A 57,671-nucleotide genomic window follows, 5' to 3' on the forward strand; every position below is an offset into this window, starting at 1 on the left:
GCCGCGCACGCTGCGGCAGCAGCGGCTCCAGGCGGTCCCACAGCTCATCCGACACGATCCACGGCGATGTCCCCACACCGGACCGAACGGTCAACTCCCGCCCCGGACACGGCCATCGGCGCCGACCCACCTCTTTGTGTTAGCCGCTGTAAGTGTGCCCTCCGGCGACAGCCTGCATTCCTCTACGGAAGGGGCAGCCGCTCTCATCACGTCGACCTGGGCCGTGTCGAAGAACTCCGGGAGCACGGCCAGCCCATCGCGGAGCAGGACACTCGCGGGTTCACCCATATTCGTCGCGGAGGAACGAAGCCGTGCGTACTCGCGACGTAAGGAGCGGATCTGCCGCTCGTGTCTGATGCGGTGACCGAGTGCACTCATGCGCGTCCCCCTGTTCGCCCATCACGGCGGACGTGCGGGCAGGGGGTACGTAAAGAGTGCCGGTCGGAACGCATGTTGGCCCCCTCTGAAGAACAGGGCCACATGGGGCCACGCCGACCTGACCGCTCGTGCGCGCAGTTTACCGACGCTGGACCGGTGCCGGAAGCAGGCATATGCGAAGCCGGGGGCTTGGCCTGATGGCGCTGTCTCCGAGCTCGACACAGGCATGATTCACCACGCCTCGCCCCGAGTCGGTGCCGAGCGACGGAGTCACCGGCTGCCGCCCCGCAGAAGTCACTGACAGTCAGCTGGCCCTGGCGCGCTCCCGTAGGCGCGAGCCCCCTCCCACGGCAGAAGCGCCCACATCCGGGTGCCCATGTCCTGGTCCAGGCCACCGCCGATCCCCCAATCCCCGTCGCAGGCCCGCACCACCTGGTCCAGCACCCGCAGGGTCACCCCTCGGTGCGTCTGACAGGCCGCCTCCAGACGCGTGTTGGCATGCCGCGGGTGGTCGTCGTAGAGGGTGACGCGCACCGCTCCCTCCCGGTAGCGCAGCGACACGTACACCTGAGCGGACGGTGAGAACCGGCAGGCGCAGGCGGTCAGCTCACTCGCCACCTGCACCACCGCGTCCGTCACCTCCGCCAGCCCGTGCACTCGGAGGATCGCGCGCGTGGCGGCACGGACAATGCCGGGACTGTGCGAGGCGGCCGGGAGGGTGAAACTGCAGGACAGCGACTCGGGGAGGGGCTCGATGAAGGGGAGTTCGGCGTGGGCGAGAGTCGGTGACAGGCAGACCCCTGAAGGCGCGGGCGACGGGTCGGAATTCGGTCGCGAGGCGCACGAGGGGTTGAACGCGGCTTCGAACTGCACAGCAACTCCTTTGGTGACTAGGCAATTTGGGCGAGCGTGAAGGTCTTCTTTGGGTAGCTCCATCGCCCGCGAGACCCATACCGGTGGCCCGTCTCCCTGACGCGAGCCCACCCCTCCCAGGGGAGGAGAACGCGGGCGGACACGCGTGATGCACTGCCGAGGGTCGTAACGGATCTGCGATCGACCCATTACCGACTGTAGAGGATTGGGTGGCACACGTGCCACATGAACTTCTGCATTGCCTCCACGTGTTGGACTCATGCGTCCCGCTGAGGGCAGACTGAGTTCGACCGAGCAAGCAGGAAGGTGCCAATGCCGACACGCCCCACACCAAGTGAGCGCCAGCGGCGCCTGGGAGCCGAGTTGCGGAGCATGCGGCTCGCGGCAGGCCGGACCACTGAGTACGCCGCAGGGTTGCTGGGCCTGGACCGAACAAAGGTGTCCAACATGGAGACCGGCGTCCGCGCCACCTCGGCCGAACGCATCCGCATCCTCGCCAGCAACTACGACTGTGCCGACCACGCCTACGTTGAGGCCCTCGTCGCCATGGCCGACTCAGGCAAACGCGGATGGTGGGAGCAGTACCGAGGCACCCTCCCTCAACGCCTGCTGGACGTCGCCGAGTTGGAGTGGTTTGCCACCCGGCTGCGCACGCTCCAGACGGTGCATGTCCCCGGGCTGCTCCAGTTGAGCGGATACGCCCGCGCCATCTTCGACGCGGCCTTGCCTCCGCTCCCCAAGTCCGAAGTCGAACTACGAGTCGCCCAACGCATTCAGCGGCAACAGGTCCTGGAGCGTGACAACGCCCCCCACTACATCGCGTACGTCCACGAATGGGCCCTCCGCATGCAGTTCGGAGGGCGACGCACAACCCGAGAGCAACTTCAGCATCTGTGCGAGATGTCCGAGATGGAGAATGTCGACATCCGCGTTCTCACAACCGACGTCGGCGCCTTCCCGGGCGCGGGACACGCAGTCCTGTACGCCCACGGTGCTGTCCCTCAACTGGACACCGTCCAGCTGGACTCCGCGCATGGCGGAGAGTTCACTCACGCCGATGCGCAACTTGCCAAGTACCGTGCCCACATGGACTGGTGGCACGCCGAATCGCTGGACCGGCAGGCCTCACGCGACTTCATGCACGACATCGCCCGCCAACTCTGAGGAACGGCCTTGAGAACCGATATCACCTGGGAAGAGCCCTTCTGCGCCGAGGGCAACAACTGTTTCCGTATAGGCACCGACCCCCATGGCAACGCCTACATCGCCGTCGCCGGCCAGGAGGACACCCCCCTCACCGACACCCGCGAAGCCCTCCGCACCCTCATTCTGGACATCAAGGCGGGTAAGGCGGACCACCTGTTGTAGGCCGAAAGCGTCTGGGGCCACCGGGAAGCGGTACGACCGTCCGGCGGCCCCGGCTACGTGACAGCCACGCAGCCCCCTGCACAACGCGCTCTTGCCGCCTGACCAGGGCTACGGAGCCGTCAGTAGTACTCCCGGATGTATCCCAGCGCCTTCCCGAAAACATCCTGGTCACGGATCTTGAACTTGATGTAGAGCGCCTTGCGGAGCGCCTGCTGGACGAGGCGATCGCCTTCGGTGGTGCTCTGCCAGCCGTCGAAGCGGACGGTACGGACGACGGAGTCGACCTCGTCGACGACCTTCTCTGCGATGATCGGGGTCTCCTCGCCCTTGAGCGAGTCGAAGAGCTCGGTCAAGGCGGCCTTGCCACGCTCCTCGCGGGGCACTTCAGCGGCGGCCTTCTCCGCTGCGACGGTGTCTCGCGCCAGCGCGAAGAGCTCCTTGAGGAACTCCAGCGATGCCTGCTGAGAGTGGGCGTACTTCTGCTTCAGAGCATTCAACCGCTGGCCGAGCTCGATGAAAGCCGGGTTGCCGACGTGCCTGGCGATGCGTGCCGTGATCCACTTCTCGACCTCGACGGGGTCGATGTCCTTACGCTTGCCGGTCATCAGGTCCTCGATGACCTGCGCATCGAGGACGATGGTCTCCAGGTCGGTGCGGGGGACCTCCACGGTGACGTGCTTGTTTATGAGCTCAAGCGTCTTGGCGCCCAGCGTGTGCCAGACCAGTCGGCCGGTGACATCGGTGGGCTGCACGGACTGGTAGACGTCGGTCAGCCAGCGGTAGTCCGACTCGTACTCGGACAGGATCGGGTCTGGGGAGAGGGTCTCCCAGAGCTGGGCGACAAAGCTGTACGCGGCTCCGAAGGCGTCACGGGACTCGTCGGAGTCGATCGCGGTCTGCGCCTGGATCAGGCCCTCGTAGCCGCCGACGGTGCGGTTCACGCCGGGAAAGAACGCCAGAGCAGCCTCGATCGCAGGGCCGAGCTGCGCGCGGAGTACGGCGATGTTGGAGATGACCTGCTGGACGGACTTGTCGTCGAACTCGAAGGCCTTGGCGACATCGTCGAAGATGCCGAGGTAGTCCACTATCAGGCCATGCGTCTTGGCAGGCGGGTAAACCCGGTTCGTGCGGCAGATCGCCTGGAGCAGGGTGTGCTCGCGCAGGGGCTTGTCGATGTACTGGGCGTAGAGGACCGGGGCGTCGAAGCCGGTGAGGAGTTTCGCGGTCACAATGATGATCTTCAGTGGGTCGGCGGGGTCGTTGAAGCGAGCGGTGATCCGCTCCAGCTCCTCCCGGCCCGGCGTCCACTGCTTCCACGCCGGCTTGTCCCCGCGGCCGGCGGACATCACGATCGTGGACACGTCCGAGCCGAGCAGGCCATCAAGCACTTTCTTGTACGCCATGCAGGCGGCCTTGTCGTAGACCACGACCTGTGCCTTGAAGCCCTGCGGTTCGACCTTCGTGGTGAAGTGCTCGGCGATGTCGACGGCGATCTTGCGGACCCTGTCGGGGGCCTTGATCAGCGTCTCCAGCGAGGCGGCCTTCTTCGACAGTGCGGTGCGGTCCTCCTCGGTGAGCCCATGGCGGTCGGCGAGTTCGTTGAAGGCCGTCTTGATCGACTCCTCGTCCAGGTGGATCTCCGAGAGGCGTGGCTCGAAGTGCAGCGGCAGTGTGGCGCCGTCGCGGATGGAGTCGGAGAAGGAGTAGCGCGAGAGATACCCGTGCTCGTCGGCCTCGGAGCCGAACCACATGAACGTGTTGCGGTCGCGCTTGTTGATCGGCGTCCCGGTCAGCCCAAACAGGAACGCGTTGGGCAGCGCCTCCCGCATCTTCCGGCCGTAGTCACCCTCCTGCGAGCGGTGGGCCTCGTCGACCATCACGATGATGTTGTCGCGCTCGTCCAGCACACCGGGTGCTTCACCGAACTTGTGGATCGTGGTGATGATGACCTTCCGCGCCCCCACAGCCAGGAGCTCCTGAAGTTCCTTGCGGGACTCCGTCGAAACCAGGTTCGGTACGTCGGAGGCGTTGAACGTCGCGGTGATCTGGGTGTCGAGGTCGATCCGGTCGACCACGATGATCACCGTGGGCGAGGTCAACCCCGCCATCGCGCGCAGCTTCTGCGCGGTGAACACCATCAGGAGCGACTTCCCCGACCCCTGGAAGTGCCAGATCAGCCCCTGCTTGATCCGCCCGTGCAGCACCCGCTCCACGATCAGGTTGGTCGCCTGGAACTGCTGGAACCGCGCGATCACCTTGATCTTGCGATGCTTCTTGTCGGTCGCGAACAGCGTGAAGAACCGCAGAAAGTCCAAGATCGCATCCGGATCCAGAACGCCCTCGACCGCGTCCTTGACCGTCGCGAGGCCTGTCTTCACCGGCGTGTGGTCGTCACCGGACTCATCGGCCCGCCACGGCCCCCACAGCTCCACCGGCATCCCGACCGACCCGTAGCGGAGGTCCTTGCCGTCGGTGGCAAAGCTGAGAACGTTCGGCACGAAGAACGCCGGGACGTTGACCTCGTAGTCCTCCTTGACCTGCGCGGCCGCGTCGATCCAGGAGTACGCCGGCCGCACCGGCGACTTCGCCTCCCCCACGACGAGCGGGAACCCGTTGCACCAGATCACCAGGTCGAAGCGCCGCTCCAACCGCCCGACCCCGTAGGTCACCTCGGTCGACACGATCCAGTTGTTCGCGCTGTGCTCGCCGGGGTGGTCGAAGTCGATCAGTCTGACGGTCACATGCTCGCCGTCGGGCCCGAACGGCATGGTTTTCTGCCCTGTGAGCCATGCCGCGAACTGCTCGTTCGCCACGACCGGATTAGGTGTGCTGCGCGCGGAGATCAGGATCGCCCGCAGCTGGTAGATCACCTCATCGGCCAGACGCGGATCCGCCTCGATGGTCGGGTTGAGGCGGATCAACGCCTCCCGCACCTGCTGCTCCAGTAACACCTCATCGGTGCGCCGCGGCAGGTGGCTCCCCGACACAAACCGCACACCGGCCAACTGCACCAGATCCCGGACGAAGTCGCGGACGGTGTTCGCCTCGTTGAAGGTCACTCGACACCCCCGAAGATCTCCTCCGAAACGGCTTGCCGGAGCTGGGTAAGTGCATCCTTCTCCTGCTTCGCAGCGTCAATGCCCGCTCGAACTGCAGCGAACCGGTCCAAGAACTCATCCTGCTCCGCGAGCCCTGGAATCAGGACCTGGATGCCAGCGAATCGCTTCACCCCAAGGTGCGCGATCGATGTGGTTTGCGTCGCCACGTCAGCGAAGGTTCCATCAAACAGGAGCGATCGGAACACCGCTTGCGCATACCACGGCCGGACGATCTCCGTATTGGCGCGAAAGCGAATCAGTGTGTTTTGGAAGAACATCGGCTCAGGAAATTCCTCGACAAGCGCCGACTGACCTACTAGATCCCGACTTTGACCTTCGCTCACCAGAATGTCTCCGGGCTGCAGAGAGTACAGCCTTTGCTCGCTGGGCGTGAAGTTCATCTTGCGCACATCGGCCATGCGCAATTCGTTGTCCCCTACATTAGCCACGCGGAGATAAGGCACCATGTGGTCCCCTGTGGCGTGCTGGGGCGATCTCTGACGGCCCATCAAGACGGATCCAAGGTCAGCGATTGTCCGTAGTTCACCGTCTTGATTAGCCGCAAGGCTTCTCAGCAGCCCAGCTTCCACACGAAGTAGCGACGCCAGGGGCACCGCCACGCGATGGCGCTCGACGGCCCAGAGGAGGTCGGCAAGGCGCTGCTGTTCGTCGAGAGGCGGGACATGGAACTCGTACCGCTGCATCTGCCCCCAAAGCAGACGCGGGTTCATCGAGCCGGTTGCCTCGGCGGTCGCGTAGGCGATGAAGTGGTCGGAGGCGAGAACGAAGGGCAGGAACTCTTGCAGGAGTCCGTTCTCGGGAATGGCGTCGAGGACGTAGGTCTTGTCGGCGACGACGCCGGAGAAGTTCACGACGCCGGACTTACGAAGGTAGGGACGTGCCGAGACGAAGAGAATCTGACCCGGCTTGAAGACGTAAGTGAACGTCGAGCCCATCTGACCGTCGTTGACGTCTCCGAAGCGCTCGATGGTGAGGCTGTCGCTGTCGATGTGTCCGCCACCGACGTAGCGGTCGACGTCACCGTTCGCCGGATCAGCCTGGCTGCGCGATCGACGGATGACGTCACCCAGTCGCACGCGCTTCCAGCCGCTCTTGTCAAGGTTGAGACTCACCGGGCAACCTCCGCGCGCAACAAACCGAGTACGTCCGCGACAGCGACGTCTACCGATGCCGCAGCCTCACGCCAACCCACGAGCGCCGCTGCGACCGAGTCAGCAGGCGTCACCCCACCCCCTGGCGCAGCAGGTGTGACGTACTGCGGGATGGCCATGTTGCCGTTGTTGGCGCGGATCTCGTCGAGGGTGGCGACTCGGGCGAAACCCGGCACGTCCGCGAAGTTCTGGAACACGTGCAGGATTTTGTGCTGATGCTTCTCGGAGAGGAAGGACTGGACGCCTGCTCGGTAGAACTCTCTCTTCGCGTCGATGAAGAGCACCTTGTGCTTACGGTCAGCCGACTTCTGCTTTCGGAGGACCAACACGATCGCTTCCATGCCCGAGTTGTAGAAGAGTCCGTGGGCCAGGCCGATCACCGCCTCGACGGCGTCGGCATCGATCATGGCCTTGCGAACTGTCGCCTCCCCGATCCGGTTCAGCACCCCGTGAGGCAGCAGGATCGCGGCACGACCGGTCTTGGGATCCAGGCTCGCCTCGATGTGCTGGATGAAGGCATAGTCGGCAGCGTTCTGGGGCGGTACGCCCCACAGGTTGCGCCCGTACGGATCCTTGGTGAAGGCAGACCGGTTCCAACTCTTGATGGAGTAGGGCGGGTTGGCCAGGACGACGTCGAAGGTCCGCAGCCGGCCGTGGGCATCGAGGAAGGCCGGCTTGGCGAGGGTGTCGCCGTGGGTGATATGGCCGTCGGCGATGCCGTGGAGGAAGAGGTTCATCTTCGCGATCGCCGAGGTGCCGTAGTTGAGCTCCTGGCCGTACAGGCGGAGGTTCCGCCACTCCTTGCCCCGGCGCTTGAGCTCGGCGACGGTGGAGATGAGCATGCCGCCCGTGCCGCAGGTCGGGTCGTAGACCGACTCCCCCGGCCGAGGTTCCAGCATCATGGTCATCAGGTGCACCAGGGTGCGGTTGGTGTAGAACTCCTGGGCCGTGTGGCCGGAGTCGTCGGCGAACTTCTTGATCAGGTACTCATAGCCCTGTCCGAGCTCGTCCTCCGGCAGGTTCGCCACCGACAGCGTCTTGGTCGAGAAGTGCTCGATCAGGTCCGAGAGGGTCGAGTCGGGGAGCAGGTCCTTGTTGGTCCACTCGCCGTCACCGAAGACGCCGGTGAGGGTGTCGGGGTTGGCGGACTCGATGGACCGCATCGCGGCCTTGAGTGCGGTGCCGACGTCACTGGTGACCTTGCGCAGGTCGGCCCAGTGGGCACCATCGGGGATGGCGAATCGGTGGTTCTCCCGGAGGTCGGCGAGCTCCTCGTCGCCGTACACCTCCAGGGCGGCGGCGTGCTCCTCGTCGTAGACGTCGGAGATGCGCTTGAGGAAGACCAAAGGGAAGATGTACTGCTTGTAGTCGCCGGCGTCGATCAGGCCGCGCAGCAGCACCGCGGCATCCCACAGGTAGGACTCCAGCTCCCGCTGGGTGATCCGCTTCGGACTCGTCGTGGTCATACGCCCAGCCCCCACTTCGCCAGCTCGGCCTCCAGCGCTGCGCGGGTCTCGCGGGCCTCCGCGTGGGCGGTCTCCAGGTCGGCCAAGGCCTGCTCCAGGGTGATCTGCTCGCCGGTGTCGGCGGGCTCGACGTACAGCGGGATGTTCAGGTTCCAGCCGTTGGCCCTGATGTCGTCCAGGGTCGCGACCGCGGCCAGGCCGAGCTGGTCGGCGTACTCCAGGTATGCCTTCAGGAGGGTCTCGGCGTGGTCGGGCTCGAGGGTGTTCTGGTTACGGCCACGCTTGAAAAGCGACTCTCCGTTGACGAAGAGCACTTTGTCCTGCTGCTCGGCGGGGCGCTGACGGCGCAGGATCAGCACGCAGGCGGCAAGGCCGGCGCCGTAGAACAGGTTGGGCGCCAGACCGATGACGGCCTCCACGAAGCCGGCTTTGAGGATGTGCTCGCGGACGCGACCCTCAGCGCCCTGACGGAACAGGGCGCCCCGCGGGAGGACGACCGCGACCCTTCCGCCGGTGGGCGCGGCGGAGGTGAGCATGTGCTGGACCCAGGCCCAGTCGGCGTACCCCTTCGGCGGCACCCCGCCCAGCTCATTACGGCCCCACGGATCGGAGGCCCACTGCTCCTGGCCCCAGTTCTTCAACGAGAACGGCGGGTTGGCGATTACGCAGTCGAACCGCGCCAACCGACCGTGGTCGAAGTAGGCCGGGTCGCGCAACGTATCGCCGCGCTCGATGTGGAAGTCCTCCATGCCATGCAGCAGCAGGTTCATCCGGGCGATCGCCGAGGTGGTGAGCACCTTCTCCTGGCCGTACAGCTTGCCGAGCACCGTCTTCGGGTCGCCGCCGCAGGCCTTGATGTGCTGGATGACCTCGATCAGCATGCCACCGGTGCCACAGGCCGGATCGTAGACCGTCTCGCCTTCCTGGGGATCGAGGATGTTGACCAGGAGCGCGACCACCTCGCGCGGGGTGTAGTACTCGCCTGCCTTCTTGTTCGACTGGTCGGCGAACCGCTTGATCAGGTACTCGTACGCCTGTCCCAGCACGTCGGGGGCGGCCTGGGAGATCGAAAGAGTCTTGGTCGAGAAGTGCTCGATCAGGTCGATCAGGTTGCTGTCCGGGAGCTTGTCCTTGTTGGTCCAGGTCGCGCCACCGAAGATGCCGTACAGCGTGCCCTGGTTGGCCTGCTCGATCCCCCGAAAGGCGCTCTTGAGCGCCTCACCGACGTTCTCGGTGCGCTCGCGCACGTCTTCCCAGTGGCATCCCTCGGGGATGATGAACCGGTGGTTCTCCTCGAACGCCGCGTACGTGTGGTCGCCGTCGGACTCGTCGAGCGCGCGGGCATACTCCTCGTCGTACACATCGCTGATCCGTTTGAAGAACATCAAGGGGAAGATGTACGCCTTGAAGTCCGCCTGATCGATACTGCCCCGAAGTAGATCAGCCGCCTTCGCCAGGTACGACTTCAGCTCCCCCAGCGTCAACGGCATCGGAAGTTCCTGCTCCCCCGCGCCGACCGCACTCGACCCCACTCGATCACTGCCCGTTCCACACTCGGCCTGCTTCAGCTCGCCGTCCAGGCGAGAACGTGTCGGAGTCTAGTGGGATACGCCAGCGCTGCACCGAAAGCTTGGCCTCGCAGCCGAGGCCTACAGCTCCGCCGCAGGTCAGCACCATGCGATGCCTGGATACACCAGGCGCCCGGCAGCTGGTCGGCCCATCCACACCTCGCGGGCGCGACTCACGTCCTGACGCACTCTGGTCACTGCGCGTGCCCGAACGGAGCACCACGCAAGGGATGACTGAGTGCCGGCCTCGGTGAAGACAGGCAGCAACGTCAGCCGTACGGCGCCGCGTCCCCGCCCGCCGCCGCGAACGCGCCCCTGGCCATCCTGTGCAGCAGCTCCGCCGTCGCCGTGCGGCCCGGGAGGGAGCCCGGGCGGCCGAGGTGGGGGGTGGAGTTCAGGAGGCCGAAGACCGAGTGGACGGCCGAGCGGGCGGCGGGCTCGGCGAGGGCGGGGTAGACCTCGCGGAGCACCTCGACCCACAGTTCGACGTACTGCCGCTGGAGCTGGCGCACCAGCTTGCGGTCGCTGTCGCGGAGGCGGTCCAGCTCACGGTCGTGCAGGGTGATGAGGGGGCGGTCGTCGAGGGCGAAGTCGATGTGCCCCTCGATGAGCGAGTCGAGCACCGCCCCGGCCGGCCCCCCGTCGGCCTCCGCCAGCCGCCGCTTCGCACCCGTCAGGAGCTGCCCGCTGATGCCGACCAGCAGCTCGGCGAGCATCGCGTCCTTGCCGGCGAAGTGACGGTAGAGGCCGGGGCCGCTGATGCCGACGGCGGCGCCTATCTCGTCGACGCCGACCCCGTGGAAGCCTCGCTCGGCGAACAGCCGGGCGGCCTCCTTGAGGATCTGCTCGCGGCGGGTGGGGGCGTCGGTTCTGGTGGCCATGGAGCCAATTCTAGACAGGGAGGTTAGCGGTCGTTAACCTGGAGGAAATGCGTTAACGCTCATTAACAAAGGTGAGGGGACCGCACGATGGACCAGGCACCGGAGCTCACGACCGCGGTGGACCCCGCGGCGGAGTCGTTTCGGGCCAATGAGGCCGCGCACCGCGCCCTCGGCGAGGAGCTGCGCGCCAGGCTGGCCGCCGCCCGCCTCGGCGGCGGCGAGAAGGCGCGCGCCCGGCACACCGCCCGCGGCAAGCTGCTGCCGAGGGACCGGGTCGACACCCTCCTGGACCCGGGCTCGCCCTTCCTGGAGCTGGCCCCCCTCGCCGCCGACGGCATGTACGACGGGCAGGCGCCGGCGGCCGGGGTGATCGCCGGGATCGGCAGGGTCAGCGGCCGCGAGTGCGTGATCGTGGCCAACGACGCCACCGTCAAGGGCGGCACGTACTACCCGATGACGGTGAAGAAGCACCTGAGGGCCCAGGAGGTGGCGCTGGAGAACCGCCTCCCCTGCCTCTACCTCGTCGACTCGGGCGGCGCCTTCCTGCCCATGCAGGACGAGGTCTTCCCCGACCGTGAGCACTTCGGCCGGATCTTCTACAACCAGGCCCGGATGTCGGGCGCGGGCATCCCGCAGATCGCGGCCGTCCTCGGCTCGTGCACGGCGGGCGGCGCGTACGTCCCGGCGATGAGCGACGAGGCCGTGATCGTCCGCAACCAGGGGACGATCTTCCTCGGCGGCCCCCCGCTGGTGAAGGCCGCCACCGGTGAGGTCGTCACCGCGGAGGAGCTGGGCGGCGGCGAGGTCCACTCCCGGGTCTCCGGGGTCACCGACCACCTCGCCGAGGACGACGCGCACGCCCTGCGGATCGTGCGCACGATCGTGTCCACGCTCCCCTCGCGCGGCCCGCTCCCCTGGTCGGTGGAGCCGGCCGTCGAGCCCAAGGTGGACCCGTACACGCTGTACGGGGCGGTGCCGGTCGACTCGCGCACCCCGTACGACGTGCGGGAGGTCATCGCGCGCGTGGTCGACGGCTCGCGCTTCGCCGAGTTCAAGGCGGAGTTCGGGCAGACCCTCGTCACCGGCTTCGCCCGGATCCACGGCCACCCGGTGGGGATCGTCGCCAACAACGGCATCCTGTTCTCGGAATCGGCCCAGAAGGGCGCCCACTTCATCGAGCTGTGCGACCAGCGCGGCATCCCGCTGGTGTTCCTTCAGAACATCTCCGGCTTCATGGTCGGCCGGGACTACGAGGCCGGCGGCATCGCCAAGCACGGCGCGAAGATGGTGACGGCGGTGGCCTGCACCCGCGTCCCCAAGCTGACGGTCGTGGTCGGCGGTTCGTACGGCGCCGGCAACTACTCGATGTGCGGCCGGGCGTACTCGCCGCGCTTTCTGTGGATGTGGCCCAACGCCAAGATCTCGGTGATGGGCGGCGAGCAGGCCGCGTCCGTCCTCGCGACCGTCAAGCGGGACCAGTTGGAGGCGCGCGGCGAGCAGTGGCCGCTGGAGGACGAGGAGTCCTTCAAGGACCCGATCCGCGCCCAGTACGAGCGCCAGGGGAACGCCTACTACGCCACCGCCCGCCTCTGGGACGACGGCGTGATCGACCCGCTGGACACCCGCCAGGTCCTGGGCCTCGCCCTGACCGCCTGCGCCAACGCGCCCCTGGGTGACCCCCAGTTCGGCGTCTTCCGGATGTGAGGGGGCTTGTGAACGTGAGCATGTTCGACACGGTGCTGGTGGCCAACCGGGGCGAGATCGCCGTCCGCGTCATCCGCACCCTCCGCGCCCTCGGCGTCCGCTCGGTCGCGGTGTACTCCGACGCGGACGCCGACGCCCGGCACGTACGGGAGGCCGACACGGCGGTACGGATCGGTCCCGCGCCGGCGGCGGAGAGCTATCTGTCGGTGGAGCGCCTGCTGGAGGCGGCGGCCCGCACGGGCGCGCAGGCCGTGCACCCGGGGTACGGCTTCCTCGCGGAGAACGCCGGGTTCGCGCGGGCGTGCGCCGAGGCGGGACTCGTCTTCATCGGGCCCCCCGCCGACGCCATCTCCCTGATGGGCGACAAGATCCGCGCCAAGGAGACGGTCCGGGCGGCCGGGGTGCCGGTGGTCCCCGGCTCCAGCGGCAGCGGTCTGACCGACGGCCAGCTCGCGGACGCGGCGCGGGAGATCGGGATGCCGGTGCTGCTGAAGCCCAGTGCGGGCGGCGGCGGCAAGGGCATGCGGCTGGTGCGGGACGAGTCGGCGCTCGCCGACGAGATCGCGGCCGCCCGCCGTGAGGCCCGCGCCTCCTTCGGTGACGACACCCTCCTCGTGGAGCGGTGGATCGACCGCCCCCGGCACATCGAGATCCAGGTCCTGGCCGACAACCACGGGCACGTGATCCACCTCGGCGAGCGCGAGTGCTCGCTCCAGCGCCGCCACCAGAAGGTCATCGAGGAGGCGCCCAGCGTCCTGCTCGACGAGGCCACCCGTGCCGCGATGGGCGAGGCGGCGGTCCAGGCGGCCCGCTCCTGCGGCTACTCCGGCGCGGGCACCGTCGAGTTCATCGTCCCCGGCGGCGATCCGTCGTCGTACTACTTCATGGAGATGAACACGCGCCTCCAGGTGGAGCACCCGGTGACCGAGCTGGTCACGGGCGTCGACTTGGTGGAGTGGCAGCTGCGGGTGGCGGCGGGCGAGCGACTGGCCCTCACCCAGGACGACATCCGGCTGACGGGCCACGCCGTCGAGGCCCGGATCTGCGCCGAGGACCCCTCGCGCGGCTTCCTGCCCTCCGGCGGCACGATCCTCGCCCTGCGCGAACCGCAGGGCGACGGCGTCCGCACGGACTCCGGCCTCACCGAGGGCACGGAGGTCGGTTCGCTGTACGACCCGATGCTCTCCAAGGTCATCGCGTACGGCCCCGACCGGCCCACCGCGCTGCGCCGGCTCCGGGCCGCCCTCGCCGGGACGGTCACCCTGGGCGTGCAGACGAACGCCGGGTTCCTGCGCCGGCTGCTGGCACATCCGGCGGTGGTCACGGGCGACCTGGACACGGGCCTGGTCGAGCGGGAGGTCGACGGGCTCGTACCGGACGGGGTGCCCGAGGCCGTGTACGAAGCGGCGGCGGCCCTGCGGCTCGACGCGCTGACGCCGCGCGGCGAGGGCTGGACGGACCCCTTCTCGGTGCCGAACGGCTGGCGCCTGGGCGGAGAGACCGTTCCCCCGGCCTTCGACCTGCGGGTGCCGGGCCTCGAACCCGTCACCCATCGCCCGCTGGGCACCCACACCATCACGGGCGACCGGGTCTCCGTGACCCTGGACGGCGTCCGCCACACCTTCCACCACGCCGAGGGCTGGCTCGGCCGGGACGGCGACGCCTGGCACGTACGGGACCACGACCGGGTGGCCGCCGCCCTGACCGGCGCGGCCCACGGGGGCGCGGACTCGCTGACGGCGCCGATGCCCGGCACGGTCACCGTGGTGAAGGTGGCCGTCGGCGACGAGGTGAGCGCCGGTCAGAGTCTGCTGGTGGTGGAGGCGATGAAGATGGAGCACGTCATCGCCGCACCGCACGCCGGGACCGTCACCGAACTGGACGTGGCGCCGGGCACGACCGTCGCCATGGACCAGGTGCTGGCGGTCGTCGCCCCGCACGAGCAGGACGAGGAGGCCGCGCGATGACGTCACCGGACAGCATGGGGGCGACCGCGGAGGGTTCCGCCCCGGGCCTGCCGATGACCGTGCCCGCACCGGCCGCCGACGGGCTCCCGACGCGGGTCCGTATCCACGAGGTCGGCGCCCGTGACGGCCTGCAGAACGAGAAGGCGACCGTCCCGACGGAGGTGAAGGCCGAGTTCGTCCGCCGCCTGGCCGACGCGGGGCTGACGACGATCGAGGCGACGAGCTTCGTGCACCCCAAGTGGGTGCCGCAGCTCGCCGACGCCGAGGCGTTGTTCCCGCAGGTCGCCGATCTGCCGGTGGACCTGCCGGTCCTGGTGCCCAACGAGCGCGGCCTCGACCGGGCCCTGGCGCTGGGCGCCCGCCGGGTGGCCGTCTTCGCCAGCGCCACCGAGTCCTTCGCCAAGGCCAACCTCAACCGCACGGTCGACGAGGCGCTGGCCATGTTCGACCCGGTGGTGACCCGGGCGAAGGCCGACGGGGTGCAGGTGCGGGGCTATCTCTCCATGTGCTTCGGCGACCCCTGGGAGGGCCCGGTGCCCATCCCGCAGGTCGTCCGGGTCTGCCGGGCCCTGCTCGACATGGGCTGCGACGAGCTGAGCCTCGGCGACACCATCGGCGTCGCCACCCCGGGCCATGTGCAGGCACTGCTCACCGCGCTGACCGAGGCGGGGGTGCCGACCCCGGCCCTCGGTGTCCACTTCCACGACACCTACGGCCAGGCCCTCGCCAACACCCTCGCGGCGCTGCGGCACGGCGTCACGACCGTCGACGCCTCCGCCGGCGGCCTCGGCGGCTGCCCCTACGCCAAGAGCGCCACCGGCAACCTCGCCACGGAAGACCTCGTGTGGATGCTGCGGGGCCTCGGCATCGACACCGGCGTCGACCTCGGCCGTCTCGTCGCCACCAGCGCGTGGATGGCCGACCACCTGGGCCGACCCAGCCCGTCCCGCACCGTACGAGCCCTCTCCCACAAGGAGCAGTGAGTTTTCATGGACCACCACCTCTCTCCCGAACTGGAAGAACTCCGCCGTACGGTCGAGGAGTTCGCGCACGAGGTCGTCGCGCCGAAGATCGGCGACTTCTACGAGCGCCATGAGTTCCCGTACGAGATCGTGCGGGAGATGGGCCGTATGGGCCTGTTCGGGCTGCCGTTCCCGGAGGAGTACGGGGGTATGGGCGGCGACTACCTGGCGCTCGGTATCGCCCTGGAGGAGCTGGCGCGGGTGGACTCGTCCGTGGCCATCACCCTGGAAGCGGGGGTGTCCCTGGGCGCCATGCCGATCCATCTGTTCGGCACGCCGGCCCAGAAGGAGGAGTGGCTGCCGCGGCTGTGCTCCGGGGAGATCCTGGGCGCGTTCGGCCTCACCGAGCCCGACGGCGGCTCGGACGCGGGCGCGACCCGTACGACGGCCCGGCTCGACGAGGAGACCAACGAGTGGGTGATCAACGGCAGCAAGTGCTTCATCACCAACTCCGGGACCGACATCACGGGGCTCGTCACGGTCACGGCGGTGACCGGCCGCACTCCGGAGGGCAAGCCGCTGATCTCCTCCATCATCGTCCCGTCCGGCACTCCGGGCTTCACGGTGGCGGCCCCCTACTCGAAGGTCGGCTGGAACGCCTCCGACACCCGTGAGCTGTCCTTCTCCGACGTCCGGGTGCCCGCGGAGAACCTCCTCGGCGAACTCGGCCGTGGCTACGCGCAGTTCCTGCGCATCCTCGACGAGGGCCGGATCGCCATCTCGGCGCTCGCCACGGGGCTCGCCCAGGGCTGTGTCGACGAGTCGGTGAAGTACGCCAAGGAGCGCCATGCCTTCGGCCGGCCGATCGGCTCCAACCAGGCGATCCAGTTCAAGATCGCCGACATGGAGATGAAGGCCCACACGGCCCGCCTCGCCTGGCGGGACGCGGCCTCACGGCTGGTCGCCGGGGAACCGTTCAAGAAGGAGGCGGCGCTGGCGAAGCTGTACTCCTCCACGGTCGCCGTCGACAACGCCCGTGACGCCACGCAGATCCACGGCGGCTACGGCTTCATGAACGAGTACCCGGTGGCCCGTATGTGGCGTGACTCCAAGATCCTGGAGATCGGCGAGGGCACGAGCGAGGTCCAACGCATGCTGATCGCCCGCGAGTTGGGGCTCGTGGGCTGACACCGCCGTATCGAGGAGGCCGGATTCGTTCTCACGGATCCGGCCTTCTGACGTGCGGGGGCGGTTCGCCCGCCACGGGGACGCGCGCCCGGACGCGGCATCCCTCCAGCAGACCCCACCCCCTGGACAGGAAGTGAGGTTAGGCTAACCTATCTTCGAACTCACCCTCGGGCGGCACTCCGCCCCGTTCGAAAGTAGCCATACTCATGCCCAACGCCAGCGCCGCTCACCTCACCCGCCGTGGCATCCTCGCCGCCGGTGGCGCACTCGGTCTCGGTGCCGTGCTCGCCGCCTGCGGAGACGACAAGGCGAGCGGTGGCGCCGGCTCCGGCAAGGAGACGGCTGCCGCCAAGTCGGGCCCCTGGACGTTCAAGGACGACCGCAAGGAGACCGTCAAGCTCGACAAGACCCCGGCGAACATCGTCGCGTTCGTGGGTGTCGCCGCCGCGCTGCACGACTACGGCATCGGCGTGAAGGGGGTCTTCGGCCCGACCAAGCTGCAGAACGGCAAGGCCGACGTCCAGGCCGGCGACCTCGACATCAGCAAGGTCACCGTCGTCGGCAACATCTGGGACGAGTTCAGCGTCGAGAAGTACGCGGCCCTCTCGCCCGACGTCCTCATCACCACGATGTTCGACGACGCGGGCACCCTCTGGTACGTGCCCGAGGCGTCCAAGGACAAGATCGCCAAGCTCGCCCCGAGCGTCGGCATCTCCGTGTACGACCGCCAGATGACCGAGCCGCTCCAGCGGGTCTACGAGCTGGCCGAGTCGCTGGGCGCGGACGTCACGTCGGAGAAGGTCACCGCGGCGAAGAAGCGGTTCGAGGACGCCGCCGCCCGGCTGCGCGCGGCCACCAAGGCCAAGCCGGACATCAAGGTGCTGGCCGGTTCCGCCAGCCAGGACATCTTCTACGTGTCCGGCTCGAACCTCTCCATCGACCTGGAGTACTTCAAGGCCCTCGGCGTGAACTTCGTCGAGCCGAGCGCCGAGGCGCTGAAGGCCAGCGGCGGCTGGTTCGAGAACCTCAGCTGGGAGAACGTCGACAAGTACGACGCGGACGTCATCATCATGGACAACCGCACGTCGGCGATCCAGCCGGACGCGATCGAAGAGGCGACCTGGAAGAAGCTGCCCGCGGTCAAGGCCGGTCAGGTCATCGGGCGCAACCCCGAGCCGATCCTGTCCTACGACAAGTGCGCGCCGCTTCTGGAGGAGCTGGCCGAGGCGATCGAGAAGGCGAAGAAGGTCCGTTGAGGCCTTGACCGTGGGTGAGCCGCGCGTCCGGCTGTGGCGTCGCGCACACGCGGCGGCGCCGCACATATCAACACCCCGCGCCCCTGACCATGCTGGGCGCGACCTCTTGCACAGCCGCACCCTGACCCCGACTCAGGAGCTATCGATGACGACGGCCGTAGCCGCCCCCTTCCGTTTCTTCTCCCTTCAGGTCGTGCGGACGGAGCGGCTGGGGCCGTCTCTGGTGCGCGTCTCCTTCGGTGGGGACGACCTGCGGTTCTTCCTGTCGGACGGGAGGGACCAGTCGCTGTCGCTGTTCCTGCCGCAGCCGGGGCAGGACGTGCCGGCTGTGCCGTACGAGCTGGGCGACGGCTGGTGGCAGGCGTGGCGGGAACTGCCGGACGACGTGCGGGCGGTGATGCGCTCGTACACGCTGCGCGGGCTGCGGACCGACGTGCGCGGGGAGACCGTCGAGATCGACATCGACTTCGTGCTGCACGGGGTGGAGCCGGGGGCCGCCGTGCCCGCCGGGCCCGCGTCGCGGTGGGCGTCGCGGGCGTCGGCCGGGGACCGGGTCGTGCTGCTCGGGCCGGCGATCGCCGACAACCGGGCGATCCGGTTCCGGCCGCCGGCCGACACCGATCTGATGGTGATCTGGGGGGACGAGACGGCGCTGCCCGCCGCCTCGGCGATCCTGGAGTCGCTGCCCGCCGGGATGCCGGCACGGGTCTGGCTGGAGGTCCACCACGCGGGGGACATCCAGGACCTGTCCACCGAGGCCGACGCCGAGATCACCTGGCTGGTGCGCGGCGAGGGCGCACCGACCGCGCTGGACGCCGTCCGTGCCGCCCCTCTGCCGCCCGGCCGGCTTCCGTACGCGTGGATCGCCGGTGAGTCCGGCCGGGTCAAGGAACTGCGCCGGCATCTCGTGCGGGAGCGCGGGATCGACAAGCGGCGCGTGACCTTCGTCGGGTACTGGCGTGAGGGTCTGACGGAGGAACAGCTGCGCGAGCGCGGCGAATAGGGCGCTCGTCGGGCCAACTGCCCCTGACGCCCCCGTGACTGACGTGATGACAGTCACGGAAGAGGCATGACCTCTCTCAACTTAGTTAGGTTAGGCTTACCTAAATTGAATCCGGGATTACGTACCCCACTCCTCTCATCTCTCCGTCCCACCCGGACCGCCCCGCTCGGAGGACCTTCCCATGCGCTCGCACCTGCTCAATGACACGACCGCGGAGCGGTACTGCCGCACCGTGACCGAAGGCGTGGAGCGGGTGGCGGCCAAACTCGCCACCACCGACCGGCCGTTCACCGGTGTCGGCGTCGACGCCCTCGCTCCCGTCATCGAGGGGATCGACCTCGACAAGCCGCTGCACGACACGGCCGCCGTCCTCGACGAGCTGGAGGACGTGTACCTCCGGGACGCGATCTACTTCCACCACCCCCGCTACCTCGCCCACCTCAACTGCCCGGTCGTCATCCCGGCCGTGCTCGGCGAGGCCGTCCTGTCCGCCGTCAACTCCTCGCTGGACACCTGGGACCAGTCCGCGGGCGGCACCCTGATCGAGCGGAAACTCATCGACTGGACCAACGAGCGCGTCGGCTTCGGCCCCGCCGCCGACGGCGTGTTCACCTCCGGCGGCTCGCAGTCCAACCTCCAGGCCCTGCTCCTCGCCCGGGAGGAGGCGAAGCCGGGGCCCGGCGGGTGGCAAGGGCCCGCCGACAACGCCCGACTGCGGATCTTCGCCTCCGAGGTCAGCCACTTCAGCGTGAAGAAGTCCGCGAAACTGCTGGGCCTCGGGCAGGACGCGGTCGTCTCCGTCCCGGTCGACGCCGACAAGCGGATGCAGACCATGGCGCTCGCCCGTGAGCTGGAGCGCTGCAAGGCCGACGGCCTCGTCCCCATGGCCGTCGTCGCCACCGCCGGCACCACCGACTTCGGGTCCATAGACCCGCTGCCCGAGACAGCCGAGCTGTGCGAACAGTACGGGGCGTGGATGCACGTCGACGCCGCCTACGGCTGCGGACTGCTCGTCTCCCGCAAGCGGCGCGCCCTGCTCGACGGGATCGAGCGCGCCGACTCGGTCACCGTCGACTTCCACAAGTCCTTCTTCCAGCCGGTGAGTTCGTCCGCCGTCCTGGTCCGGGACGGGGCGACCCTGCGCCACGCCACCTACCACGCGGAATACCTGAACCCGCGCCGCATGGTCACCGAGCGCATCCCCAACCAGGTCGACAAGTCCCTCCAGACCACCCGCCGCTTCGACGCGCTGAAGCTGTGGATGACGCTGCGCACGATGGGCGCCGACGGCGTCGGGCAGCTCTTCGACGAGGTGTGCGACCTGGCGGAGGAGGGCTGGAGGCTGCTCGCCGCCGACCCGCGCTACGACGTGGTCGTGGAGCCCCGGCTGTCGACGCTGGTCTACCGCTACATCCCCGAGGCCGTCACCGACCCGGCCGAGATCGACCGCGCCAACCTGTACGCCCGCAAGGCCCTGTTCGCCTCCGGCGACGCCGTGGTCGCGGGCACCAAGGTGGGCGGCCGCCACTACCTGAAGTTCACCCTGCTCAACCCCGAGACCACGGTCGCCGACATCGCCGCCGTGCTCGATCTGATCGCCGGCCACGCCGAGCAGTACCTGGGAGAATCCCTTGACCGCGTCGCTTCCTGAATCCGCCGTGCACGTCCACGACTTCATCGGCATCGGACTGGGACCCTTCAACCTCGGCCTGGCCTGCCTCACCGAGCCGATCGCCGAGCTCGACGGGATCTTCCTGGACGCGAAGCCGCACTTCGAGTGGCACTCGGGGATGTTCCTCGACGGCGCCCACCTCCAGACCCCGTTCATGTCGGACCTGGTCACCCTCGCCGACCCGACGTCGCCGTACTCCTTCCTCAACTACCTGAAGGACTCCGGCCGGCTGTACTCGTTCTACATCCGCGAGAACTTCTACCCCCTGCGCGTCGAGTACGACGACTACTGCCGCTGGGCCGCGAACCGGCTGACCAACGTCCGCTTCGGCACGACGGTCACCGAGGTGACGTACGAGGACGACGTGTACGCCGTGCGGACGGCCGGCGGGGACGTCCTGCGCGCCCGACGGCTGGTCCTCGGCACCGGCACCGTCCCCTACCTCCCCGGGGCGTGCGAGGGCCTGGGCGGCGACTTCTTCCACAACGCCCAGTACATGCACCGCAAGGCGGAGCTGCTGAAGAAGAAGTCGATCACGATCGTCGGCAGCGGCCAGAGCGCCGCGGAGATCTACCACGAGCTGCTGTCCGAGATCGACGTCCACGGCTACCAGCTCAACTGGGTCACCCGCTCCCCGCGGTTCTTCCCCCTCGAATACACCAAGCTGACGCTGGAGATGACGTCACCGGACTACATCGACTACTTCCGCGCGCTGCCCGAGGAGACCCGCTACCGGCTGGAGAAGCAGCAGAAGGGCCTGTTCAAGGGCATCAACTCGGAGCTGATCGACTCCATCTTCGACCTGCTCTACCAGAAGAACGTGACCGCCGGCGGCCGCCCGGTCCCGACCCGGCTGCTCACCAACTCGTCCCTGAACAGCGCCACCCACGAGGCCGGGCGGTACACGCTCGGCTTCCGCCAGGACGAGCAGGGCAAGGACTTCGAGATCGAGACCGAGGGCCTGGTCCTGGCCACCGGCTACCACTACCGGCCGCCGGCGTTCCTCACCCCGATCCGCGACCGGCTCGTCTTCGACGGCCACGGCCGCTTCGACGTGGCCCGCAACTACGCCGTCGACACCACCGGCCGCGGGATCTTCCTGCAGAACGCGGGCGTCCACACCCACAGCGTCACCTCACCCGACCTGGGCATGGGCGCGTACCGCAACGCGTCCATCATCCGCGAGCTGCTGGGCACCGAGTACTACCCGGTCGAGAAGTCCATCGCCTTCCAGGAGTTCGCCGTATGACCTTCACCTTCCGTCCCCTGGACCCGCTGAAGGACGCCGAGCTGCTGCACCGCTGGGTCACGCACCCCAAGGCCGCGTACTGGATGATGCAGGACGCCCGGCCGGCGGACGTCGAGCGCGCCTACAGGGAGATCGCGGCCGACCCGCACCATCACGCCTTTCTGGGCCTGCGCGACGGCGAGCCCGCGTTCCTCATGGAGAAGTACGACCCTGCGCACCGCGAGCTGGTGGGCCTGTACGAGCCGGAGCCCGGCGATGTCGGCATGCACTTCCTGGTGCCGCCGACGGACACCCCCGTACACGGGTTCACCCGATCCGTGATCACCGCCGTGATGGCGCACCTCTTCGAGGACCCGGCCACCCGCCGTGTCGTCGTCGAGCCGGACGTGTCCAACACCGCGGTGCACGCGCTCAACGCGTTCGTCGGTTTCGTCCCCGACCGCGAGATCGACAAGCCGGAGAAGCGCGCCCTGCTCAGCTTCTGCACGCGCGAGCAGTTCCTCGCCCGTCACCGCCTCGCCGCCCGAGGAGTCCCCGTATGACCCCGTCCGATGCCGTGGCGCATCTGTCCCCCCACCGCTGGGCACGGGCCAACCGCCTGCTCATCCGCAAGGCCCTCGCCGAGTTCGCCCATGAGCGGCTCATCACTCCGGAGGCCACCGCCGACGGCCGCTTCGAGGTCCGCGGCGACGACGGTCGGACCCGCTACGGGTTCACCGCGCGGCGCTACGCCCTCGACCACTGGCAGGTCGACGCCGACTCGATCACCCGTCACCGGAACGGCGTCGACCTCCCCCTCGCCGCCCTGGACTTCTTCATCGAACTGAAGGACTCCCTGGGGCTGAGCGACGAGATCCTCCCGGTCTACCTCGAGGAGATCTCCTCCACCCTCTCCGGCACCTGCTACAAGCTGACCAAACCGCAGATCCCGGTCACCGAGCTGGTGGACGCCGGCTTCCAGGCCATCGAGACCGGGATGACCGAGGGCCACCCCTGCTTCGTCGCCAACAACGGCCGCCTCGGCTTCGGTGTCCACGAGTACCTGGCCTACGCCCCCGAGACGGCGAGCCCGGTCCGCCTGGTCTGGCTGGCCGCGCACCGTTCGCGGGCGGCGTTCACGGCGGGCGTCGGCATCGAGTACGAGGCGTTCCTGCGGGACGAGCTGGGCGCGGAGACCGTCGCCCGCTTCACCTCCGTCCTCACCGACCTGGAACTCGACCCGGCCGACTACCTCTTCATCCCGGTCCACCCCTGGCAGTGGTGGAACAAGCTCTCCGTCACCTTCGCCGCCGAGGTCGCCCAGCGGCACCTCGTGCTGCTCGGCGAGGGCGACGACGAGTACCTGGCCCAGCAGTCCATCCGGACCTTCTTCAACAGCTCCAGCCCGGAGAAGCACTACGTCAAGACGGCCCTGTCGGTCCTCAACATGGGCTTCATGCGGGGCCTTTCGGCGGCGTACATGGAGGCGACCCCGGCGATCAACGACTGGCTGGCCGCCCTCATCGAGAACGACCCGGTGCTGAAGTCGACGGGCCTGTCGATCATCCGCGAGCGGGCCGCCGTCGGCTACCGGCACCTGGAGTACGAGGCCGCCACCGACCGGTACTCCCCGTACCGCAAGATGCTGGCCGCGCTGTGGCGGGAGAGCCCCGTCTCCGGGCTCCAGGAGGGCGAGTCGCTGGCGACGATGGCCTCCCTGCTCCATGTCGACCATGAGGGCAACGGCTTCGCGGCGGCCCTGATCGCCCGTTCGGGCCTCACCCCGACGGAGTGGCTGCGCCGCTATCTGACGGCGTACCTCACCCCGCTCCTGCACAGCTTCTACGCCTACGACCTGGTGTTCATGCCGCACGGCGAGAACGTCATCCTGGTCCTGAAGGACGGCGTGGTCGAGCGGGCGATCTACAAGGACATCGCCGAGGAGATCGCGGTCATGGACCCGCAGGCGGTCCTCCCGCCGACGGTCGAGCGGCTGCGCGTGGACGTCCCCGACGACAAGAAACTCCTGTCGATCTTCACGGACGTCTTCGACTGCTTCTTCCGCTTCCTCGCCGCCCAGCTCGCCGAGGAGGGCGTGCTGGAGGAGGAGGACTTCTGGCGGACGGTCGCCGAGACGGTCCGCGACCACCAGCGGGCGCTGCCGGAACTCGCCGACAGGTTCGCCCAGTACGACATGTTCGCCCCCGAGTTCGCGCTGTCCTGCCTCAACCGCCTTCAACTGCGCGACAACCGCCAGATGGTCGACCTGTCGGACCCGGCGGGCGCGCTACAGCTGGTCGGCGACCTGAAGAACCCGATAGCGGGCCGTTAGCCCCCGGTACACACCCCAGGAGCAGACGGGCACCTCGGAGTACGGTCCTCCGAGGTGCCCGTCGCGTCGTGCCGAGGCATGCGGGTGCGGCTGGGTGGGGGCTGGTCGCGCCCACGCGGCGGAGCCGCATGTGTCACGGCCCCGCGCCCCTGGAGGGACGGGCCTGGCGGCCCGGCCTTCATCGGGTGTCGCCGTTGCGATCGGATGGGCGCCCCTGAAAAGCACGGGGCGCAGCCCCGGTCGCTTTTCAGGGGCGCGGGGAACTGCGCGAGCAACCACATACCACCCGCACCCGCCGACGAGACCCGAACCCCCGAGCACTACCGCGCGCCCGGCCCACCCCACGGCACCTGTGGCGACCGGTAATACCCAATCCCGCGCGCCTCCCACCGCGGCCCCTGCGCGGCAAGCCGCACCCGGTAGTCACCCCAGTCGTGCGTGGACGCCGGTGACCAGCCCAGCTCGGCGACGCCCGGCAGCCTCGGGAACACCATGTGATCCATGTCGGCCGGCGTCACGATCGTCTCCGTCCACAGCGGCGCCTCGACCCCCCGCACCGCGGACTCCGGCACCCCCGCCCCCGCCAGATAGGCGCCCGGATCCCAGTCGTAGGACCGCCGCACCTCCACGTATCCCGCCCAGTCGAGCCCCAGCCGCGTGTCCTTGTCGTACTTCATGTCGAGGTAGATCCGGTCGGCCGGCGACAGGACGATCCCCGTGCCGTTGCGCGCGGCGGCCGCGACCCGCTCCTTCTCCTCCGGCTCGGTGCCGTCGAGGCCCCAGTACTGGGCGAGCGCGCCCCGCGCCGGTGTCGCGCCGGTGAGCTGGTGCCAGCCGACGACCGTCTTGCCGTACCGGGCGACGACCGGCTGCACCCGGTCCATGAACGTCACGTAGTCCGCGTGGCTGGTGGAGTGCGCCTCGTCGCCGCCGATGTGGAGGTACCGGCCGGGCGTGAGCGCGGCCAGCTCCCGTACGACGTCGTCCACGAAGTCGTACGTCACGTCCTTGTCGACGCACAGCGAGCTGAAGCCGACGTCGGTGCCGGTGTAGAGCGGGGGCGCGACGCCGTCGCAGTTCAGCTCGGCGTAGGAGGCGAGGGCCGCGTTGGTGTGGCCGGGCATGTCGATCTCGGGGACGACCTCCAGGTGGCGGGAGGCCGCGTACCGGACGATCTCCCGGTAGTCGGCCTTCGTGTAGTACCCGCCGGGGCCGCCGCCGACCTGGGTGGAGCCACCGTGGGCGGCGAGCCGCGGCCAGGAGTCGACGGCGATGCGCCAGCCCTGGTCGTCGGAGAGGTGCAGATGCAGCTTGTTGAACTTGTAGAGCGCCAGCTGGTCGACATACCGCTTGACCTGGTCGACGGTGAAGAAGTGCCGGGACACGTCGAGCATGGCCCCGCGCCAGCCGTAGCGCGGCACGTCCTCGACGGTGCCGCCGGCGACCGTCCAGGGCCCCGGCTGCACGGAGTCCTTCTCGACCGCCGGGGGCAGCAGTTGGCGCAGGGTCTGCACCCCGTGGAAGAGGCCGGCGGCCGTGCGGGCGGTGATCGTGACGCCGGAGCGGGCGCTGCGCAGCCGGTATCCCTCCTGCCCGAGCGCCCGCTCGTGCGCGGCCAACCGCAGCCGGACATCGCCTCCTTCGCCCCTCGCCCGGTCCGTCACGGGCAGCCGGTAGCCGGTCGACGGCCGCAGGACGCCCGCCAGGTACTCCCCCACCCGCCGCGCCCCGGGGCCGCCGTCCACGACGACGCGTGCGCCGCTCGTCAGCCGGTACGGCGTTCCCCCGGCCTCGACCCGGGCGGGGGCCGGGATCACCTGCCCGAGGGGGACCGTGGTGACGTCGGCGTTCTCGGACACGGGCGCGGCTCCCACGGCGAAGATCCCGGACACCACGAGCAGCAGCGCACCGAGTAGACGAGTCGATCTGTGGCGCGGTCTCACCACGTGCTCCCTCCCACAACCGAACGGACGACACCACCATCCCCGCAATGGGCCGCTAGGTCTAGACCACCTCGGTGCCGGGCCGGTGAAAGAATCCCCCCATGGCGGAAATCCTCCAGCGGGACGGGTCGTGGACCTTCGACGGCGACACCCTGCGGCTCACGCCGGGCCGCGACAAGAGCGTGAGTCTCCTCCGCAAGACACTCGGTGAACTCTCCGTCCCCCTGGGCGCGTTGGCGGGGATCTCGTTCGAGCAGGGCAGGAAGTCGGGGCGGTTGCGCCTGAGGCTGCGCGATGGCGCCGACCCGCTGCTCCAGGTGACGGGCGGCCGCCTCACCGACGGCAACGACCCGTATCAACTGTGCGTCGACGCCGACCGGTACGGGGTCGCCGAGTACGTCGTGGACGAGATACGCAACGCGCTGCTGCTGGAGCAGGTGCCCGCCGACGCGGTGGGTGCGTATCTGCTGCCGGGCCCGGTCGTCCCGCTCTCCGTCTCCGCCGGGGACGGCACGGCGAGCTTCGACGGCGAGCACGTGCGCCTGGAGTGGAACTGGAAGACGGAGGACGCGAAGGCGGCGGCCGGACCCCGGACACTGGCGCTGGCCGACATCGCGGCCGTGGACTGGCAGCCCTCGGTGGGCCTGGAGAACGGCGCCCTGCGCTTCACCGTGCGGAACGCGCCGACCAAGGCGCCGGCCAAGTACGACCCGAACTCCGTGGAGCTGTGGGGCTTCAAGAAGGACCCGCTGATGGCGCTGGTCGCGGCGGCCGTACAGGCCAGGCTGCCGCATCCGTCGAGCGCCGGCGACACCGGGCCGAAGCAGCTCGCGCCCGTCGGCGGCGGCGACGACCACGACGCCCTGCTGCGCCGCCTGCGCGAACTGGGCGAGCTGCACAGGTCGGGTGTCCTCACGGACGAGGAGTTCACGCTGGCCAAGCAGGCGGTCCTCAAGCGCATGTGACCCGGCCGAAGGGGGCGACGAGGGAGCCGTCGACGTGCTCGGCGCGCGGCGCGCCCTGGGTGGGGACGGCGCTCCGGGTGGCGGCCCGGACCGCGGTGCCCGGCACGAACACGCCGCCCGTGACGGCGCCGATCGTGACCGCGCCGCCTCTGATCATCGTGCGCCGGGAGTAGCGGGCGCGCAGGTACTCGTGCTGCGCGGCCATGCTCATGCGCTCGGCCGGCGACTCGGGAACACCCATACGAGCAATGTCCATGACGTCCGAAAGTCGTCGCCTCAGGCGACGGGCTGCGGGCCATCGGGGGGCCGGACAGCGAACAGGCACCCGTAACACGTTCAACGCTCTCCCAAGGCTCCACCACAGGGGCCTGCCCGAAATCGGGCAGAATTCTTGCGAAACGCACGCTCGTACCTCAGGATCTACCGGGTGCACGACGAACTTGTCGATCATCTGACGCGATCCACGCCCCTGAGCCGGGGCGAGGCGCTGCGGGTGATCCAGGACGTGCTCGCCTACTTTGACGAGACGACGGAGGACTACGTCCGTCGCCGCCACCGCGAGCTCCAGGCCCAGGGCCTGGTGAACGCGGCGATCTTCGAACGGATCGAGGCGGACCTGAAATACCGGGCGGTCGCGCCGCCGGAGCTCACGCTCAGGCAGCTGCGCCGCATCGTCTACGGCTGACGGGAAGGCCACGGACCCGGTCCACACCGACCGAGAAACGGGATACCCATATATGTGCGGAATTGTCGGCTACATCGGCAAGCGTGATGTCGCGCCGCTGCTCCTGGAGGGCCTGCAGCGCCTGGAGTACCGGGGCTACGACTCGGCGGGCATAGTGGTCACCTCGCCCAAGGCGGCGGGCCTGAAGATGGTCAAGGCCAAGGGCCGGGTCCGCGACCTGGAGGCCAAGGTCCCCGCGCGCTTCAAGGGCACCACCGGCATCGCCCACACCCGCTGGGCCACCCACGGCGCCCCGTCCGATGTGAACGCCCACCCGCACATGTCGGCCGACAACAAGGTCGCCGTCGTCCACAACGGCATCATCGACAACGCCTCCGACCTGCGGAAGAAGCTCGAGGCGGACGGCGTCGAGTTCCTCTCCGAGACCGACACCGAGGTCCTCACCCATCTCATCGCCCGCTCCCAGGCCACCACCCTGGAGGAGAAGGTCCGCCAGGCGGTCCGCATCGTCGAGGGCACCTACGGCATCGCCGTGATGCACGCCGACTTCAACGACCGCATCGTCGTCGCCCGCAACGGCTCCCCGGTCGTCCTCGGCATCGGCGAGAAGGAGATGTTCGTCGCCTCGGACATCGCCGCGCTGGTCGCCCACACCCGGCAGATAGTGACCCTCGACGACGGCGAGATGGCCACCCTCAAGGCCGACGACTTCCGCACCTTCACCACGGAGGGCACCCGCACCACCGCGGAGCCCACCACCGTGGAGTGGGAGGCGGCCTCGTACGACATGGGCGGCCACGACACGTACATGCACAAGGAGATCCACGAGCAGGCCGACGCCGTGGACCGTGTGCTGCGCGGCCGCATCGACGACCGGTTCTCCACCGTGCACCTCGGCGGCCTCAACCTGGACGCCCGCGAGGCGCGCCAGATCCGCCGGGTGAAGATCCTCGGCTGCGGCACCTCGTACCACGCGGGCATGATCGGCGCCCAGATGATCGAGGAGCTGGCCCGTATCCCCGCCGACGCCGAGCCGGCCTCCGAGTTCCGCTACCGCAACGCGGTCGTGGACCCCGACACCCTCTACGTCGCCGTCTCCCAGTCCGGTGAGACCTACGACGTGCTGGCGGCCGTCCAAGAGCTGAAGCGCAAGGGCGCCCGCGTCCTCGGTGTGGTGAACGTCGTCGGCTCGGCGATCGCCCGCGAGGCCGACGGCGGCATCTACGTCCACGCGGGCCCCGAGGTCTGCGTGGTCTCCACGAAGTGCTTCACCAACACGACGGTGGCCTTCGCGCTCCTCGCCCTGCACCTCGGCCGCACCCGCGACCTCTCGGTCCGCGACGGCAAGCGGATCATCGAGGGCCTGCGCAAGCTGCCCGGCCAGATCGCCGAGATGCTGCGCCAGGAGGAGGCGATCAAGAAGCTGGCCCTGGAGTACGCCGAGGCCCGCTCGATGCTCTTCATCGGCCGGGTCCGCGGCTACCCGGTCGCCCGTGAGGCCTCCCTCAAGCTCAAGGAGGTCTCCTACATCCACGCCGAGGCCTACCCCGCCTCCGAGCTGAAGCACGGTCCGCTGGCCCTGATCGAGCCGGCCCTCCCCACGGTCGCGATCGTCCCCGACGACGACCTGCTGGAGAAGAACCGCGCCGCCCTGGAGGAGATCAAGGCCCGCAGCGGCAAGATCCTCGCCGTCGCCCACCAGGAGCAGGAGAAGGCCGACCAGACGATCCTCGTCCCCAAGAACGAGGACGAGCTCGACCCGATCCTCATGGGCATCCCCCTCCAACTCCTCGCCTACCACACGGCCCTGGCCCTCGGCCGGGACATCGACAAGCCGCGCAACCTGGCGAAGTCGGTGACGGTGGAGTAGTCGGGACGCCGTACCGGCTGCCGGCGGGCGCCCGCTCCGAGGAGCCCTGACCTCCCGCGCACCAACCGAACGGACCCCCACGTGGTGACATCTCACCCGTGGGGGTCCGCTCATGTCGCCGGGGCCGCCCAACTCCCCGACACCGGCTGCCGTCAACCCGTGGCCGTCACACCCCGTCCGGCAGCCCGCCTGGGAAGCGTCGTGGGCCAGTGGGCCAACGCCGCGGTGGCCGCGTACCAGGCCACCAGCCCGCCCACGGCGGCCACCCATCCGCCGGCCTTCGCGAGCGCGCCGCTGTCGCCGAAGGACGCGACGGCCAGCAGCAGCATGGCCGCGCACAGCAGCCCGTACGTCGCCCGCGTGAGCGTCGCGGCGCCGGACGCCCCGAGCGTCAGGCTCAGCGCGACGAGGGCGAACAGGAGCAGGAACAGCCCCTTCGCGTCGGCGGACCCGAGGTCGCCCACGGACCAGGTGAACCAGAGGGCGCCGAGCCCGGCGTGGGCCGTGCCCGTGAATCCGTCGCGGTCGCGGAAGGCGAGGAGACCGGCGACGAAGAGGGCGACGCCGCCGACATAGGCGGCGAGCGGGCCGGCGTCGGCCTCGGTCAGGCCGTCGATCATCCGGGTGTGCCCGAGACCGAACGCCAACAGGGTCAGTCCGAGAGCGAGTTGGCCGAGAGTCGTGGTGTTGCTTCCCGCGGAGACGTCGTTGTCCACGGCGGGGCTCCCTTCGTGCGTGTGCGGTGGTGCGGCGATCGGGTTATGCCCTTCACAAGAGCACAAACACCTCTACGCGCCAGTAGGTTCACACGGCGGCACACGGGGACCCGCACGGACCTCCACCCATCCCACCTGCGGGGAAAGGGAGTTGCGGAAAGGAAGGCATGCGAGGGGAGGAGCTGGAAGGGAGCCGAGTGACGAGGGGCTACGGAATGACGATGACGGGCCGCTGCGCCCGCTTCGCGAGGCGTCCGGCGACGGAGCCGAAGATCCGCCCGACGATGCCGTGCGTGGATCCGACGACGATCGCGTCGGCCTCGTACTCCCGCCCGACCTCTTCGAGTTCGTGGCAGATGTCACCGCCGCGCTCGACGAGGATCCACGGCACCTCGGCGAGATAGTCGGCGCAGGCGAGCTCCAGCCCGAGCACCTCGGTGCGGTGATCCGGTACGTCGACGAAGACCGGCGGCTCGCAGCCGGCCCACACGGTCGTGGGCAGCCGGTTGGCGACATGGACGATGATCAGGCCCGAGCCGGAGCGGCGGGCCATGCCGATCGCGTAGGCGAGGGCGCGCTCACTGGACGTCGAACCGTCGAAGCCGACGACGACGCCGTGCTTGAAGGCGGGATCGCAGCTGGGGCGCGCCTCTTCCGCCGCGAGGGGGTCGGCCGCCGTGTGATCGGCGACGGGACGTCGCTTGCGGTCCGCGGAGTCGAAGAATTCGTGACCGGCCATGGGTGTCTCGGCGTCTGGATCCTCGTGGGTGGGACGACGTGGGTGGGACGTCAGTGTGAGGCGGAGCTGTGTCCGGGAATCATCTTCCCAACCCCATACCCCCAAGGGTACGGCCGCACGCCTCCTCCGCGCACCGGCTCCGCGGGGTTCCAGGGAGCATGCACGACCCCCCGCCCGTAACGCAACGGTTGCTGCCCCGTACAGCCGGTTCACGCCGCCCGGCCGGGGCACCGTACGGCCGGAGTGACACACGGGGTTGCGCCCGCCGGTCCACCCGAGGGGGTGTCGGCAGTGACCGACGGGTCGAACAGGCGTTGAACCCCGGTAAGCCAGACCCGAGGGAGCCAGAAGCGAGCAAGCCCGTGTCCGCACACCGCACCGTCCGACAGTCCCCCCACCCCGCCCCCGACGCCCCGCGCACCGTCCCCGACACCCCCTGCCCCTCCGCGGCGGACGGTCCCCCTCCGGCCGCCGGCCCTCCCCCCGCCGGCGTCCCCGTCCTCTCCCCCGCCCATCCCGACACCGCGACGGACGTGGTCCGCTGGGCGGCGTTCAGCTGTGTGCTCGTGCCGGTCGTCCTCGTCTGGTACGGCACCTCGCTGGCCGGCGCGACCGGCGCGGCGCTGGGCCTGGCCGCGGTGACCGGAGTGTGCCGCGTCCTCCTGCGCCGGTCCGAACGCGGAGCCGCCCTCGCGGCCGACCTGGCACACGCGGCCCCCTCGGCCCGAACCGAACACGCCGTGGCCGAAGAGCACTCCCCTCAGCGCGGCCGACGCGGCCGCACAGACTCAGGGGCTCACAGGGGCGGGCGGACCTCCGGTCCGAGTACGCCGGGCGACTGACCGGTTTCCGCACACACCCCCGTATCTTTTCAGCCAACTTCGGCTCACCGGGCATCCCAGGGTCGAACACCCCTCCACGCCCGGTTCGACCTGCACTGAAAGGGGTCCCGGGGCCGCGCGCACCCTACGTGGACCAGCCACTGGGACGAGGCGTACTTCCCTGCACGGCCCACGAGTGCAACGCTTCGTGATCGAATGCTTTACGCCAAGTTGCCATGTCGACAATGTGCCGGGTGGCGAACTGGTCACGCCGGCACCACGGGACACAGTAGATTCGATCATGACTGTCTTACGGCGGGGGACTCGTGCAGGACCGAGGGGAAACGTGCAGGAGCGACACAACCGAGGAGCCGCGACCACCGAGGGGGGCTTAGCAGGATGAGCCACGACTCCACCGCCGCGCCGGATGCCGCGGCCCGGAAGCTTTCCGGGCGTCGCCGCAAGGAGATCGTCGCGGTGCTGCTGTTCAGCGGCGGCCCCATCTTCGAGAGTTCCATACCACTGTCGGTGTTCGGGATCGACCGCCAGGACGCCGGCGTACCGCGCTACCGCCTTCTGGTGTGCGCGGGCGAGGAAGGACCCCTGCGGACCACAGGGGGCCTGGAACTCACCGCACCGAACGGCCTCGAGGCGATCTCGCGGGCGGGCACGGTGGTCGTGCCCGCATGGCGTTCGATCACCTCACCGCCGCCGGAGGAAGCGCTCGACGCCCTGCGTCGCGCGCACGAAGAGGGCGCCCGCATCGTGGGGCTGTGCACCGGTGCGTTCGTGCTGGCCGCGGCCGGACTGCTGGACGGCAGACCGGCCACCACGCACTGGATGTACGCGCCGACGCTGGCCAAGCGCTATCCGTCCGTCCATGTCGATCCACGGGAGCTTTTCGTGGACGACGGGGACGTACTGACATCGGCCGGCACCGCGGCCGGAATCGATCTATGTCTGCACATCGTGCGGACGGACCACGGCAACGAGGCGGCCGGCGCGCTCGCCCGCCGGCTGGTGGTCCCGCCGCGCCGGTCGGGCGGCCAGGAGCGCTATCTCGATCGGTCTTTACCGGAGGAGATCGGCGCCGACCCGCTCGCCGAGGTCGTCGCCTGGGCGCTGGAGCACCTCCACGAGCAGTTCGACGTGGAGACGCTCGCCGCACGCGCCTACATGAGCCGGCGCACGTTCGACCGCCGGTTCCGGTCGCTGACCGGCAGCGCCCCGCTCCAGTGGCTGATCACCCAGCGGGTGCTGCAGGCGCAGCGGCTGCTGGAGACGTCGGACTACTCGGTGGACGAGGTCGCGGGCCGTTGCGGCTTCCGTTCGCCGGTGGCGCTGCGCGGGCACTTCCGCCGCCAGCTCGGCTCGTCCCCCGCGGCGTACCGGGCGGCCTACCGTGCCCGCCGTCCGCAGGGCGACAAGCCCGTCGAGCACGACAGCCAGGCCGGCCACCACGGTCCGTCCGCGGTGTCGCCGGAGCACGCCCACGGGGTGCCGCTCCAGGCCCGTCGTACGGCCGCGGCGAGCGCCCTGGCGTCGTCGGCGTCCCTCGCGGCGGACGGCGGCGCCAAGCCGGAGCTGTACGCCACCGGCCGGCTGCCGGGGCAGCGCAGCGCGCACTAGCCCGTAGCGGCGCATGACGGCCCGGTCCCGCACTGGATCACCCCGGTGCAGGACCGGGCCGTACGGCTGTCACGGGCCGTAAGGTGAGACACATGAACGATCGCATGGTGTGGATCGACTGCGAGATGACCGGCCTCTCGCTGTCCGACGACGCGCTCATCGAGGTGGCCGCCCTCGTCACCGACTCCGAGCTGAACGTGCTCGGTGACGGTGTCGACATCGTCATCCGCCCGCCGGACTCGGCGCTGGAGACCATGCCGGAGGTGGTGCGTCAGATGCACACCGCGTCCGGTCTGCTCGACGCGCTGCCCGGCGGCACGACCCTGGCGGACGCCGAGGAGCAGGTCCTCACGTACGTTCGCGAACACGTGAAGGAGCCGGGCAAGGCGCCGCTGTGCGGGAACTCGGTGGGCACGGACCGCGGTTTCCTGCTGCGGGACATGCCGACGCTGGAGGACTACCTCCACTACCGGATCGTGGACGTCTCCTCGATCAAGGAGCTGGCCCGGCGCTGGTACCCGAGGGCGTACTTCAACAGCCCGGAGAAGAACGGCAACCACCGCGCGCTGGCGGACATCCGCGAATCCATCGCCGAACTCCGCTACTACCGCGAGGCGATCTTCGTCCCGCACCCCGGCCCCGACTCCGACACCGCCCGCACGATCGCCGCGAAGCACGTCCTGCCCGCGGGCTAGGCCGGCTCCGGGGGCCCTGCCGGGCCCCGGAAGCCCCGCGGGGAAACGTGTGCGCGGGCACCCCTGAAGACCCTGTACACTTTTTCTCGGCCGGTCGGGGAAACCTTCGGATGAACCGCCGGTCATGGTGGGTGTAGCTCAGCTGGTAGAGCACCTGGTTGTGGTCCAGGATGTCGCGGGTTCGAGTCCCGTCACTCACCCTTAACGATCAAGGGCTGACCTGTGAAAACGGGTCAGCCCTTCGTCGTTGCCCGAGGGCGCACACCACGGGGACCGATCGTGCTTGTGGGACTCGACGACCATCCGCGCGCCGACAGTCGCGTGCACGACGCACTGCCCGCCATCTCCGCCGCCATCGCGACCCACGACGACCCTGACGACGGCCCTGTCCGTCCGCTCCACGAACTACAGAAGGCCGTCGAGGGCGCGGTCACCTGGCGGCTCACCGCACAGTAGGTGCAGATCAGCCGACACATCCCCGACCTGCTCACCGACCTGGCCCGCGCACCGCACACCGCGCCGCCGGCACATCGAGCCCAGGCCGCCTCATGATCAATGTCAGCGAGAAGTGATGTCACCAGTGCGGTGGCTTCGTCCCCGTCAGGATGCGGGAGGGACGGCGCGGGTGAGGGGATCCAGGTCGGCGTAGAGGGCGGCGTGGAGCGCGGCCGCGAGTTCGCGGGCCCGCTCTTCGTTCCGGACGCCGTGCGTCATGAAGTAGATCGGGCCGGTCCAGCACTGGTGCTTTTCGGATTCGATGGCGACGAAGACGGCCTGCTGTGGGGTGAAAAGGGCGGTCCACGCGGACGGCCTCGACCCAACACCCCGGCCGTCATCCCGGAGTCGCCCTGCCGTGACGCCAGTAACCGACGAAAGTGATGTCGGACTTGTCGACGCCGCGCTCATGGACGAGGTGCCGCCGCAGTGTCGTGGGCAGGTGATTCTCACCCGCCACGAAGGTGGCGAAACGCCCTGCCGGCAGGGCGGCCTTCATCACGGTGTCGAGAGCGTAGCGCCCCGGAAGTCCGGGGCGGCCGTCGCGCGGAAGCCAGTGCACGATGACGTTCTGCGGCGTGTTCAACTGCTGGATGTCCGCGCTGCTGGGTACCTCGAGGAACACTTCGCTGGGCAACGCGCCCTCGTCGGAGTCCAGGATGGACAGGATGGCCGGCACCGCGGTCTCGTCCCCTACGAGCAGTTGCCATTCCACGCCATGGGGCGGGCTGTAGGTGGCTCCCTCGTCGAGGATGCCGACCGGTTCGCCGGGGCGGGCACCCCGCGCCCAGGTGGAGGCCGGACTGTCGCCTTCGTGGAGCACGAACTCGATGTCCATTTCGTTGCGGTCTGGCCAGAAGTGCCGGACCGTGTAGAAACGGACGTAGGGGCGTACCGCCTTGCCCGTCATCATGTACTGCGCCATCCATGTGGCGTCGGACCGGGAGGGCAGCCAGAGCCGGTCCTGGCCGGGCCGCCGGAACAGGAGCCTGAAGGCCTGGTCCACTCCGATCGGCCGGAAGTCCTTGAGGTCCTCTCCACCCACGGTCACCAGCAAGAAGTTTCCGGTCCTCCACTCCTTGCGCATGACTTCGACCGACAGCATCCGACGGCTGACGGGCTTGATCCGGTTCATGGTGACGTCCTCTTCCCATGCGTCGACGCCGCAACGCGAGGTGGGTACGCACCACGCCCCGGGCATCAAGTTAGGCATGCCTAACCGTAGGATGGGGCTTGTGCGCATGGTGGCCATGCGATACCCCGGAACGGCCAGACCGTGATCGGAGCACGGGGCGAACGGGACTGCTGGGCCAGGACGGGACGGATCGGCGGATGGAGAGATGAGCGTCAAGGCTCAGGTGACAGCTCTGGGCGAGGGAGCCGCCTCGCCGATCCTGAGCATCGATCACCAGCATGCGCATCCGCCCCTCCAGGTGGCACCCCATACCCATGCGGAGCCGATGCTGCTGTGGGCGTCGACCACTTCCGTCACCCTGCGCACGGTCTCGCACGACTGGCTGGTGCCTCCGGGGCACGGCCTGTGGATTCCCGGCCGTGTCGAGCACACGGGGACGACACGGCATGCCGGTGAACTGTGCGTCATCCGGTTCATGGCCACGCGCTGCCCCATCGACTGGGCGCGGCCCACCGGCGTCGCCGTCGGGCCGCTGCTTCGTGAGCTCATCCGATACCTGCGGGCCGAGCCGGACGCGGCGAACCGCCGGCATGCCGAAGCTCTCCTCTTCGAAGTCCTCCGGCCGCTGCCGACCCACTCGATCCAGGTGCCCATTCCCGCCGAACCGCGCTTGCGTACGATCACCGAGCGACTCATCGAATCGCCCGGAGATCAGCGAGAACTGGCGATGTGGGCGGCGGAGGTGCACAGCGGGGTACGTACGCTGTCACGGCTCTTCCTCGCCGAGACGGGACTGACCTTCTCGCAGTGGAGGACTCGGGTCCGTGTCCGCGCCGCAGTAGGCCATCTGGCGACCGGCGCGTCCGTCAAGGCCACCGCGCGGGCTGTGGGATACCGAAAGCCCAGCGCCTTCATCGCCGCCTTTCAGCGCGTGACTGGCCAGACGCCCGGTACCTACGGGGGCGAGTAGGAGCCATGCAGCGAGTGCGGTTGGGAATCAAGCCCAGGTATGGGCCCAAGGCACCTGCGTGTTCACCGGGCCAGGGCGATCGCTCCCTCCCGCCGAAACACCACCCCTACACCTGACCAGCGGAAACGAACCCGTCGCTCCCGGAAGGACAACGGCTTCAGACAAGGACTTGTCGCCGTTCTTCGCACCGGAGTTGGTGAACCCGGCGGCGATCTTGTCGGCCCAGGTCTGGGTGTACCAGCGCTTGCTGCCGGCCTCGGCGAAGGTGTGGAAGGCGGCGGAGTCGGTGCCCATGTAGGTGGAGGCACCGAAGATGATCGCGTCGGCGGCGTCCAGCTGCACCCACTGCTCATCCGTGATCGTGTCCACGGGAGTGGAGATCACCTCGGCACCGGACTGCGCGGCACCACGCGCCACGGCCTCGGCTATCACGGCGGTGTGGTCGTAGCCGGAATGGAAAGCGAAGGCGACAGCGGGACGGGAGAGAGAGGACATGGGGATATCGCTCCTCGAAAAGCATTGCGTGAATCGTGCTCCGGAAGCGTGGCACGGAATTCGAATGCGAAGGCAGGAAGGATGAGTCCCTGGCTGCGCTGTCCCTGTTCGTATGCCGGGCCACGACGAAGCCCTTGGCGTCCTTGGACCTGTTCACGGTGTTGATCGTGAGCTTCAGTTCGGCCTTGGGCCCTTCCGCGAACTGACCACGGTGGGCGGAGTCGGCCCGGACAATGGCGAGTTCAGGGTGGAGCCGGCGGGCGGGGGTCAGCAGGTCCCTGGCCGGCTTACGGTCGTGCGGACCGGCCGAGGTCACCATGACGTCCAGTGGGAGGCCGTGCGTCTCGATCAGGACTCCGACTTCCCCGTCGGGCCACCAAACTCGGTCAGAAGGCGACTCCCACGGTCACGTCGAAACGCCTCCCGCCCCGGTTACAAAGCCATGCTCCGAACGCAACCGTTCCGCAGGTTCCCGTTGTTCCCGTCGCTTCCTGGCTGCGGCCTCCTGAGCCTGACGAACCTCGTCAGGCTCAGCGACGGCGGACCGGGGCCAGTGGTTGCCGGATCAGGTGTGGACCGGCTCGCGGGCCGGGCAGTCCAGCGAGAACGAGCGGAAGGCGTGGGCGAGGAGCGAGAGGGTTGTGTGGCGGTACCAGCCGGTGATGGCGCGGACCTGGTAGGCGTCCAGGCCGACCTCTCTTCGTAGGACGGCCAGACAGCGCTGGGTGGTCGCCTGGGCCCGTACCGCGCGGATGAACTCCGTGACGGTGGTGGAGTGTCCGGCGCACAGATACGACTGCGGGCGGCGGGACGGGGCCGTCGGCTGGTGGATCAGCAGCCAGTGGGCGCGTCGGCCGGCCGCCGGGCCCCGCAGGCGCACGGTCTGCCAGGGCAGCGTGTTGACCCCGGCCGTCCGGCCGCCGGGCGGGGGCGCCAGCAGGTCGTCCGCCATGCCGCGCGGCAGCAGGGCCGCGGTGTCCTCGGGGTTCAGCTTCAGGACGTAGGGCACGCCCCGTTCCTCCAGCCAGAGGCGGAGGTCCTCGTCCCACAGCTCGCGCTCCGGCACGCTCACCCACGGCAGGTGCGGGCCGTCGTCCAGCACCCGGGCGATCATCTGCTGGTTCAGCCGGGCCTTCGAGGCGTACTGCGCCCGCTGCGGCAGGACCGCGGACATGCCCCGGGACCGGTCCCGCAGCCACTCACGGGGCAGATACAGTTCCCGGTCGAGAACCGAGGTGCCGTGTTCCGAGACATAGCTGAGGAACAGCCCTATCTGACAGTTCTCCATCCGCCCGTGCTCGCTGGAGTACTGCCAGGCCGTCCCCGCCGAATGTCTGCCCTTTTTCACGAAGGTCTGCTGGGCGGTGACGAGAACCGGGCGGTCGCGGTCACCCTGACCGGTCTCCGGGACACGGGTGTTCCGCAGCACATAGGCGCGGAGGTCGTCGCGTACGGCGTCGGCGTCCCACTTCGCCGTGCGCAGCAGTCGCTGCATTCCGTCGGGGCCGACTTCCCTGGCGCGTGAGGCGAGTGCGAAGGCGGTCTTGCGCAGCTCGCTCGACAACAGCCCTTCCATGTACGAAATCACGAGTCTCCGGGGTTCCGCCCGCGAGAACCGATGCGAAATCAGGTCCGTCAGCTCGTTCATGATGCTCACCTTCACTCGCTGATCCGTCCGAATGGGAGCGCTCTCAGGGAAGACGTTAGCGAGTCACGGTTTGCCGGCGCTTTCGGTGAGCGCGGGCGACGGAAACGACGGGGAAAGAACGGAGGGTTTCACCGTTCAGGAACCTGTTCAGGAAGCTGTTCAGGGAGCAGTTGGGGAACCCGTTCAGGAGGCGTGCAGCGCGCGGGTCAGTTCGGTGACGCCGGGTGTCTCCTTGCCGAGGTCGTCGAGCAGCTTGCGCAGCCTGACGGTGTGCCCCTCCCACACCGGCGCCCGCAGGAGCCGGAACGCGGCGAGGGCCTCCCACAGGTGCAGCAGCGCGGTGTCGCGCTCGCCCCTCAGCGCCTCCGCGCAGGCGAGGTCCACCTGGACGCGGGCCTGGAGGAAGCGGTCCCCGATGCCGCCCGCGGCCTCGTAGGCGTCCCGCAGGGTGGCCACCGCCTCGTCCAGGCAGAACTGGCGCCACTGGACCTCGCCGAGGACGCGCAGCCCGTACGCCTCCCCCATGCGGTCTCCCTGGACGCGGGTCAGCTGCACGACCTTGCGTCCGGCCCGCTCGGCCTCGCGCAGTTCCCCGGTACGCAGCAGGGCCTCGGCCAGCCGGTAGATGTTCTGCGTCTTGCTGCGCAGCGCGTAGTCGCCCTCGCTCGCGGCGATGGCCTGGCGGGTGAGCCGGATGCCGAGGCGGACGTTGCCCCGTTCCACCTCGATCTGGGCCAGCAGTCCGACCGCGTGGGCCCGGCCGCTGATGTCCTCGGTCCGGTCGAACAGGTCGAGGGCCGCCCGGCAGTGGTCGGCGGCCCGGTCGAGGTCGCCGGCGAAGCGGAGGCAGACGGCGATGTTGCGCAGCGCCAGGGCCTGGCCCTGGACGTCGCCCGCCTCCTCCAGGTGTTCCATGGCCTGTTCCAGGAGCGGCTCCGCCTGCTGGTACTGGCGCTGGTAGATGGCGAGTGCCCCGAGGGAGCGCAGCATCATGCCGACGCCGAGTTCGTCTCCCGCCTCGCGCGCGGCCATGAGCGCCCACTCGGTGGTGGAGCGCCAGTCGACGGGGTGGCCGCGGGTCTCGCACAGCGGTACCAGCCGGGCCGCCAGGGCCCAGGCGGGGAAGGCGCGGCCGGACTCCGCGCAGACCCGGACCAGGTCGATGAGGATCGGGCGTTCCGTCTCGAACCATTCCATGGGGCAGCCGAGGATGTGCTCGATCTGCCGGGTCGCCAGGGGCAGGTCGCCCGGTCCCGGCAGCGGGGGCAGATGGCCCTTGCCGCTGAGCTGCTCGTGCGCCGTGTCGGCCAGGACGAGGAGGGTGGCGACGGTGCGGTCCAGGGCCGCCTCGCGTTCGGCCGGCGTGTCCTCCTCGTGCGCCCGCTCCCAGGCGAACAGGCGCAGCAGGTCGAGGAAGCGGTAGCGGGGGCTGCCGAGCCGGCCGTGCGGGGACACCTCCAGCAGTTGGGCGTCGACGAGGACGTCGAGGAGGTCCTCGGCGTGGTCGAGGTCGGTGCCGAGCGCGGCCGCCCCGACCCAGGCCGAGAAGTGGGACAGGCTCAGCAGACCGAGTCTGCGGTACATCTGGGCGGCGGCCGGGGGCAGTTCGCGGTAGCTGAGGGCGAACTCGGCGCGCAGGCCGCCGTGGTCGGGGCTGAGCAGGTCCAGTCGGCGACGGCGGTCGGCGAGCCGGGCGACCAGCTGGGACAGCGAGCGGTGCGGTTTGTTGACGAGTTGGGCGCCGAGGATGCGCAGGGCGAGCGGCAGGCCGTCGCACAGCTGGGCCAGTCGGGCGGCCATGCCGGGTTCCGCGCCGACCCGCTCGGGTCCGATCATGACGCCCAGCATCCGGCACGCCTCGTCGGTGTTCAGGGGTCTGAGGGGGATGCGCAGCACGGGGTAGTCGCCGGTGAGGTCACCCAGGGGGTCGCGGCTGGTGATGACGACGCAGCAGTCGCCGCGGCCCGGGAAGAGCGGCAGGATCTGGTCGATCGAGCGCACGTTGTCCAGGACGATCAGCATGCGCTTGCCGTCCATCAGGCTGCGGTACAGCGCGGCGCGTTCCTTGAGGTCGGCGGGGATGAGGGCGCCGTGGACGCCGAGGGCGCGCAGGGAGCTGTCCAGCGCCTTCATGGCGGACACGGGTTTCTCGTGCACGTCGTAGCCGCAGAGGTCCATGAACAGCTGGCCGTCGGGGTAGTGCTCGGCGACCCGGTTGGCCCAGTGGATGGCGAGGGCGCTCTTGCCGACGCCGCTGGCCCCGGAGAGCGCGGCGATCGCCAGGGGTTCGGCGGAGGCGGAGGTGTGCACCAGCTCGTCGAGCAGGGCGATCTCCTCCTCGCGGCCGGTGAAGGCGGCGGCGGGCAGGGGTAGTTGGGCGGGCGTGGAGGTCGCTGCCGAGGTACGGGGGTGGGGCGGCTGGTCCCGGGTGACGGCCGTCTCCGAGTCCTGGAGTATGCGCCGGTGGAGCTGCTGGAGCGCGGGGCCCGGCTCTATGCCGAGTTCCTCCACCAGGATCTTGCGTCCGGCGCGGTAGGTCTCCAGGGCGTCGGCGCGCCGGCCGGCGAGGTGCTGGGCCGACATCAGGTGCAGCCGGGCCTGTTCGCGCAGGGGGTGCTCCTCGACGAGGGTGACGAGTCGGTCGGCCGCCGCCCGGTAGCGGCCGAGCTGGATCTGGAGGGCGGCGTACTCCTCGTTGAGATCGAGCCACAGTTCGCCGAGGCGGGCGCCGGCGTGGTCGAGGTGGCCGCCCGTGAGCCCTTCGAGGGGCGGCCCGTACCACATGTCGAGCAGCCGTTCGTAGCAGCTCGCGGCCTCCTCGGTGCGGCCCTCGGCGGCGGCCGTGCGGGCTTCGGCGAGCAGGGCGTGGGCGGCCTGTACGTCGATGCGGTGGTCGCCCTGGATGAGGGTGTATCCGTGGTGGGCGGTCCTGATGAGTTCGTCGTCGACGGCGGCGCTCCGGAAGATCCTCCGGAGCGCCGTGATACAGATGGCGATCTGGTTGCGGGCGGTCGTCGGGGGTGCCCCCTGCCACACGGCTTCGATGAGGCTGTCGACGGAGACGACCTGTCCGGCCGACAGGACGAGCATCGCGAGGACCTTCCGCTGTCGTGCTCCGCCGAGCGCGAGCGGTTCGCCCTCGATCTCGGCCTTGAGCGGGCCGAGCACCCTGAAGGACAACCGGCGCAACGAGACACCCTCCGTCACCTTGAGCAACCTTCCACCCGTCACCCCCTCGGCCGTGCTGCCACACGGGAAAGGGGGAGGGGGAACATCACCGTACGCGCTGACACGTGATTCGTTGCCATTGCCGGCTCATCCGAGACGCGCGTTTCCCGCCAAACTCCGGATGAAGTGTTGAATGGTTTTCAGCTGCATTTCGATGCGTTCGCGCCAGCCTCAGGTCCAGGGGAACTCACGGCCCGCGGGATTCGTCCAGGGCAGGTCGTCCTCGGTCCGCTCCCCGGACGGCTGCACAAGGGTCGCACCGCTTAATTCACCCCCTGTAAAGCTGGTGGACATACCCGGCGTCGCCGCCTGCGCGGCGGCCGGGGTCACGAGGACGAGGGTGGTGGCCAGCAGTGCCGTACAGATGGCGGCCACCAAGTGAATACCGGTCCGGACCATGTGACTTCCTCTCCATAAAAGCGGCCACCGAAGCGACCTGAACAATGGCGAGCGTACCTCCGGGGTCTTTCGGTGTTGTTTTGGTGTCATTTTCAGGCGGCAAACAGGGCCATTCATTGGCTCATTTCGATGGGTGCAACAGGAAACGATCGGCCTGGTGGTGTTCACCGCTGCAACGGAGCGGCGCCCGCCGTGGCCGCGGTGTCATCTGTCTCGATCTTCAGCGCCGCCACCAGCGCGCGGTACAGGGCGCTGGTCCGCAGGAGTCCGGTGTGCGTGCCGCGCGCGGCGACCCGGCCCGCTTCCATCACCACGATCTCGTCGGCGTCGAGCACGGTGGACAGCCGGTGGGCGATCGTCACGACGAGGCCGCGCCGCGCCTGCTCCCGTACGGCCTCCTGGATCGCCGCCTCGGTGAGGCCGTCGAGCTGGGCCGTCGCCTCGTCCAGGAGCAGGACCTCGGCGTCCGCCAGGAGCGCGCGGGCCAGGGCGACGCGCTGGCGCTGGCCGCCGGAGAGGGAGCTGTCGCGCAGGGGGGTGTCGAGCCCCCTCGGCAGGGCCGCGACGGCGTCGGCGAGCCGGACGCGCTCCAGTACGGCCGCCACCTCCGCCTCGTCGGCGTCGGGGTTCACGAAGAGCAGGTTGTCGCGGATCGTGCCCGGCACCACGGGCGTCTCCTGCTCCACATAGGCGAGATGGCGCCGCACCTCGTCGGTGCCGAGGCGGGCGTACGGGACGTCCGCCAGCCGGAGTTCGCCCGCCGAGGGCAGGACGAAGCCGAGCATGAGGGAGAACACCGTCGTCTTGCCGGCGCCCGAGGGGCCGACGAGGGCCACATGGCCGCGGCGGGGCATGGCGAGGTCGAGGCCCCGCAGGACGTCGGGGCCGGTGCCGTATCCGGCGGTCACCCCGCGCAGTTCGACGAGCGGCGCGTGCGCGGGGAGGGCGGCGATCCGTCGCGCGAGGTCGCCGGGCGCGCTCCCCCGCGCCTCCGGTTCGGCCTCCAGGGTGTCGACCTCGTGGATGCGGGCCGCCGCGGCGAGACCGGCCTGGAGGGTGCTGAGGCTGGTGCTCATGCCCACGATGGGGTCGAGGAGCCCGAAGGTGTAGAGCAGGAAGGCGATCAGGGTGGGGACGGTCATCGCGCCCCCGGAGACCCGCCAGGCCCCCAGGGCGAGGACCGCGATGATCGCCGCCTGGACCCCGGCCCAGGAGACGGCCCACACCGTCGACTCGCGCCGTACGGCCACCATGCTCTGCGCGCGGGCCCGTTCGGAGTGCTCCGTGAGCCGGGCGAGCTGGCGTCCCTCGGCGCGGGCGGCCTTCACCGTCCTGACCGCGCGCAGGGTGCCCTCCAGTTCGGCGCCGAGCGCGCCGAGGGAGCTCTGCGACCGCTCCCGGGCGCGGGCGATGCCGGGCAGCAGCGAGGTGAACAGGGCGACCACCACGACGACGGCCACCAGGGTGGCGAGCACCAGCACCAGGTCGAGCACGGCCATCAGCACGAGCGAACCGACCACCAGGACCACGCCGTTGACCAGGGTGATCACGCTGGTCGAGACGGCCTGGCGCAGCAGCACGGAGTCGGAGGTGACCCGCGTGACGAGGTCCCCGGCGGGGCGGGCCAGCAACGGGAAGACCTGGGCGCGGAGATAGCGGCGGACCATCGTCGTGCGGGCGTCGTGGACGACGCGTTCGGCGACGCGGCCGAGCAGCGCCCACTGGGCGCGGCCGAGGACGGCGCCGGTGACCAGCAGGGCGACGAGCAGGAGGACGGGCCGGACCAGGGAGTCGCCGCGGTCGAGGGTGTCGAGGACCGACCGGGTCGCCAGCGGGGCGACGAGTCCGGTGGCGGAGGACCCCAGGGCGAGGGCGAGGGCGACGAGGAGGACGTTCCGGTTGGGGCGTGCGAGGCCCCATAAGAGTGCCGCGCGTCGACGTAGGTCGACGCGGGACGATAATGAATCATCCATGCCGATAGTGAGTCAGTGGTGTCTCATTCTTGTCAAGGGTGCCCCGTTCCGCGCCACCGCTGCCTACGCTCGTGCCGTGGGGAGCAGCATTCAGGAGAGCCGCACCAGGGAACGGACGCGCCTGGCGATCCTGCGCGCCGGGATCGCCGTGCTCACACGGTCCCCTGCGGCGTCCCTCGGTGAGGTCGCGGCGGCGGCGGGAGTCGCCCGGAGCACGCTGCACCGTTATTACTCCGACCGCACCGCCCTGGTCGAGGGCATCCACGCGTTCGTGCACTCCGAGTACAGAGCTGTGCTCGGAAGGGCACGTCTGGACGAGGGCACAGGCCTGGAGGCGTACGCGCGGCTCTGCTCCGAACTCGTCGACTCCGACGAGGTCTTCTCCTGGTGGCTCCAGGAACAGCCCAGCGGCAGTTGGGGGGCGACACCCGAGGACGCGGTCGTCGCCTCGGTGCTCGAACGGGGGCGCGCCGACGGCAGCATCGACCCCCGGCTGGATCCGGACTGGATCGCGCTGCACACCTGGGCCGCGCTGTACACCGCCCGCGTCTATCCGCTCAGCGGCTCCCGCTCCCCGCGCGAGGCACGGGAGTTGTGCGTGCGCACCCTGGTGAAGGTCGCCGCCCGCAAGGACGGCTGACCCCGCGCGCCCAGGGCGCGGACCGCCCCGCGGTGGCCGGCGGCACGGCATGCTCGGCACCCAACCTCCCTCCCCTGCAAGCGAGTTGATCCGGCCAATCGGCGCGGCCCCGGCGGCTGGGCCGGCCCGGGACCTCGTTGACCCTCGTTAGATTAAGAGCTTAATCTAACGTTGTGCCACGTTACGCAGACCCTGTGGAACGACGTCGGCAGGTGGCTCAGGCCCTGTTGCGAGTGGTCGAGTCGGAAGGCCTGGAAGCCGCCAGCATCCCGCGCATCGCGCGGGAACTCGGCGCGACCACGGGCCTGGTGCAGACGTACTTCCGGACCAAGGACGAATTGCTGGTCTTCGCCGCGCAGTATGTCGGCGAGGCGATGAACACCCGTGTCGCGACCCTGCTGGAGCGTTGCGACCCGCACGACGTCAAGCAGCGGCTGCTGACCTCCCTCGGCGTCCTCACGGGCGCCGACGAGGGCAGCGGGACCGAGGCCAGGATCTGGCTGGCCTTCCTCGCGCGGGCCGCCTACCACCCCGCGCTGCGGGAGGTGCACTCCGCCGGCTCACGGGAGATCCGCGACCGGTGCGCGCAGGCGCTGGCCCTCGCGCAGCGGCTCGGCCGGCTGCCCGTCGGCCTCGACCCCCGCGCCGAGGCCTTCGCGCTGATCGCCTTCGCCGACGGTCTGACCGTCCAGCGAGCCGTCGAGCCCGAACTGCTGAGACCCGACCACGTACGGCAGTTGCTGAGCCGCTACCTGGACCGACTGATGGACGATCGGAAAGACCGAGGAGAACCCCTTTGAGCACCGCGTTATTGCTGTCGCTGGCCGGTCTGGCCCTGCTCGACAGCACCAGCATGGGCACCCTGTTCATCCCCGTGTGGCTGCTGCTGGCCCCAGGACGCTTCAACGTCGGCAAGGTGCTGGTCTACCTCGTGACCATCACCGTCTTCTACTTCGGTGTCGGCCTCGCCATCGTCTACGGGGCCGACAACCTGTTCTCCGTCGCGGGTGAGGCCCTGGACGCCAGGACCGGGCTGTGGATCCAACTGGGCGTCGGTGTCGGCCTGTTCCTGCTGAGCTTCCGCTTCGACCCCAAGCGGCAGGAGAAGAAGGGCAAGAACAGCACCGGCAAGTGGCGCGACCGCGTCAGCTCCAGCTCCTCCGCCGGCTGGATGGTGGGGCTCGCCCTGCTGGCCGGGCTCGCCGAGGTGGCGACGATGCTGCCGTACCTCGGCGCCATCAGCATGCTGACGACCTCCGGGCTGAACACCGTCGAGATCACCACCCTGCTGGCCGGCTACTGCCTGGTCATGGTGGTGCCCGCCGTGGTGCTGCTGGCCGGACGGGTGCTGCTGCGCTCGGCCGTCGAGCCCGCGCTGGAGCGCATGAACGCCTGGATCTCCAAGCGGGCGACCGGCGCCACCGGGTGGATCCTCGCCATCGCCGGCTTCCTCGTCGCCCGTGACGCGGCGGCCCGGCTGTGGGTGCCCGAGGCGTTCAACTGACCCACGGGCACGGCCTCGCGGCCGCGGGAGCCGCCCGCCCTCACCGGGTGGGCAGCTCCCGCGGCCGCAGTCCTGTGGCGGCGCCGAGGAACGTCAGGACGTCGGCCGCGTACCCGGCCGCCTCGCTGCGTGAGCGCGCCCCGTGGCCCAGGTCCTCACGGCGCAGCACGATCTCGGCGCCGTCGACCGCCGCGTGCTGAAGGGCCGCGCACATCTTGCGGGCGTGCAGCGGATCGACGCGGGTGTCGTTGTCGAACGCCGACAGCAGCACCGCCGGGTATCGCACTCCGGGGCGGACGTGGTGGTACGGCGAGTACGACAGCAGCCATTCCAGTTCCCGCTCCACCGCCGCGCTGCCGTACTCGTGGACCCAGGCCCGCCCGAGGCCGAAGCGCTCGTAGCGCACCATGTCGAGCAGCGGGGCGGCGCAGTTCACGGCCCGGTACCGGTCCGGGCGCTGCACCACGGCGGCGCCCACGAGGAGCCCGCCGTTGGAGGTGCCGGTCAGGGCCAGCCGTGCGGGCGTGGTCCAGCCGCGGGCCGTCAGCCAGTCCCCGGCGGCGTGGAAGTCGTCCACGGAGCGCTGCTTGGACTCCCGCCGGCCCGCGTGGTGCCAGCGCTCGCCCCGTTCCCCGCCCCCGCGGATGTGCGGCTCGGCGAAGACTCCGCCCGCCCCGACCCAGGCGAGGACCTCGGGCGCGTAGTACGGGCGGGCCTGGACGCCGAAACCGCCGTAGCCCCGCATCAGCAGGGGCCGGGGGCGGCTCGGGGCGGTCTCCCCCGCCAGCTCGGCATCGGTCACGTCGGGCGGTACGACCAGCGCCATGGTGACCCGGACGCCGTCGGTCGAGGGGTACTCCACGAACCGGGTACGGATTTCCGGGGGTCGGGGGCCCGCTCCAGGGGTGCGGGCGGCCGGGTGCGGGCCGCGGCCGGGCACGGGCCACTCGGTGACGGTGCCCTCGCGGGCGTCGTAGCGGAACACCCGCTGCGCGGTGGCGTAGTCGGTGTACGAGAACCAGAGGTCGCCGCCGCCCTCGGGGCGCGCGGTCATGTGGAACACGGTCCCGCGTCCCGGCAGCGGCACCCGGCCGGTCATCCGGCCCGAGTCCGCGTCGTGCAGGGTGAGTTCGGCGCACGCCTGCCGCGACCACAGCGCGACGAGCACGGGACGGCCGCCCGGGCCGTCCAACGCCGCCACCGACTGGAGCACCGCGCCGGAGCGTTCACCGATCAGCTCGGTCCACCGGGCGCCGGGGTCGGCCGGGTCGAACACGCACAGCCTGCGGCCGTCCGCGCCGGAGCCGGTGAGCACACGGGCCGTGCCGTCCCGGCCTACCTCCAGCGCGGAGTCGGCGCCCTCGCCTTCGGCGAGCGGCCTCAAGTCGGGTGTCTCCGGGGGGCCTGCGGTGAGGTCCGCGAGCCACAGCCGGTTGCCCGGGCGGTGGCCGACGCGGGCCGAGACGGTGAGCCAGCGGCCCGCGCCGCTCACCGCCACCCCGTACGCCGCGGACGGTTCGGTGTCGTCGCCGTGGACCACCGGGTCCGAGTCCGGGTCGGTGCCCAGGCGGTGCCAGTGGACGCGGCGGTGGAAGCCGGGCCGCCCGGCCGGGATCCCGTCGGGCGGCAGACGGCGCACGTAGTAGAAGCCGTCATGGCCGGAACGGCCCGGCACCCATGCGGGTGCCGGGCCGCGCGTACGGTCGACGGGGCCCTCCACGAAGGCTCCCGTCGCGGTGTCCAGGACGTGCAGCGCCGGTTCCTCCAGACCGTCGGAGGACAGCTGGCAGGCCAGCCGGGCGCCGTCCGGGGACACCGACCACGCGCCGAGCACCGTCCGGCCGGACGGATCGAGGCGCGCCGGGTCGACCAGGGCCCGGACCTCGTCGTCCGGACCGGCGACATACAGCACCGGATGCTCGGCGCCCGGCCGCTGGTCCTCGAAAAAGACCAGCCGCCCTCGCGGCACGGGCGGCTTGGTGGCGCCCGCGTCGGCGAGTTCGGTCACCCGCCGGTACCAGGTGTCCCGTTCGGGCCGTGCCCGTACCGAGGCGCCGAACCGCTCCTCCTGGACGCGCAGCCAGCGCGCGGTCCGTTCGGAGGAGGCGTCCTCCAGCCATCGGTACGGGTCGGCGACCACGTGACCGAACACGTGGTCCACGGTGTCCTCCCGGGGGGCCGCGTCCGCGGCCGGTGCGCCCGGTTCCGTCATCCGTCTCTCCCGTGCTCGTGTCCGTCCGCGGCCGCCGGCCACGGGTCCGTCCCGGCGGACGGCGGCCAGGGCCTGTCGTTTGGATCATGCCGGTTTCCGGCTACGGCGCCTTGATGGCTGCCGGTGAGCGGGGCTTGGTGCGTGCAGCTGCAAGGCGGAGGAGGGCGTCAACGCGATGGGGGTCCCCCCGCGCGAGGTTGTTCGAGCGTGGGGGAGTTGGCAACCGACGACAACGCCGCAGATGTGCGTGCCAAGCCCCGCGACCCAGGCGTGATCCAAACGGCAGGCCCTACAGCTGCCCGGCGACGAAGTCAGCCATGGCGCCCACGGTCTTGAGGGTGCCGAGGACGTCGTCGGGGATCTTCACGGAGAACTTCTCCTCCACCCGCACCCCGAGCTCGACGAGCTCCAGCGAGTCGATGTCGAGGTCCTCCTGGAAGCTCTTCTCCGGGGCGATGTCGCTCACGTCGATCTGCGACAGATCGGCGATGACGAGGGCGAGGTCGTCGAGGACGGCGGCGTTGGTCATGGTTGTCTCCTCGGTGTCGGGTTGTGCGGTTGGGGTGGGTGGCCGGCCGCGGTGCGCGGCCGACCGGGAATCGTGGGTCAGTGGGTCATCGGGGCGTCAGTCCAGCGCGCGCAGTTCGCCGCGCAGATAGTGGTCGCGGCACAGGCCCCGCTTGACCTTGCGGCTGCTGGTGCGGGGGATCTCGCCCCAGGGGATCAGCACGACGTCGCTGACCGGGACGCCGTGCCCGTCGGCGACCGCGCGCCGCACCTCGGCGCCGACGGCGTCGAGGTCGCCGACGCGCCGCCGGATCTCGGCGACGGCGACGACACGTTCGCCGTCCTCACCGTCGACGGCGAAGACCGCGACGCCGCCGGTGCCCAGGTCGTGGCCGTCCAGGGCGGCCTGGACGGTGGTCTCCAGGTCGGCCGGGTCGTGGTTGCGGCCGTCGATGATGATCAGGTCCTTCAGCCGGCCGGCGATGAACAGCCGCTCCCGGTGGAAGAACCCCATGTCGCCGGTGCGCAGCCACTCCCCCATCACGGGCCGGCCGTCGCGCCCGGCGCAGCGGGCGTTGAAGACCTCCTCGGTGCGCTGGGGCCGGCGCCAGTAGCCGTCGGCCACATTGGGTCCCTGCACCCAGATCTCGCCGACGCGGTCCGGTTCGGTCTCCTGCCAGGTCTCCGGGTCGACGATCCGGATGTGGATGCCGGTGAGGGGGACCCCGCAGGCCACCATCTGCCGGGCCGAGGGATCGTCGTCGGCGCAGGTCTCGACCTTGCCGTCGGCGAGGGCCTCCCGGTGGAAGGAGTACACGAGGTCCGGCTGCATGGTGGGCGGCGGGGCGGTGACGGCGAGGGTGGCCTCGGCCAGCCCGTAGGCGGGGCTGTCCAGTTGGGGCGGCAGGCCGCACTCGGCGAAGGCCCGGTTGAAGCGGTCCATGCTGTGCGGGCGGACGACCTCGCTGCCGTTGACGAGCCCTTCGAGGCAGCTGAGGTCGAGGTGCTTCTTCTGGGCGTCGGTGATCCGGTCGACGCACAGGTCGTAGGCGAAGTTGGGGCCCCCGGTCCACACCGCGCGGAAGTCGCTGATCAGCTTGAGCCAGCGATACGGCGACTGGATGAAGTCCGAGGGGCTCAGATGCACCGAGTGCACGCCCTGGACCAGCGGCAGGGCCAGGCCCATGACGAGGCCCATGTCGTGGAAGAACGGCACCCAGCTGGCGACGACGCGACCGGGCGCGAGATAGGTGGAGGCCCGCGCGATCTGCCGGCAGTTGGCGATGAGGTTGCCGTGGGTGACGCGCACCCCGCTGGGGGTGCCGGTGGAGCCGGAGGTGTACTGGAGGTACGCCAGGGTGTCGGCCGTGAGCACGGGCTCCCGCCAGTCGGCGGCGTCCTCCTCGGCGAGTTCGTCGATGATCAGCACCCGGCGGTCGCCGCCGTCCGGCCCGAGCGCGGCGGTGACGCGGTCGGCGGCGCCCGCCGTGGTCAGCACCAGCGCCGGGTCGGAGTCCAGCAGGACGGCGTCGATACGGCTGCGGGAGCGGCGTACGTCGGGGGCGGGCAGCGGCACCGCGACGAGCCCGGCGTACAGGCAGCCGAGGAAGCCGAGGATGTAGCTGATCTCGTGGGGGCACACCAGGGCGACGCGTGCGCCGGGCGGGGCGGTCTTCTGGAGGGCGGCGGCCACGGCGCGGGCCTTGCGGTCCAGTTCCTCGTAGGTGACGGTCCGGATGACGCCGGCGTAGTCCTCCGTGTAGTCGGCGAACGAGACGGCGGGATCGTCCCCGGCGGCGTGGGCGTGGGCTCGGACGGCGGTGACCAGCCCGCCGGTCCGCAGATCCGGGGCGGCCGGGTGGGTGTCGGTCGGCACGGGAGGGGCTCCTCTCGGTTCCCGTACGGGTGCTCGGGTCAGTGCTTCTGGAGGACGCGGAGCATCTCCCGGTCCAGGAGGTGGCCGTGCCAGTCGTCGTAGGCGACGTCGCCGCGGCCGGAGTCGAGCACGCCGAACGGGCCGCGCAGATTCCACAGGGCCCAGCCGACGCCGTGGTCGGTGAGCAGCCCGAGCATGTCGTCGAGCCAGGGCAGCACCACCTGGTGCGGCACCGTGTTGTGGGCGCCGGTCTCCCCGGCGTGCACCCCGATCCCGGCGTCGGCGACGTCGAACCACGGCTTCAGGGATGCCGCCAGCTCGTCGCGGCCGTAGGGGCCGCCCTTGATGCCGCGGTCCCGCATCATGCGCGCGGCGCTCTCCTGCGCCTCGGGGGGCACGGGCAGTTCGGCGGGCACGGGCGGCAGTTCCATCGGCCAGGTCGGCACCGGGTCCATGGCGCGCAGCTGTTCGGGGGCGTGCTCGCAGCGGTAGTGGGACAGGGCGAGCGGGGCGAAGGAGTGCAGGCTCTGGGCGACGCCGCGCTCGGCGCACCAGTCGGCGGAGACCGGGGTGTACGCCCAGTCGAGGCCCTCGACGAGGAGCAGCCGCTCGGGGTCCTTGGCGCGGATCGCGTCGATCGCCGCGGCGTACACGGCGAGGATGTGGTCGTCGGTGAGGCCGGGGACGAGGGAGGCCGCGGGCGGCTCGTTGACCAGGTCGAAGCTGAGCCGTGTGGAGGGGATGCCCCGGTAGCGTTCGGCGAGGATCTCCCACAGGTGGACGAACAGGTCACGGGAGCCGAAGGGGTCGTCGACCCACAGCGAGCCGGGCTCGGGCTCGTTGTAGGGGTAGCCGAAGTTGGTGTGGCCGGGGGCCCGCCACAGGTTCAGCTGGACGTGGACGTCGTAGGTCCGCCCGAGTTCCACGACCCGGTCGAGGACGGCGAGGCGTTCCTCGGGGTAGGTGCGGCGTTCGGCGTCGCCGATGAGGAACAGGTACGAGAACGGCACCCGGACGTAGTCGAAGCCCCAGTCGCGGATCCAGCGGAAGTCGTCCTCGCTGATCCGGTGGTCGTCCATGGGCATCATCTCGCCCCAGCGGGAGCTGGTGGAGAACATCTGGTGCAGGTTGAACCCGCGCCAGCGGGGCAGCGGTACCCGGCTCGTGGGCATGGCGTCTCTCCTCGTGTCGTTGCGTGCTCAGTAGCCGGCGGCCCGGATTCCCAGGGGCACGTCGGTGTCGGGTACGGGCACCCGGAGGACGGAGAACCGCCCCTTGAGGGCGTGCTCCGCGGCCCGGCCCATGGCCTCGTCCAGCGCGGTCGCGTCATGGACGGCGGTCCCCCAGCCGCCGAAGACCTCGGCGGTGTGCTCGGCGGGGGCGGCGGCCTCCCAGGTCGTGGAGACGTGCGGGCCGGTGGGGTCGGCGGCCCGCAGCCGCCGGGGCCAGCCGAAGCCCTGGTTGTCGAGGACCACGGTGATCACACCGAGGTCGAGGCGGCGCAGGACGTCCAGGGCGCCGACGCTCATCCGGAAGGCGCTGTCGCCGGTGACGAGCAGGGTGGGCCGGTCGGGGCGGGCCAGCGCGGCGCCGACGGCGGCGCCGAGGCCGAAGCCCATCATCGTCTGCTCGCCGGGGCAGACGACGGTGGTGTCGGGGCCGAGGCGGAGCAGCGGGTAGTGGTAGGTCCAGATGTCGTGCAGTCCGTTCTCCTGGACCAGGGTGATCCGGGTGCCGAGTTCCCGCTGGGCGGCGCGCAGCACGGCGCGGACCGGGGAGTCGGCGAAGTCGGCGTTGGTGTGCCGCGCCTGGGCGGCGCGGACGTGTTCCTGACGCGCCGTCCAGTCGGGGTCGGGGCGGGGCGGGTCGGCGGCGAGGCGGTCGGTGAGGGCGTCGATCGTCAGACCGACGTCGCCGAGGAGGGGCTGTGCCACCGGGCCGGCCTCGGAGAAGGCGGCCGGGCGGGCGTCCGCCCGGATGACCTGGGCGTCGCGCCAGGACCGCCAGCCCATGCGGGCGGTCTCCTCCATGCGGCTGCCGAGGACGAGCAGGGTGTCGGCGTCGTCGAGGAGGTCGTGGGCGGGCGGTGTGGTGTAGAGGCCGACGAGGCCGTACGCCCTGCGGTGGTGTTCGTCGAGGGCGCCGCGGCCGGAGGCCGTGGTGAACACGGGGCCACCGAGCAGGTCGGCGAGGGTGCCGAGGCGGCCGGTGTCGGCCCAGCGGGTGCCGCCGCCCGCGATGACGACGGGGCGGCGCGCGGCCCGCAACGTGGCGGCGGCCGCGTCCAGTTCGGCGGACGGGGGTACGGAGCGCGGGCGGCGGACGGGACCGGCGGCGGGGCCCTGTTCGACGTCCCGCGCGGTCACGTCGTCGGCGATCTCCAGGACCGTGAGGCAGGGGCCGTCCGCCACGGCGAGTTCCACGGCCCGGCGGACCGCCCAGACGAGCTGTTCCGGGGTGTCCACGAGGTGGGTCCAGCCCGCGAGGGACTCGACCATGCGCCGCTGGTCCAGGTATTGGAAGGCGCCCCGGCCGATGTCCTCGGCCGGTACCCGGGTGGTGATCACGACGACGGGCAGCGACAGGGAGGACGCCTCGAGCAGGCCGGCCATGGCGTTGGCGAAGGAGGGGCCGGAGTTGAGGGCGAGCACGACGGGTTGCCGTGCGGCCGTCGCGTACCCGGCGGCGGCGCACGCGGCGATGCGCTGGTCGCCGATGACGCCGACGCGGAGTTCGGGTACGGCGGTGGCGGCGTCGAGGAGGCCGGGGTCGTCGGAGGGCAGTCCGAGGACCATGCGGACGCCGGCGTCGGCGAGCGTAAGGGCGACCGTGTCCCAGCAGCCCCGGAGGGCCGGGGCGGCGGGGGCGTCGTCCGGTGCGGGGGTCACGGCGGTCATGCGCGGGGCCCCTCGGCGTCGGTGTCGCCCCTGCCGAGTTCGGCGGAGAGCAGCAGGGGGCGTGCCGTGACGCGTCCGCCGGAGCGGACATGGCCGGCCTGCCAGCCGTAGCCGCCCAGCGGCTGGTTGCCGTCCTCGGCGTCGAGGGCGGTGCGTTCGCGCAGGACGACGCCGGTGCCGGCCCGGTCGCCGCGCAGGGCGTGCTCGCCGTACACGGACACGTACATACCGCGCAGGAGTTCGGCGGGGCTGTCGAGCCAGCGCTGGAGGTCGGCGCCGGTGGAGTAGCGCATCACGCAGACGACGGGGGCGAAGAACTCCGGCGGCGCGAAGGACGGGTCCCAGGACAGGTCGAGCACGGTCGGTTCGACGAGGCCGGTGCGCGGGTCCGCCCGGCCGCCGAAGGTCACCCGGTCGCGGTGCGCGCCGAGGAACTCCGCCGCCTGTTCCACGGCGTCGGGGTAGCTGAGCGGCGCCACCACCGTGCGCGGGTCGAGCAGCGGGCCGACGGGGACCTCGGCGGCGCCCTCGCGGAGCGCGGTGAGCAGGTCGTCCGCGATGTCGTCGTGGGCGAACACGACGTCCGGGCAGAGGCAGTCCTGGCCGGAGTTGAACATCCGGGTGCCGAGGATGTCGGCCGCGGCCTGCTTGACGTCGCCGTCGGCTCCCACGACCAGCGGGTTGGGCCCGGAGCCGAACGCGAGGAACAGGGTGTTCTCGCCCATCCGCTCCCCCACGCCGATCGCGTTCTCGGGCCGCCCGTTGAACACGACGGCCTCGGCGTCGGCGCAGCGCCCGAGGAACTCGCGCTGCGTCATGGAGACGAGTTCGACGGGGTGGCGCCCCCGTAACAGCGGGTCGGCGGACATGATCCGGTGGATCTCCCGGGTCTGGGTCAGGGCCCGCTGGGAGGGGCGCATCACGATGTGCCGGGTGTAGAGGGCGGGGATCAGCCCGAACAGGACGTACGAGTAGAGCAGGTTGTTGGAGGGCAGGAAGACGCCGAGTTCGCCGATGTGGCGCGGCCGGTGGGCGGCGAGTTCGCCGTCGGCGCCCCGGAGGGCGGCCAGCGCGAAGCCGATCTCGTCCTCGGCGGCCCTGCGGGTGGCGATGGTCTCCAGGACGGCGACCAGTTCCTCCCGGTTGCGCCACACCGCCTCGGCGGCGTCCGCCGCGAAGCCGTCGTCGCCCGGTTGCCGGGCGGGGTCTCCTCCGTGGCCGGGCGCGGGGCCCATGACCGCGGTCCCGGACCCGTGCGGCCGGGGAGTGTTCGCCGGTGGTACGGACACGTTTTCCTCCTGACATCGGTTCGGCCGGGGCCGCGCGGGGCGTTCGCATGGGGTGGCCCGGGGCCAGGGGGTGTGGTGAAAGTCCAGTGCGGTGCCCGCGGTGTCCGGTGCGTGGCCTGGGGTCCCCCCTGCTCGAAGAGCTTGGGGGAGTGGCGGACGAAGGCCCTCGTAGCGGCGCTACGTGGGTCTTTGGCCGGTGCCGCGAGTGGGGGTACCCCCTGCTCGAAGAGCTCGCGGGAGCGTGCCGGGCGCCGTGGGTGCTGTGCGGGACTTTCACCACACCCCCTAGGGGTGTGGTGGGGGCCGGGCGGGGGCCGCCCGGCGAAGCGCCCCGCCGGCCGGTGCGGCCGCCGGTCAGCCGAGCAGGCCGCCGCGCAGGGCCTTCAGCGGGTCCCCGTTGTCGTACATGCCGACCAGTCCGCCGCCCTGCCGGGTGGCGTCGTGGGCGACGTAGCCGAGGAGGCCGAGGAGTTCGTCGGAGCATTCGGCGGCCATCGACGGCGGTACGGCGAGCATGTTGTTGTCGACCGGGCGCAGCCAGCCCGCGCAGTAGCTGAGGGCGATGCCCCGGCGGGAGCGGTCGGTGGTGCGGTTGGCGCCGCCGCCGTGCAGGACGTCGCCGCGGAACAGCAGGGCGTCGCCGGGTTCCATGACGGCGCGGCCGATCTGGTCGCCGCGCGGGCTCTGGTCGAGCGGCCAGTGGCAGCTGCCGGGCACGACGCGGGTGGCGCCGGTCTCGGGGGTGAAGGGGGTGAGCGCCACCATGGCGCTGGCGTTCCAGGGGTGCTCCTGGCGCGGCAGGTGGGGCCACCACGAGCCGGTGTCGCGGTGGATCATCTGGGCGGCCTCGCGGGGGCCGATCTGGATGAGTTCGGCGACGCTGAGCAGGATCTCGTTGGACCAGGGGGCCAGCAGCCGGCGCATGCAGGCGACGATCTCGGGGTGGGTGATGAGGTCGTGGGAGGCCCTGACCTTCCCGGGGACGCCGTGCACGCGCAGGGTCCGTCGGCCGAGGAACAGGTCGTAGATGCCGGAGCCGGTGTCGGAGCCGACGGTGCGGGGGTTGTTCTCCAGCCACTCGTCCAGTTCGCGGTTGAAGGCGTCGACGAGCGAGCGGTCGACCAGTCCGCGGACGACGGCGGCCCCTTGGCTGCGGACGCACTCGTCGATGGCGGGCCAGTCGTAGGGGGCCTCGAAGGCGGTCGCGTCGGGCCCGCTGTCCGCGTCGACCGCGGCGGCGAAGTTTCCGCGCTTGCCCGTGGCTGTGGTGTTCACGTTGTTCTCCTCGCTGCGTTCGTTGATCAGTGGGTGGGCCGCCAGCGCCGCAGGACGAGGGCGGCGTTGTGGCCGCCGAAGCCGAACGAGTTGCTGACGGCGACGTCCACGTCGTGGTCGCGCGCCTTGTGCGGGACGAAGTCGAGCTCCTGGTCCTCGGGGTCGTCGCAGTTGATCGTGGGCGGGATGCGGCCCGCCGTGAGGGTCTCCAGGGCGGTGATGGCCTCGACGGCGCCGGAGGCGCCGAGCATGTGGCCCGTCATGCTCTTGATGGAGCTGATCGGGACACGGGTGGCGTGGGAGCCGAACACCCCGCGGATCACCTTGATCTCGGTGGTGTCGTTCTTGGGGGTGCTGGTGCCGTGGGCGTTGATGTAGTCGACGGCGTCGGGGTCGAGTCCGGCCTCGGCGAGGGCCAGCAGCGCGGCCCGCTGGGCGGGCAGCCCGTCGGGGTGCGGGGCGGTGACGTGGTACGCGTCGGTGGTGGCGCCGTATCCGGCGAGTTCCCCGTGGATGCGGGCGCCGCGGGCGACGGCGTGCTCCTCGCTCTCCAGGACGACCACTCCGGCGCCGGCGCTCATGACGAAGCCGTCGCGGGCCGTGTCGAAGGGGCGGCAGGCCCGCTCGGGTTCGTCGTTGCGGCGGGACAGCGCCCGGGAGACGGCCGCGCCGTTGACGTCGACACGGGTCAGGGAGTCGTCGACGCCGCCGGCGATCACCACGTCCGCGATGCCGAGGCGGATCATCCGCATGGCCTCGCCGAGGCAGGTGCTGCCGGTGGCGCAGGCGGTGGTCATGGAGGTGGACGAGCCCTGGAGGCCGAAGCGCAGCGAGATCTCGCCGCAGGCGCTGTCGACGCCGCTGCTGGGGAAGAAGTAGGGGCTGACGGCGCGGGGGCCCCGTTCGGCCATCGCCTTGGCGGCGGTCACGGCGTTGCGGGCGGGGCCGC

Annotated in this window: 46 protein-coding genes, 1 tRNA gene and 2 pseudogenes (1 of these 49 running past the window's edge); 24 read left to right on the plus strand and 25 right to left on the minus strand. The window is 70.3% G+C overall.

The annotated features are described in order from the left end of the window. Positions 1 to 672: 672 nt before the first annotated feature. Positions 673 to 1,251: an ATP-binding protein gene (locus M8J73_RS29745; RefSeq protein ID WP_240501364.1), complete on the minus strand. Its 579-nt coding sequence runs from the start codon at positions 1,249 to 1,251 to the stop codon at positions 673 to 675. Between the two features lie 312 nt (positions 1,252 to 1,563). Here M8J73_RS29745 and M8J73_RS29750 point away from each other — a divergent pair, with 312 nt between their 5' ends. Both M8J73_RS29750 and M8J73_RS29755 read left to right on the plus strand, forming a co-directional pair. Continuing rightward, complete coding sequence (locus M8J73_RS29750) at positions 1,564 to 2,415, plus strand: helix-turn-helix domain-containing protein (protein ID WP_055539605.1); 852 nt, start codon at positions 1,564 to 1,566, stop codon at positions 2,413 to 2,415. Between the two features lie 9 nt (positions 2,416 to 2,424). Further along, positions 2,425 to 2,619 carry a hypothetical protein gene (locus M8J73_RS29755; RefSeq protein WP_055539604.1) on the plus strand — a complete coding sequence of 65 codons (195 nt, stop codon included), beginning with the start codon at positions 2,425 to 2,427 and terminating at the stop codon, positions 2,617 to 2,619. Positions 2,620 to 2,738: 119 nt separating this feature from the next. Here the strand turns inward: M8J73_RS29755 and M8J73_RS29760 are convergent, their stop codons facing one another. From M8J73_RS29760 to M8J73_RS29780, 5 genes are all read right to left on the minus strand, one after another. Beyond that, the gene (locus tag M8J73_RS29760; RefSeq protein ID WP_055539603.1) at positions 2,739 to 5,678 is read right to left on the minus strand and encodes a type I restriction endonuclease subunit R; all 2,940 of its coding nucleotides are present in this window, start codon (positions 5,676 to 5,678) and stop codon (positions 2,739 to 2,741) included. Beyond that, positions 5,675 to 6,850 carry a restriction endonuclease subunit S gene (locus tag M8J73_RS29765; RefSeq protein ID WP_055539602.1) on the minus strand — a complete coding sequence of 392 codons (1,176 nt, stop codon included), beginning with the start codon at positions 6,848 to 6,850 and terminating at the stop codon, positions 5,675 to 5,677. Before M8J73_RS29765 ends, M8J73_RS29760 begins: the two co-directional genes overlap by 4 nt. After that, positions 6,847 to 8,355 carry a type I restriction-modification system subunit M gene (locus tag M8J73_RS29770; protein WP_055539601.1) on the minus strand — a complete coding sequence of 503 codons (1,509 nt, stop codon included), beginning with the start codon at positions 8,353 to 8,355 and terminating at the stop codon, positions 6,847 to 6,849. The genes M8J73_RS29765 and M8J73_RS29770 overlap by 4 nt, the downstream gene beginning before the upstream one ends. Beyond that, positions 8,352 to 9,845 (minus strand): type I restriction-modification system subunit M, encoded by a 1,494-nt coding sequence (locus tag M8J73_RS29775; protein WP_055539600.1) that lies wholly within the window; start codon positions 9,843 to 9,845, stop codon positions 8,352 to 8,354. Before M8J73_RS29775 ends, M8J73_RS29770 begins: the two co-directional genes overlap by 4 nt. 347 nt (positions 9,846 to 10,192) lie before the next feature. Next, the gene (locus tag M8J73_RS29780) at positions 10,193 to 10,804 is read right to left on the minus strand and encodes an SACE_7040 family transcriptional regulator (protein WP_055539599.1); all 612 of its coding nucleotides are present in this window, start codon (positions 10,802 to 10,804) and stop codon (positions 10,193 to 10,195) included. Between the two features lie 87 nt (positions 10,805 to 10,891). Between M8J73_RS29780 and M8J73_RS29785 the strand changes: the two genes are divergently transcribed. The 10 genes from M8J73_RS29785 to M8J73_RS29830 all read left to right on the plus strand — a co-directional run bounded on the left by M8J73_RS29785 (position 10,892) and on the right by M8J73_RS29830 (position 24,116). Then, positions 10,892 to 12,508: a carboxyl transferase domain-containing protein gene (locus M8J73_RS29785; RefSeq protein ID WP_055539598.1), complete on the plus strand. Its 1,617-nt coding sequence runs from the start codon at positions 10,892 to 10,894 to the stop codon at positions 12,506 to 12,508. Positions 12,509 to 12,528: 20 nt separating this feature from the next. Beyond that, entirely contained in the window at positions 12,529 to 14,475 is a 1,947-nt protein-coding gene (locus M8J73_RS29790) for an acetyl-CoA carboxylase biotin carboxylase subunit (RefSeq protein ID WP_055539607.1), read from the plus strand. Positions 14,476 to 14,489: 14 nt separating this feature from the next. Further along, positions 14,490 to 15,458 carry a hydroxymethylglutaryl-CoA lyase gene (locus tag M8J73_RS29795; protein ID WP_372504041.1) on the plus strand — a complete coding sequence of 323 codons (969 nt, stop codon included), beginning with the start codon at positions 14,490 to 14,492 and terminating at the stop codon, positions 15,456 to 15,458. Between the two features lie 6 nt (positions 15,459 to 15,464). Next, positions 15,465 to 16,625, plus strand: a complete 1,161-nt coding sequence (locus tag M8J73_RS29800; RefSeq protein ID WP_055539597.1) for an acyl-CoA dehydrogenase family protein — start codon at positions 15,465 to 15,467, stop codon at positions 16,623 to 16,625. A 206-nt stretch (positions 16,626 to 16,831) separates the two neighbouring features. Continuing rightward, positions 16,832 to 17,881 (plus strand): ABC transporter substrate-binding protein, encoded by a 1,050-nt coding sequence (locus M8J73_RS29805; protein ID WP_055539596.1) that lies wholly within the window; start codon positions 16,832 to 16,834, stop codon positions 17,879 to 17,881. 145 nt (positions 17,882 to 18,026) lie between these two features. Beyond that, positions 18,027 to 18,884, plus strand: a complete 858-nt coding sequence (locus M8J73_RS29810; RefSeq protein WP_055539595.1) for a siderophore-interacting protein — start codon at positions 18,027 to 18,029, stop codon at positions 18,882 to 18,884. A 181-nt stretch (positions 18,885 to 19,065) separates the two neighbouring features. Further along, a complete protein-coding gene (gene desA, locus M8J73_RS29815) occupies positions 19,066 to 20,535 on the plus strand; it encodes a lysine decarboxylase DesA (RefSeq protein ID WP_055539594.1) in 1,470 nt (489 codons plus the stop codon). After that, entirely contained in the window at positions 20,516 to 21,805 is a 1,290-nt protein-coding gene (locus M8J73_RS29820; protein ID WP_055539593.1) for a lysine N(6)-hydroxylase/L-ornithine N(5)-oxygenase family protein, read from the plus strand. Before desA ends, M8J73_RS29820 begins: the two co-directional genes overlap by 20 nt. After that, positions 21,802 to 22,347 carry a GNAT family N-acetyltransferase gene (locus M8J73_RS29825; protein ID WP_055539592.1) on the plus strand — a complete coding sequence of 182 codons (546 nt, stop codon included), beginning with the start codon at positions 21,802 to 21,804 and terminating at the stop codon, positions 22,345 to 22,347. Before M8J73_RS29820 ends, M8J73_RS29825 begins: the two co-directional genes overlap by 4 nt. Further along, positions 22,344 to 24,116, plus strand: coding sequence for an IucA/IucC family protein (locus M8J73_RS29830; RefSeq protein ID WP_055539591.1), 1,773 nt, complete (start codon positions 22,344 to 22,346; stop codon positions 24,114 to 24,116). Before M8J73_RS29825 ends, M8J73_RS29830 begins: the two co-directional genes overlap by 4 nt. Before the next feature lie 320 nt (positions 24,117 to 24,436). Here M8J73_RS29830 and M8J73_RS29835 read toward each other — a convergent pair whose 3' ends face one another. Then, positions 24,437 to 26,059, minus strand: a complete 1,623-nt coding sequence (locus M8J73_RS29835; protein ID WP_055541947.1) for a beta-N-acetylhexosaminidase — start codon at positions 26,057 to 26,059, stop codon at positions 24,437 to 24,439. A gap of 101 nt (positions 26,060 to 26,160) precedes the next feature. Between M8J73_RS29835 and M8J73_RS29840 the strand changes: the two genes are divergently transcribed. After that, positions 26,161 to 27,024 (plus strand): DUF4429 domain-containing protein, encoded by an 864-nt coding sequence (locus M8J73_RS29840; RefSeq protein WP_055541946.1) that lies wholly within the window; start codon positions 26,161 to 26,163, stop codon positions 27,022 to 27,024. Between the two features lies 1 nt (position 27,025). Here M8J73_RS29840 and M8J73_RS29845 read toward each other — a convergent pair. Further along, positions 27,026 to 27,265, minus strand: a pseudogene (locus M8J73_RS29845) (phosphoesterase); the annotation flags it as partial. A gap of 186 nt (positions 27,266 to 27,451) precedes the next feature. Here M8J73_RS29845 and M8J73_RS29850 point away from each other — a divergent pair. Both M8J73_RS29850 and glmS read left to right on the plus strand, forming a co-directional pair. Then, entirely contained in the window at positions 27,452 to 27,709 is a 258-nt protein-coding gene (locus M8J73_RS29850) for a hypothetical protein (RefSeq protein ID WP_055521645.1), read from the plus strand. A gap of 52 nt (positions 27,710 to 27,761) precedes the next feature. Continuing rightward, the gene (glmS, locus tag M8J73_RS29855; protein ID WP_055541944.1) at positions 27,762 to 29,579 is read left to right on the plus strand and encodes a glutamine--fructose-6-phosphate transaminase (isomerizing); all 1,818 of its coding nucleotides are present in this window, start codon (positions 27,762 to 27,764) and stop codon (positions 29,577 to 29,579) included. Positions 29,580 to 29,731: 152 nt separating this feature from the next. Here glmS and M8J73_RS29860 read toward each other — a convergent pair whose 3' ends face one another. Both M8J73_RS29860 and M8J73_RS29865 read right to left on the minus strand, forming a co-directional pair. Continuing rightward, entirely contained in the window at positions 29,732 to 30,295 is a 564-nt protein-coding gene (locus tag M8J73_RS29860; protein WP_055541943.1) for a GPR1/FUN34/YaaH family transporter, read from the minus strand. 208 nt (positions 30,296 to 30,503) lie between these two features. Next, positions 30,504 to 31,034, minus strand: a complete 531-nt coding sequence (locus M8J73_RS29865; protein ID WP_099964700.1) for a universal stress protein — start codon at positions 31,032 to 31,034, stop codon at positions 30,504 to 30,506. A gap of 533 nt (positions 31,035 to 31,567) precedes the next feature. Here M8J73_RS29865 and M8J73_RS29870 point away from each other — a divergent pair. The 5 genes from M8J73_RS29870 (at position 31,568) to M8J73_RS29890 (ending at position 34,635) form a co-directional block, all read left to right on the plus strand. Then, positions 31,568 to 31,876, plus strand: a complete 309-nt coding sequence (locus M8J73_RS29870) for a hypothetical protein (RefSeq protein WP_063799273.1) — start codon at positions 31,568 to 31,570, stop codon at positions 31,874 to 31,876. A 378-nt stretch (positions 31,877 to 32,254) separates the two neighbouring features. Beyond that, on the plus strand, positions 32,255 to 33,484 hold the full coding sequence (locus tag M8J73_RS29875) for a helix-turn-helix domain-containing protein (RefSeq protein ID WP_249829295.1): 1,230 nt from the start codon (positions 32,255 to 32,257) through the stop codon (positions 33,482 to 33,484). A 92-nt stretch (positions 33,485 to 33,576) separates the two neighbouring features. Then, the gene (orn, locus tag M8J73_RS29880) at positions 33,577 to 34,179 is read left to right on the plus strand and encodes an oligoribonuclease (RefSeq protein WP_055541007.1); all 603 of its coding nucleotides are present in this window, start codon (positions 33,577 to 33,579) and stop codon (positions 34,177 to 34,179) included. A gap of 127 nt (positions 34,180 to 34,306) precedes the next feature. Beyond that, positions 34,307 to 34,379 (plus strand) — tRNA-His (locus tag M8J73_RS29885). 79 nt (positions 34,380 to 34,458) lie between these two features. Continuing rightward, positions 34,459 to 34,635 (plus strand): hypothetical protein, encoded by a 177-nt coding sequence (locus M8J73_RS29890; RefSeq protein ID WP_157873255.1) that lies wholly within the window; start codon positions 34,459 to 34,461, stop codon positions 34,633 to 34,635. A 376-nt stretch (positions 34,636 to 35,011) separates the two neighbouring features. Here the strand turns inward: M8J73_RS29890 and M8J73_RS29895 are convergent, their stop codons facing one another. Then, positions 35,012 to 35,926, minus strand: coding sequence for a siderophore-interacting protein (locus tag M8J73_RS29895; protein WP_240501576.1), 915 nt, complete (start codon positions 35,924 to 35,926; stop codon positions 35,012 to 35,014). A gap of 88 nt (positions 35,927 to 36,014) precedes the next feature. Here M8J73_RS29895 and M8J73_RS29900 point away from each other — a divergent pair, with 88 nt between their 5' ends. Further along, on the plus strand, positions 36,015 to 36,779 hold the full coding sequence (locus M8J73_RS29900) for a helix-turn-helix transcriptional regulator (protein WP_055541010.1): 765 nt from the start codon (positions 36,015 to 36,017) through the stop codon (positions 36,777 to 36,779). Positions 36,780 to 36,947: 168 nt separating this feature from the next. Here the strand turns inward: M8J73_RS29900 and M8J73_RS45915 are convergent. The 6 genes and pseudogenes from M8J73_RS45915 to M8J73_RS29925 all read right to left on the minus strand — a co-directional run. Beyond that, a pseudogene (locus M8J73_RS45915) lies at positions 36,948 to 37,211 on the minus strand (flavodoxin family protein); the annotation flags it as partial. Then, positions 37,129 to 37,626, minus strand: a complete 498-nt coding sequence (locus M8J73_RS45920) for a transposase (RefSeq protein WP_476718389.1) — start codon at positions 37,624 to 37,626, stop codon at positions 37,129 to 37,131. The gene M8J73_RS45920 and the pseudogene M8J73_RS45915, both read right to left, overlap by 83 nt. Before the next feature lie 213 nt (positions 37,627 to 37,839). Next, the gene (locus M8J73_RS29910) at positions 37,840 to 38,922 is read right to left on the minus strand and encodes an IS701 family transposase (protein ID WP_063799274.1); all 1,083 of its coding nucleotides are present in this window, start codon (positions 38,920 to 38,922) and stop codon (positions 37,840 to 37,842) included. A 183-nt stretch (positions 38,923 to 39,105) separates the two neighbouring features. Beyond that, on the minus strand, positions 39,106 to 42,129 hold the full coding sequence (locus M8J73_RS29915) for an AfsR/SARP family transcriptional regulator (protein ID WP_249829296.1): 3,024 nt from the start codon (positions 42,127 to 42,129) through the stop codon (positions 39,106 to 39,108). A 192-nt stretch (positions 42,130 to 42,321) separates the two neighbouring features. Beyond that, positions 42,322 to 42,549: a hypothetical protein gene (locus M8J73_RS29920; RefSeq protein WP_055541870.1), complete on the minus strand. Its 228-nt coding sequence runs from the start codon at positions 42,547 to 42,549 to the stop codon at positions 42,322 to 42,324. Positions 42,550 to 42,713: 164 nt separating this feature from the next. Beyond that, positions 42,714 to 44,522, minus strand: coding sequence for an ABC transporter ATP-binding protein (locus M8J73_RS29925; protein ID WP_055541871.1), 1,809 nt, complete (start codon positions 44,520 to 44,522; stop codon positions 42,714 to 42,716). A gap of 76 nt (positions 44,523 to 44,598) precedes the next feature. Between M8J73_RS29925 and M8J73_RS29930 the strand changes: the two genes are divergently transcribed. From M8J73_RS29930 to M8J73_RS29940, 3 genes are all read left to right on the plus strand, one after another. Beyond that, positions 44,599 to 45,162: a TetR family transcriptional regulator gene (locus tag M8J73_RS29930; RefSeq protein WP_063799294.1), complete on the plus strand. Its 564-nt coding sequence runs from the start codon at positions 44,599 to 44,601 to the stop codon at positions 45,160 to 45,162. Positions 45,163 to 45,356: 194 nt separating this feature from the next. Next, a complete protein-coding gene (locus M8J73_RS29935) occupies positions 45,357 to 45,962 on the plus strand; it encodes a TetR/AcrR family transcriptional regulator (protein ID WP_249829297.1) in 606 nt (201 codons plus the stop codon). Beyond that, positions 45,959 to 46,666, plus strand: coding sequence for a GAP family protein (locus M8J73_RS29940; RefSeq protein WP_055541874.1), 708 nt, complete (start codon positions 45,959 to 45,961; stop codon positions 46,664 to 46,666). Before M8J73_RS29935 ends, M8J73_RS29940 begins: the two co-directional genes overlap by 4 nt. Before the next feature lie 40 nt (positions 46,667 to 46,706). Here M8J73_RS29940 and M8J73_RS29945 read toward each other — a convergent pair whose 3' ends face one another. The 8 genes from M8J73_RS29945 to fabF all read right to left on the minus strand — a co-directional run. Continuing rightward, the gene (locus tag M8J73_RS29945) at positions 46,707 to 48,878 is read right to left on the minus strand and encodes a prolyl oligopeptidase family serine peptidase (protein WP_249829298.1); all 2,172 of its coding nucleotides are present in this window, start codon (positions 48,876 to 48,878) and stop codon (positions 46,707 to 46,709) included. A gap of 289 nt (positions 48,879 to 49,167) precedes the next feature. Continuing rightward, a complete protein-coding gene (locus M8J73_RS29950; RefSeq protein ID WP_055538339.1) occupies positions 49,168 to 49,407 on the minus strand; it encodes an acyl carrier protein in 240 nt (79 codons plus the stop codon). A 96-nt stretch (positions 49,408 to 49,503) separates the two neighbouring features. Beyond that, a complete protein-coding gene (locus tag M8J73_RS29955) occupies positions 49,504 to 51,261 on the minus strand; it encodes a fatty acyl-AMP ligase (protein WP_055538340.1) in 1,758 nt (585 codons plus the stop codon). A 38-nt stretch (positions 51,262 to 51,299) separates the two neighbouring features. Further along, on the minus strand, positions 51,300 to 52,433 hold the full coding sequence (locus M8J73_RS29960; RefSeq protein WP_055538341.1) for a glycoside hydrolase family 5 protein: 1,134 nt from the start codon (positions 52,431 to 52,433) through the stop codon (positions 51,300 to 51,302). A 27-nt stretch (positions 52,434 to 52,460) separates the two neighbouring features. Then, the gene (locus M8J73_RS29965) at positions 52,461 to 54,158 is read right to left on the minus strand and encodes a thiamine pyrophosphate-dependent enzyme (RefSeq protein ID WP_079054782.1); all 1,698 of its coding nucleotides are present in this window, start codon (positions 54,156 to 54,158) and stop codon (positions 52,461 to 52,463) included. Further along, positions 54,155 to 55,447 (minus strand): aldehyde dehydrogenase family protein, encoded by a 1,293-nt coding sequence (locus M8J73_RS45310; RefSeq protein ID WP_249829299.1) that lies wholly within the window; start codon positions 55,445 to 55,447, stop codon positions 54,155 to 54,157. The genes M8J73_RS29965 and M8J73_RS45310 overlap by 4 nt, the downstream gene beginning before the upstream one ends. Positions 55,448 to 55,801: 354 nt before the next feature. Further along, the gene (locus M8J73_RS29975) at positions 55,802 to 56,722 is read right to left on the minus strand and encodes a phytanoyl-CoA dioxygenase family protein (RefSeq protein WP_055538076.1); all 921 of its coding nucleotides are present in this window, start codon (positions 56,720 to 56,722) and stop codon (positions 55,802 to 55,804) included. A 26-nt stretch (positions 56,723 to 56,748) separates the two neighbouring features. After that, positions 56,749 to 57,671: the 3' portion of a beta-ketoacyl-ACP synthase II gene (gene fabF / locus M8J73_RS29980; protein ID WP_079054749.1), read on the minus strand. The gene runs 379 nt beyond the window's last position; the window shows 923 of its 1,302 coding nt (coding positions 380–1,302); its start codon lies beyond the right edge, outside the window; it ends in the stop codon at positions 56,749 to 56,751.

The organism is Streptomyces neyagawaensis, from assembly GCF_023516595.1.
In the GTDB taxonomy this organism is placed as follows: Bacteria; Actinomycetota; Actinomycetes; order Streptomycetales; family Streptomycetaceae; genus Streptomyces; species Streptomyces neyagawaensis.

Coding starts and splice junctions, on each gene's coding strand:
- M8J73_RS29920 (WP_055541870.1), bottom strand. CDS start 42,549: ATGGTCCGGACCGGTATTCACTTGGTGGCCGCCATCTGTACGGCACTG.
- M8J73_RS29805 (WP_055539596.1), top strand. CDS start 16,832: ATGCCCAACGCCAGCGCCGCTCACCTCACCCGCCGTGGCATCCTCGCC.
- M8J73_RS29800 (WP_055539597.1), top strand. CDS start 15,465: ATGGACCACCACCTCTCTCCCGAACTGGAAGAACTCCGCCGTACGGTC.
- M8J73_RS29770 (WP_055539601.1), bottom strand. CDS start 8,355: ATGACCACGACGAGTCCGAAGCGGATCACCCAGCGGGAGCTGGAGTCC.
- M8J73_RS29900 (WP_055541010.1), top strand. CDS start 36,015: ATGAGCGTCAAGGCTCAGGTGACAGCTCTGGGCGAGGGAGCCGCCTCG.
- M8J73_RS29865 (WP_099964700.1), bottom strand. CDS start 31,034: ATGGCCGGTCACGAATTCTTCGACTCCGCGGACCGCAAGCGACGTCCC.
- M8J73_RS29895 (WP_240501576.1), bottom strand. CDS start 35,926: ATGGCCACCATGCGCACAAGCCCCATCCTACGGTTAGGCATGCCTAAC.
- M8J73_RS29945 (WP_249829298.1), bottom strand. CDS start 48,878: ATGACGGAACCGGGCGCACCGGCCGCGGACGCGGCCCCCCGGGAGGAC.
- M8J73_RS29785 (WP_055539598.1), top strand. CDS start 10,892: ATGGACCAGGCACCGGAGCTCACGACCGCGGTGGACCCCGCGGCGGAG.
- M8J73_RS29790 (WP_055539607.1), top strand. CDS start 12,529: ATGTTCGACACGGTGCTGGTGGCCAACCGGGGCGAGATCGCCGTCCGC.
- M8J73_RS29795 (WP_372504041.1), top strand. CDS start 14,490: ATGGGGGCGACCGCGGAGGGTTCCGCCCCGGGCCTGCCGATGACCGTG.
- M8J73_RS29780 (WP_055539599.1), bottom strand. CDS start 10,804: ATGGCCACCAGAACCGACGCCCCCACCCGCCGCGAGCAGATCCTCAAG.
- M8J73_RS29960 (WP_055538341.1), bottom strand. CDS start 52,433: ATGCCCACGAGCCGGGTACCGCTGCCCCGCTGGCGCGGGTTCAACCTG.
- M8J73_RS29950 (WP_055538339.1), bottom strand. CDS start 49,407: ATGACCAACGCCGCCGTCCTCGACGACCTCGCCCTCGTCATCGCCGAT.
- M8J73_RS29810 (WP_055539595.1), top strand. CDS start 18,027: ATGACGACGGCCGTAGCCGCCCCCTTCCGTTTCTTCTCCCTTCAGGTC.
- desA (WP_055539594.1), top strand. CDS start 19,066: ATGCGCTCGCACCTGCTCAATGACACGACCGCGGAGCGGTACTGCCGC.
- M8J73_RS29825 (WP_055539592.1), top strand. CDS start 21,802: ATGACCTTCACCTTCCGTCCCCTGGACCCGCTGAAGGACGCCGAGCTG.
- M8J73_RS29910 (WP_063799274.1), bottom strand. CDS start 38,922: ATGAACGAGCTGACGGACCTGATTTCGCATCGGTTCTCGCGGGCGGAA.
- M8J73_RS29965 (WP_079054782.1), bottom strand. CDS start 54,158: ATGACCGCCGTGACCCCCGCACCGGACGACGCCCCCGCCGCCCCGGCC.
- M8J73_RS29925 (WP_055541871.1), bottom strand. CDS start 44,522: ATGGATGATTCATTATCGTCCCGCGTCGACCTACGTCGACGCGCGGCA.
- M8J73_RS29875 (WP_249829295.1), top strand. CDS start 32,255: ATGAGCCACGACTCCACCGCCGCGCCGGATGCCGCGGCCCGGAAGCTT.
- orn (WP_055541007.1), top strand. CDS start 33,577: ATGAACGATCGCATGGTGTGGATCGACTGCGAGATGACCGGCCTCTCG.
- M8J73_RS29750 (WP_055539605.1), top strand. CDS start 1,564: ATGCCGACACGCCCCACACCAAGTGAGCGCCAGCGGCGCCTGGGAGCC.
- glmS (WP_055541944.1), top strand. CDS start 27,762: ATGTGCGGAATTGTCGGCTACATCGGCAAGCGTGATGTCGCGCCGCTG.
- M8J73_RS29840 (WP_055541946.1), top strand. CDS start 26,161: ATGGCGGAAATCCTCCAGCGGGACGGGTCGTGGACCTTCGACGGCGAC.
- M8J73_RS29830 (WP_055539591.1), top strand. CDS start 22,344: ATGACCCCGTCCGATGCCGTGGCGCATCTGTCCCCCCACCGCTGGGCA.
- M8J73_RS29775 (WP_055539600.1), bottom strand. CDS start 9,845: ATGCCGTTGACGCTGGGGGAGCTGAAGTCGTACCTGGCGAAGGCGGCT.